The sequence below is a fragment of the Arenimonas alkanexedens genome (genome assembly GCF_054781355.1).
In genome coordinates this window covers 56,527-112,678 of sequence record NZ_BAAGUO010000006.1, presented here as the reverse complement: position 1 = coordinate 112,678, position 56,152 = coordinate 56,527, and the positions used below count along the sequence as shown (strand labels likewise).

51 protein-coding genes and 1 tRNA gene (1 of these 52 cut by a window edge) are annotated in these 56,152 nt (G+C 68.2%); 34 read left to right on the top strand and 18 right to left on the bottom strand.

The window, feature by feature from the left end; translation table 11 throughout:
• Nucleotides 1-39 precede the first annotated feature (39 nt).
• Both ACYVGY_RS12085 and ACYVGY_RS12080 read left to right on the top strand, forming a co-directional pair.
• On the top strand, nucleotides 40-1,116 hold the full coding sequence (locus tag ACYVGY_RS12085) for an efflux RND transporter periplasmic adaptor subunit (RefSeq protein ID WP_460457743.1): 1,077 nt from the start codon (nucleotides 40-42) through the stop codon (nucleotides 1,114-1,116).
• A 5-nt stretch (nucleotides 1,117-1,121) separates the two neighbouring features.
• On the top strand, nucleotides 1,122-4,169 hold the full coding sequence (locus tag ACYVGY_RS12080) for an efflux RND transporter permease subunit (RefSeq protein ID WP_460457742.1): 3,048 nt from the start codon (nucleotides 1,122-1,124) through the stop codon (nucleotides 4,167-4,169).
• Here ACYVGY_RS12080 and ACYVGY_RS12075 read toward each other — a convergent pair.
• Nucleotides 4,166-6,538: a serine/threonine-protein kinase gene (locus tag ACYVGY_RS12075; protein WP_460457741.1), complete on the bottom strand. Its 2,373-nt coding sequence runs from the start codon at nucleotides 6,536-6,538 to the stop codon at nucleotides 4,166-4,168. The genes ACYVGY_RS12080 and ACYVGY_RS12075 overlap by 4 nt on opposite strands.
• A gap of 94 nt (nucleotides 6,539-6,632) precedes the next feature.
• Between ACYVGY_RS12075 and ACYVGY_RS12070 the strand changes: the two genes are divergently transcribed.
• The 3 genes from ACYVGY_RS12070 to ACYVGY_RS12060 all read left to right on the top strand — a co-directional run bounded on the left by ACYVGY_RS12070 (nucleotide 6,633) and on the right by ACYVGY_RS12060 (nucleotide 9,172).
• Nucleotides 6,633-7,190 (top strand): sigma-70 family RNA polymerase sigma factor, encoded by a 558-nt coding sequence (locus ACYVGY_RS12070; RefSeq protein WP_460457740.1) that lies wholly within the window; start codon nucleotides 6,633-6,635, stop codon nucleotides 7,188-7,190.
• 72 nt (nucleotides 7,191-7,262) lie between these two features.
• Nucleotides 7,263-8,444 carry a hypothetical protein gene (locus tag ACYVGY_RS12065; RefSeq protein WP_460457739.1) on the top strand — a complete coding sequence of 394 codons (1,182 nt, stop codon included), beginning with the start codon at nucleotides 7,263-7,265 and terminating at the stop codon, nucleotides 8,442-8,444.
• A complete protein-coding gene (locus tag ACYVGY_RS12060; protein WP_460457738.1) occupies nucleotides 8,441-9,172 on the top strand; it encodes a rhodanese-like domain-containing protein in 732 nt (243 codons plus the stop codon). Before ACYVGY_RS12065 ends, ACYVGY_RS12060 begins: the two co-directional genes overlap by 4 nt.
• Nucleotides 9,173-9,247: 75 nt before the next feature.
• Here ACYVGY_RS12060 and ACYVGY_RS12055 read toward each other — a convergent pair whose 3' ends face one another.
• The 3 genes from ACYVGY_RS12055 to groES form a co-directional block, all read right to left on the bottom strand.
• Complete coding sequence (locus tag ACYVGY_RS12055; protein WP_460457737.1) at nucleotides 9,248-9,772, bottom strand: hypothetical protein; 525 nt, start codon at nucleotides 9,770-9,772, stop codon at nucleotides 9,248-9,250.
• Nucleotides 9,773-9,923: 151 nt separating this feature from the next.
• The gene (gene groL / locus ACYVGY_RS12050) at nucleotides 9,924-11,576 is read right to left on the bottom strand and encodes a chaperonin GroEL (RefSeq protein WP_460457736.1); all 1,653 of its coding nucleotides are present in this window, start codon (nucleotides 11,574-11,576) and stop codon (nucleotides 9,924-9,926) included.
• Between the two features lie 74 nt (nucleotides 11,577-11,650).
• A complete protein-coding gene (groES, locus tag ACYVGY_RS12045; RefSeq protein WP_460457735.1) occupies nucleotides 11,651-11,938 on the bottom strand; it encodes a co-chaperone GroES in 288 nt (95 codons plus the stop codon).
• Nucleotides 11,939-12,327: 389 nt separating this feature from the next.
• Between groES and ACYVGY_RS12040 the strand changes: the two genes are divergently transcribed.
• From ACYVGY_RS12040 to ACYVGY_RS11955, 18 genes are all read left to right on the top strand, one after another.
• Complete coding sequence (locus tag ACYVGY_RS12040) at nucleotides 12,328-12,693, top strand: helix-turn-helix transcriptional regulator (protein ID WP_460457734.1); 366 nt, start codon at nucleotides 12,328-12,330, stop codon at nucleotides 12,691-12,693.
• Between the two features lie 106 nt (nucleotides 12,694-12,799).
• A complete protein-coding gene (locus ACYVGY_RS12035) occupies nucleotides 12,800-14,929 on the top strand; it encodes a protein-disulfide reductase DsbD family protein (protein ID WP_460457733.1) in 2,130 nt (709 codons plus the stop codon).
• 1 nt (nucleotide 14,930) lies between these two features.
• Nucleotides 14,931-15,494, top strand: coding sequence for a TlpA family protein disulfide reductase (locus ACYVGY_RS12030; RefSeq protein ID WP_460457732.1), 564 nt, complete (start codon nucleotides 14,931-14,933; stop codon nucleotides 15,492-15,494).
• A 95-nt stretch (nucleotides 15,495-15,589) separates the two neighbouring features.
• Nucleotides 15,590-16,033, top strand: a complete 444-nt coding sequence (aroQ, locus tag ACYVGY_RS12025; RefSeq protein ID WP_460457731.1) for a type II 3-dehydroquinate dehydratase — start codon at nucleotides 15,590-15,592, stop codon at nucleotides 16,031-16,033.
• Between the two features lie 65 nt (nucleotides 16,034-16,098).
• The gene (accB, locus tag ACYVGY_RS12020; RefSeq protein ID WP_460457730.1) at nucleotides 16,099-16,566 is read left to right on the top strand and encodes an acetyl-CoA carboxylase biotin carboxyl carrier protein; all 468 of its coding nucleotides are present in this window, start codon (nucleotides 16,099-16,101) and stop codon (nucleotides 16,564-16,566) included.
• Between the two features lie 11 nt (nucleotides 16,567-16,577).
• Entirely contained in the window at nucleotides 16,578-17,945 is a 1,368-nt protein-coding gene (gene accC, locus ACYVGY_RS12015; protein ID WP_460457729.1) for an acetyl-CoA carboxylase biotin carboxylase subunit, read from the top strand.
• 107 nt (nucleotides 17,946-18,052) lie between these two features.
• Nucleotides 18,053-19,726, top strand: coding sequence for a phosphoethanolamine transferase (locus ACYVGY_RS12010; protein WP_460457728.1), 1,674 nt, complete (start codon nucleotides 18,053-18,055; stop codon nucleotides 19,724-19,726).
• 73 nt (nucleotides 19,727-19,799) lie between these two features.
• Nucleotides 19,800-20,528 (top strand): hypothetical protein, encoded by a 729-nt coding sequence (locus ACYVGY_RS12005; protein ID WP_460457727.1) that lies wholly within the window; start codon nucleotides 19,800-19,802, stop codon nucleotides 20,526-20,528.
• Between the two features lie 47 nt (nucleotides 20,529-20,575).
• Nucleotides 20,576-21,478, top strand: coding sequence for a 50S ribosomal protein L11 methyltransferase (gene prmA / locus ACYVGY_RS12000; RefSeq protein WP_460457726.1), 903 nt, complete (start codon nucleotides 20,576-20,578; stop codon nucleotides 21,476-21,478).
• 27 nt (nucleotides 21,479-21,505) lie between these two features.
• Complete coding sequence (locus tag ACYVGY_RS11995) at nucleotides 21,506-22,024, top strand: DUF3426 domain-containing protein (protein ID WP_460457725.1); 519 nt, start codon at nucleotides 21,506-21,508, stop codon at nucleotides 22,022-22,024.
• A gap of 129 nt (nucleotides 22,025-22,153) precedes the next feature.
• Nucleotides 22,154-22,432, top strand: coding sequence for a DNA-binding transcriptional regulator Fis (gene fis, locus ACYVGY_RS11990; RefSeq protein WP_460457724.1), 279 nt, complete (start codon nucleotides 22,154-22,156; stop codon nucleotides 22,430-22,432).
• A gap of 47 nt (nucleotides 22,433-22,479) precedes the next feature.
• Nucleotides 22,480-24,048: a bifunctional phosphoribosylaminoimidazolecarboxamide formyltransferase/IMP cyclohydrolase gene (purH, locus tag ACYVGY_RS11985; protein ID WP_460457723.1), complete on the top strand. Its 1,569-nt coding sequence runs from the start codon at nucleotides 22,480-22,482 to the stop codon at nucleotides 24,046-24,048.
• A gap of 10 nt (nucleotides 24,049-24,058) precedes the next feature.
• Nucleotides 24,059-24,562: a cadherin repeat domain-containing protein gene (locus tag ACYVGY_RS11980; protein ID WP_460457722.1), complete on the top strand. Its 504-nt coding sequence runs from the start codon at nucleotides 24,059-24,061 to the stop codon at nucleotides 24,560-24,562.
• 26 nt (nucleotides 24,563-24,588) lie between these two features.
• A complete protein-coding gene (gene purD / locus ACYVGY_RS11975; protein ID WP_460457721.1) occupies nucleotides 24,589-25,878 on the top strand; it encodes a phosphoribosylamine--glycine ligase in 1,290 nt (429 codons plus the stop codon).
• A 140-nt stretch (nucleotides 25,879-26,018) separates the two neighbouring features.
• The gene (locus tag ACYVGY_RS11970; protein ID WP_460457720.1) at nucleotides 26,019-26,912 is read left to right on the top strand and encodes an Ig domain-containing protein; all 894 of its coding nucleotides are present in this window, start codon (nucleotides 26,019-26,021) and stop codon (nucleotides 26,910-26,912) included.
• Nucleotides 26,913-27,016: 104 nt separating this feature from the next.
• Nucleotides 27,017-28,642, top strand: coding sequence for a flavin monoamine oxidase family protein (locus ACYVGY_RS11965; protein WP_460457719.1), 1,626 nt, complete (start codon nucleotides 27,017-27,019; stop codon nucleotides 28,640-28,642).
• A 28-nt stretch (nucleotides 28,643-28,670) separates the two neighbouring features.
• Nucleotides 28,671-29,450, top strand: coding sequence for a sulfotransferase family protein (locus ACYVGY_RS11960; RefSeq protein ID WP_460457718.1), 780 nt, complete (start codon nucleotides 28,671-28,673; stop codon nucleotides 29,448-29,450).
• Between the two features lie 21 nt (nucleotides 29,451-29,471).
• The gene (locus ACYVGY_RS11955; protein WP_460457717.1) at nucleotides 29,472-29,762 is read left to right on the top strand and encodes a DUF6916 family protein; all 291 of its coding nucleotides are present in this window, start codon (nucleotides 29,472-29,474) and stop codon (nucleotides 29,760-29,762) included.
• On the opposite strand, the gene ACYVGY_RS11950 is transcribed toward ACYVGY_RS11955, so the two are convergent.
• The 4 genes from ACYVGY_RS11950 to ACYVGY_RS11935 form a co-directional block, all read right to left on the bottom strand.
• The gene (locus ACYVGY_RS11950) at nucleotides 29,755-30,303 is read right to left on the bottom strand and encodes a GNAT family N-acetyltransferase (RefSeq protein WP_460457716.1); all 549 of its coding nucleotides are present in this window, start codon (nucleotides 30,301-30,303) and stop codon (nucleotides 29,755-29,757) included. The genes ACYVGY_RS11955 and ACYVGY_RS11950 overlap by 8 nt on opposite strands.
• 10 nt (nucleotides 30,304-30,313) lie before the next feature.
• A complete protein-coding gene (locus tag ACYVGY_RS11945) occupies nucleotides 30,314-30,862 on the bottom strand; it encodes a phage tail protein (RefSeq protein WP_460457715.1) in 549 nt (182 codons plus the stop codon).
• 25 nt (nucleotides 30,863-30,887) lie between these two features.
• Entirely contained in the window at nucleotides 30,888-31,418 is a 531-nt protein-coding gene (locus ACYVGY_RS11940) for a phage tail protein (protein ID WP_460457714.1), read from the bottom strand.
• Between the two features lie 72 nt (nucleotides 31,419-31,490).
• Nucleotides 31,491-32,021 (bottom strand): phage tail protein, encoded by a 531-nt coding sequence (locus ACYVGY_RS11935; protein WP_460457713.1) that lies wholly within the window; start codon nucleotides 32,019-32,021, stop codon nucleotides 31,491-31,493.
• A gap of 275 nt (nucleotides 32,022-32,296) precedes the next feature.
• On the opposite strand from ACYVGY_RS11935, the gene ACYVGY_RS11930 reads away from it, so the two are divergent.
• The 5 genes from ACYVGY_RS11930 (at nucleotide 32,297) to ACYVGY_RS11910 (ending at nucleotide 41,999) form a co-directional block, all read left to right on the top strand.
• Entirely contained in the window at nucleotides 32,297-38,695 is a 6,399-nt protein-coding gene (locus ACYVGY_RS11930) for a putative Ig domain-containing protein (protein ID WP_460457712.1), read from the top strand.
• A 181-nt stretch (nucleotides 38,696-38,876) separates the two neighbouring features.
• Entirely contained in the window at nucleotides 38,877-40,763 is a 1,887-nt protein-coding gene (locus tag ACYVGY_RS11925) for an MFS transporter (RefSeq protein WP_460457711.1), read from the top strand.
• A gap of 169 nt (nucleotides 40,764-40,932) precedes the next feature.
• Entirely contained in the window at nucleotides 40,933-41,208 is a 276-nt protein-coding gene (locus ACYVGY_RS11920; protein ID WP_460457749.1) for a CD225/dispanin family protein, read from the top strand.
• A 139-nt stretch (nucleotides 41,209-41,347) separates the two neighbouring features.
• Nucleotides 41,348-41,584, top strand: coding sequence for a CD225/dispanin family protein (locus ACYVGY_RS11915; RefSeq protein WP_460457748.1), 237 nt, complete (start codon nucleotides 41,348-41,350; stop codon nucleotides 41,582-41,584).
• Nucleotides 41,568-41,999 (top strand): DUF2752 domain-containing protein, encoded by a 432-nt coding sequence (locus ACYVGY_RS11910; RefSeq protein WP_460457710.1) that lies wholly within the window; start codon nucleotides 41,568-41,570, stop codon nucleotides 41,997-41,999. The genes ACYVGY_RS11915 and ACYVGY_RS11910 overlap by 17 nt, the downstream gene beginning before the upstream one ends.
• Before the next feature lie 22 nt (nucleotides 42,000-42,021).
• On the opposite strand, the gene ACYVGY_RS11905 is transcribed toward ACYVGY_RS11910, so the two are convergent.
• The 5 genes from ACYVGY_RS11905 to ACYVGY_RS11885 are packed head-to-tail and all read right to left on the bottom strand — an operon-like array spanning nucleotide 42,022 to nucleotide 45,438.
• Nucleotides 42,022-42,903: a hypothetical protein gene (locus ACYVGY_RS11905; RefSeq protein ID WP_460457709.1), complete on the bottom strand. Its 882-nt coding sequence runs from the start codon at nucleotides 42,901-42,903 to the stop codon at nucleotides 42,022-42,024.
• Between the two features lie 20 nt (nucleotides 42,904-42,923).
• Nucleotides 42,924-43,832, bottom strand: a complete 909-nt coding sequence (nudC, locus tag ACYVGY_RS11900; protein WP_460457708.1) for an NAD(+) diphosphatase — start codon at nucleotides 43,830-43,832, stop codon at nucleotides 42,924-42,926.
• Nucleotides 43,833-43,850: 18 nt separating this feature from the next.
• Nucleotides 43,851-44,210 carry an iron-sulfur cluster insertion protein ErpA gene (gene erpA, locus ACYVGY_RS11895; protein ID WP_460457707.1) on the bottom strand — a complete coding sequence of 120 codons (360 nt, stop codon included), beginning with the start codon at nucleotides 44,208-44,210 and terminating at the stop codon, nucleotides 43,851-43,853.
• Nucleotides 44,211-44,252: 42 nt separating this feature from the next.
• Nucleotides 44,253-44,705: a bactofilin family protein gene (locus ACYVGY_RS11890; RefSeq protein WP_460457706.1), complete on the bottom strand. Its 453-nt coding sequence runs from the start codon at nucleotides 44,703-44,705 to the stop codon at nucleotides 44,253-44,255.
• A 1-nt stretch (nucleotide 44,706) separates the two neighbouring features.
• A complete protein-coding gene (locus ACYVGY_RS11885) occupies nucleotides 44,707-45,438 on the bottom strand; it encodes a DUF6776 family protein (RefSeq protein WP_460457705.1) in 732 nt (243 codons plus the stop codon).
• A gap of 106 nt (nucleotides 45,439-45,544) precedes the next feature.
• Between ACYVGY_RS11885 and ACYVGY_RS11880 the strand changes: the two genes are divergently transcribed.
• From ACYVGY_RS11880 to ACYVGY_RS11870, 3 genes are all read left to right on the top strand, one after another.
• Nucleotides 45,545-46,150: a DUF4126 domain-containing protein gene (locus tag ACYVGY_RS11880; RefSeq protein ID WP_460457704.1), complete on the top strand. Its 606-nt coding sequence runs from the start codon at nucleotides 45,545-45,547 to the stop codon at nucleotides 46,148-46,150.
• 117 nt (nucleotides 46,151-46,267) lie between these two features.
• On the top strand, nucleotides 46,268-48,952 hold the full coding sequence (locus ACYVGY_RS11875; protein WP_460457703.1) for an EAL domain-containing protein: 2,685 nt from the start codon (nucleotides 46,268-46,270) through the stop codon (nucleotides 48,950-48,952).
• On the top strand, nucleotides 48,949-51,603 hold the full coding sequence (locus ACYVGY_RS11870; RefSeq protein ID WP_460457702.1) for a hybrid sensor histidine kinase/response regulator: 2,655 nt from the start codon (nucleotides 48,949-48,951) through the stop codon (nucleotides 51,601-51,603). The genes ACYVGY_RS11875 and ACYVGY_RS11870 overlap by 4 nt, the downstream gene beginning before the upstream one ends.
• 144 nt (nucleotides 51,604-51,747) lie before the next feature.
• Here the strand turns inward: ACYVGY_RS11870 and bfr are convergent, their stop codons facing one another.
• The 3 genes from bfr to ACYVGY_RS11855 all read right to left on the bottom strand — a co-directional run bounded on the left by bfr (nucleotide 51,748) and on the right by ACYVGY_RS11855 (nucleotide 53,301).
• Nucleotides 51,748-52,218, bottom strand: a complete 471-nt coding sequence (bfr, locus tag ACYVGY_RS11865; RefSeq protein WP_460457701.1) for a bacterioferritin — start codon at nucleotides 52,216-52,218, stop codon at nucleotides 51,748-51,750.
• Between the two features lie 171 nt (nucleotides 52,219-52,389).
• Complete coding sequence (locus ACYVGY_RS11860; protein WP_460457700.1) at nucleotides 52,390-52,593, bottom strand: bacterioferritin-associated ferredoxin; 204 nt, start codon at nucleotides 52,591-52,593, stop codon at nucleotides 52,390-52,392.
• 150 nt (nucleotides 52,594-52,743) lie between these two features.
• The gene (locus ACYVGY_RS11855; RefSeq protein WP_460457699.1) at nucleotides 52,744-53,301 is read right to left on the bottom strand and encodes an RNA pyrophosphohydrolase; all 558 of its coding nucleotides are present in this window, start codon (nucleotides 53,299-53,301) and stop codon (nucleotides 52,744-52,746) included.
• A 142-nt stretch (nucleotides 53,302-53,443) separates the two neighbouring features.
• On the opposite strand from ACYVGY_RS11855, the gene ACYVGY_RS11850 reads away from it, so the two are divergent.
• The 3 genes from ACYVGY_RS11850 (at nucleotide 53,444) to ACYVGY_RS11840 (ending at nucleotide 54,982) form a co-directional block, all read left to right on the top strand.
• A tRNA-Met gene (locus ACYVGY_RS11850) sits at nucleotides 53,444-53,520 on the top strand.
• Nucleotides 53,521-53,813: 293 nt separating this feature from the next.
• Nucleotides 53,814-54,398 (top strand): hypothetical protein, encoded by a 585-nt coding sequence (locus tag ACYVGY_RS11845; RefSeq protein WP_460457698.1) that lies wholly within the window; start codon nucleotides 53,814-53,816, stop codon nucleotides 54,396-54,398.
• Complete coding sequence (locus ACYVGY_RS11840) at nucleotides 54,395-54,982, top strand: hypothetical protein (RefSeq protein WP_460457697.1); 588 nt, start codon at nucleotides 54,395-54,397, stop codon at nucleotides 54,980-54,982. Before ACYVGY_RS11845 ends, ACYVGY_RS11840 begins: the two co-directional genes overlap by 4 nt.
• 72 nt (nucleotides 54,983-55,054) lie before the next feature.
• Here the strand turns inward: ACYVGY_RS11840 and ACYVGY_RS11835 are convergent, their stop codons facing one another.
• On the bottom strand, nucleotides 55,055-55,630 hold the full coding sequence (locus ACYVGY_RS11835) for a hypothetical protein (protein WP_460457696.1): 576 nt from the start codon (nucleotides 55,628-55,630) through the stop codon (nucleotides 55,055-55,057).
• Nucleotides 55,631-55,655: 25 nt separating this feature from the next.
• Nucleotides 55,656-56,152, bottom strand: the 3' portion of a protein-coding gene (locus ACYVGY_RS11830; protein ID WP_460457695.1) for a hypothetical protein. 163 nt of this gene lie beyond the right edge of the window; 497 of the gene's 660 nt are visible here — the last part of the coding sequence; its start codon lies beyond the right edge, outside the window; the stop codon is at nucleotides 55,656-55,658.

Sequence of the window (56,152 nt, the reverse complement as noted above, 5' to 3'; positions counted from 1 at the left end):
GACAATGCCGCCATTGCCTCTTCCAGCTGGCCCCTACCCATGATTCGACTGCGTCTTCCGGCCCTGCTTCTGGCGCCCGCTCTGCTGCTCGCCGCCTGCGCCGAGGACGCGCCGCCGGCCGAGGCTGCGCCAAGCCTGACCGTCAGCGTCGCCACGCCGGTGCAGCAGTCGCTGGACCGGCGGGTCACGGCATCGGGCTCGATCGCGGCCTGGGAGCAGATGGCGCTCGGCGTCGAGCTTTCAGGCCAGCGCGTGGCCGAAGTCATGGTGGAAGTAGGCGACCAGGTCAGCCAGGGCCAGCCGCTGCTGCAGCTGGACGTGCGCAGCCTGCAGATGGAGCTGCGCCAGGCCCAGGCCGTGCTGGCCCAGGCCGACGCCGCCCTGGCGGTGGCCAGCGCCAACGCCCGCCGCGGTGAAACACTCAAGCGCGAACAGCTGATCGCCGACAGCGAGGCCGACCAGCTCATTTCCGGCGAGCTCACCGCCAAGGCCCAGCGCCAGACCGCCCTCGCCCAGCTCGAGAACGCCCGCCTGCGCCTGGGCTTCGCGACCCTGCGCGCCCCGGCCGCCGGCGTGATCTCGCAGCGGCTGGTGCAGCCGGGCCAGGTTGTCTCCGCCGGTGCGGAGCTGCTGAGCCTGATCCGCGATGGCCGCCTGGAGTGGCGCGCCGAACTGCCCGAAGCGGCCCTGATCCGGGTCACCCCCGGCGTGCCGGTGGAACTGCGCGGCCCCGACGGTGAGGCCGTCGCGGGCACCGTGCGCGCGGTATCGCCGGCGCTCGACGTCCAGAGCCGCACCGGCCTGGTCTACGCCGACCTGCCGGCACCGGGCGCCTTGCGCGCCGGCATGTATGCCGCGGGCGACCTGGTGCTGGGCAAACTGCCCGCGCGCACCGTGCCCGACCAGGCCATCGTCCAGCGCGACGGCTACCGCTATGTGTTCGTACTGGGCGAAGGCGACGTGGTCGCCCAACGCCGGGTCGAGCTCGGCGCGCGCGAAGGCAGCGTGGTGCAGGTTCTGGACGGACTCGAAGCCGATGAGAAAGTCGTGGTCGAAGGCGCCGGCTTCCTGGCCGACGGTGACCGCGTGCGCGTCGTCGCCGCCACCGGGGGCTGAGCGGGATGAACTTCTCCGCCTGGTCCATCAACCGGCCGCTGCCGGCCATCCTGCTGTTCATCCTGCTGACCATCGTTGGCCTGTTCGGCTTCCAGCAGCTGGCGGTATCGCGCTTCCCCGACATTTCCTACCCGGGCATCACCATCACCGTGGCGCTGCCGGGCGCGACTCCCAGCCAGCTTGAAACCGAAGTGACCCGCAAGGTCGAGGATTCGGTGGCCAGCCTGCCGGAGATCAACAAACTCGTCAGCACCGTCACCGAAGGGGCGTCCGTCACCTTCGTCGAATTCCGCATCGGCAAGCCCTTGGACGTCGCGCTCGACGAAGTGCGCGACGCCGTGGCCCGCATTCGTGCCGACCTGCCCGGGGACATCGAAGAGCCGGTGATCGCCAAGATCGAGATCGTTGGCGGCACCCTGGTCACCTATGCCGTGTCGTCCAGCAGCCTGGGTGAGGATGAACTGAGCTGGTTCGTGGACAACGACGTCACCAAGAAACTGTTTTCGGTACAGGGCGTCGGCACCGTCCTGCGCAGCGGCGGCATTACCCGCGAGGTACAGGTGGACCTACGCCCGGGCGTGCTGGCGGCGTATGGCCTGACCGCCGGCAACGTGTCGGCCCAGCTGGCGCGCTCGCAGCTTGAGCTCTCCGGTGGCCGCGCTACCCAGGGCAGCAGCGAACAGGCGATCCGTGCGGTGGGCACGGTGCAAAGCGCGCAGCAGCTCGAACAGTTCCCGATCGTGCTGCCCGACGGCAGCCAGGTGCCGCTGTCGTCGCTGGCCAAGATCACCGACGGCCACGCCGAGCGTCGCCAGCTGGCGATGATCGACGGCCAGCCGGTGGTGAGCTTCGGCGTCAGCCGCACCCTGGGTTCGAGCGAAATCAAAGTGGGCGAAGGCATCGAAGCGGCGATTGCCGAGCTCGCGGCCGAGCATCCGCGCCTCGAGTTCAAGCTCGTCAGCACGGCGATTGATGAAGTGCGGGCCTCCTTCAGTTCCTCCATGACCATGCTGTGGGAAGGCGCGCTGCTGGCGGTGCTGGTGGTGTGGTGGTTCCTGCGCGACTGGCGCGCGACCTGGATCTCGGCGCTGGCGCTGCCGCTGTCGATCATTCCCACCTTCGGCGTCATCTGGCTGCTGGGCTTCAGCCTGAACATGATCACGCTGCTGGCGCTGGCGGTGGTGGTGGGCATCCTGGTGGACGACGCCATCGTCGAGGTCGAGAACATCGACCGCCACCTGGCCATGGGCAAGTCGCCCAAGGTCGCGGCCACGGAAGCGGCGGACGAAATCGGGCTGGCGGTGATCGCGACCTCGGCGACGCTGGCGGCCGTGTTCATCCCCGTGGCTTTCATGCCCGGCATCGCCGGCAAGTTCTTCCTGGAATTCGGCTGGACCGCGGCCACGGCCGTCATGTTCTCGCTGATGGTGGCGCGCCTGCTCACGCCGATGATGGCGGCCTACCAGCTCAAGCCCAAGCCGCATGTCGAGAAAGAATCGGCGCTGATGGCGCGCTACCTGCGCCTGGTGGAGTGGGCGCTGGCGAACCGCTTCAAGACCCTGGGCCTGGCGCTGGCGATGTTCATCGGCTCGCTGGCCCTGGTGCCGCTGATTCCGGCCACTTTCATCCCCGGCTCCGACCTGGGCCGCAGCAACCTGAGCCTGGAGCTGCCGCCCGGAGCGCGCCTCGAGCAAACCTCGGCGATGAGCGAGCGCGCCCGCGCGCTGATCCAGGACATCCCCGAGCTGCGCCAGACCTATGCCACCGTCGGCGGCGTACTCGACCTCGGCGACCCCGCCGTCAACGGCATCGGCGAAGTGCGCAAGGTCACGATGGTGCTCGACTGGGGCCCCGACGCCGACCGCGAACGCACCCAGAAAGAGCTCGAGCGCGAGGTGAGGCTGCGCTTGGAGCAGCTGCCCGGCGTCCGCCAGCGATTCCTGAGCAGCGAACCAGGCGAGCAGCTGATGCTGGTGCTCAGCGGCGACGATCCGGCGCGGCTGTACCAGGCCGCCGGCGACTTCGAGCGCGACCTGCGCTCGCTGCCGGGGCTGGGCACGGTCAGCTCGACCGCTTCGCTGCTGCGTCCCGAACTGGTGATCGTGCCCGACCCGCGCCGCGCCGCCGACCTGGGCGTGTCCACGGTGGACATCGCCGAGGCCGCGCGCATCGCCACCAGCGGCGACTTCCGCCAGCGCCTGGCCAAGCTCAACCTGCCGGACCGCCAGGTGCCGATCCGCGTGCGCCTGGCCGAAGAGAACCTGTCGGATGAGGCGCTGCTGTCCCTGCTGCGCGTGCCCAGCGCCAGCGGCGGCACCGTGCCGCTGTCGGCCGTGGCCGAGATCCGCACCGGCACCGGCCCGTCGCAGGTCAACCGCTACGGACGCCAGCGCAACATCACCTTTACCGCCGAACTCAACGGCCGCCCGCTGGGCGACGTGATGGCCGAAGTGGAAAAGCTCCCTTCGCTGCAGCGGCTGCCGCCCGGCGTGCAGGTGCAGAACACCGGCGACTCGGAAATATTCATCGAACTCTTCGTCGGCTTCGCGCTGGCGATGGCGGCCGGCCTGTTCTGCGTGTACGCGGTGTTGTTGCTGCTGTTCAACCATGCCAGCCATCCGCTGATCATCCTGATGGCGGTGCCACTGTCGGCCGGCGGCGCCTTCGGGCTGATGCTGGTCACCGGTACCCTGCTGTCGCTGCCGGCGCTGATCGGTCTGTTGATGCTGATCGGCATCGCCACCAAGAACTCGATCCTGTTGGTCGACTACGCGGTGATCGCCGAGGACCAGATGGGCATGGACATGCACGACGCCCTGGTGGACGCCTGCCGCAAGCGCGCGCGCCCGGTGATCATGACCACCATCGCCATGACCGCCGGCATGCTGCCGATCGCCTTTGGCCTGGGCGCCGATGCGGCGTTCCGCCAGCCGATGGCGGTGGCGGTGATCGGCGGCCTGATCACCTCGACCCTGCTGAGCCTGGTGGTGATCCCGGCGGCGTTCGCGGCGATGGAGAGCTTCACCCGGCGGTTTACGCGCAAGCCGGCCTAGCCAGCACCGTCGCAACCCGGCAGGGGCGACGAGCGCGACTCACCGCAGAGCTGCGCGCGCAGCTCGGCGGCCATGTTGCGCAGGTTCTTCATTTCCGGCGGCAGGGCGTCTACCCACACTTGCGCCTCCGACAATGCGATGTCGGCGGCCTCGGCGTCGCCTGACTGGGCGAGGGCATCCGCCAGCACCAACCGGGCAAAGATCATGACCAGATCACCGGGCTCACCCAGATCAGTCGCCATGGCGTCGCCACGGCGGGCCGCGTCCAGTGAGGTTTCAAGTTCGCCCCGGGCAGCCGCCCACTTCGACAGTTCCAAGAGCGAGAAGACCAGCTTCGGATGCCCCTGCGGGAAACCCAGCGCCAGCAATTCCACCGATCGCAGGCGAAGCGCATAGGCCTCGTCGCTGGCGTCACGTTCATCGAGAAGGAGGGCCAGATTGCTCAGTATCGTCGAGAGCTGCATGCCGGCGCTCGGCCCCAAGGCTTCCAGCTCCGCGATCGATTCCCGATAGAGCGCCTCGGCGCGCTTCGGTTCACCCTGGCCTTCCGCGGCATAGGCCAGGCTGCCAATGATCACGGCATGATCGGTCGGGGCATGGTCGGCAGGATCGCCCATCGCCGCTAGAGCCCGGCGGAGATAGCGTTCCGCTTCGGCGTAGTCGTTCTTGCCGAGCATGAGTTCGCCCATGTTGCTCAGCGTCACTGAGTAGAGTGGATCGGACGTCAGCCCCTGTGATTCCAACGAGGCCAGTATCTCGCCGACCATGACTTCGGCCTCGGGTACGCGGTCTTGCGACTTGCGTAGCTGGGCGATCATTTCGCGAATTTTCAGGACGCTCAAACTGTCTTCGCCAAACGCCGTCGTGCTTTCCTCCAGCGCCAGGCCGAGCTCACGTTCGGCAAGGTCGAGCTTGTTCCGGGTAAGCATGCTGTAGCCCAGCGCAGCGCGAATTTCGGAAGATATTTCAGGCCGGTCTCCAAAGCGCGGCGCCACCTTGGCCGCCGCCAGATCCACGGCTTCGCTGACGCTGATATCGCTGCCGACATTGGAGGGGTCGGATGACTTGAGCACGTCCATCAGGAAGTTGTTTACGTCCCTGGCATCCATCAATGCATGCGTGGCTCGGTCGGCCTGCCAGAACGCCACGCCGGTGGCGCTGAAGATGGCCAACATCGCAAGAATGGAGGCCGCAACACCCAAGCGATGCCGGCCCACGAACTTGCGCATCCGGTAGCCCGCTGAATCCGGGTGCGCCTGCACCGGCTGGCCCGCCAGATAGCGGCGGATATCGTCCGCAAGCTCCTGCGCCGAGCCGTAGCGCCGGGCCGATTCCTTGTGCATCGCCTTGGCGACGATCCGCTCGACGTCCGAGGTGATCTGGCTTCGGCGCAGCTTGCGTTCCTGGTCGCTGATCGCAGCCTTGCCGATCATCTTCTGCATCGGGTCGGGCTGGGTGTCGCAGACCACATGTTCGGCTTCCGCGGGGCGCAGGCCGCCAAGCTCGTAGGGCCGCACGCCCGCCAGCAGCTGGTACAGCACCACGCCCAGCGAATACACGTCGGAGCTGGTGGTCAGGCGCTCTTGCCGCACCTGTTCCGGACTGGCGTAGGCCGGCGTCATGGCCGACAGCGAGGTGCCGTCGCGCTTGCCGATCGGCTCCTGCTCCAGGATCTTGGCGATGCCGAAATCGAGCAGGCGCGGCTCGCCGTTCTCGCCCACCAGGATGTTGTCGGGCTTCAGGTCGCGATGCACGATCAGATGGCGATGCGCTTCCTGCACGCCATCGCAGACCTTGCAGAACAAGGCCAGGCGCGCGTCCACGTCGAGTGCATTGGCCTTGCAGTAGTCGGTCAGGGACACGCCGTCGACGTATTCCATCACCAGGTAGGGAATGCCGCCGGCCGTGCTGCCGCCGTCCAGGATCCGGGCCACGTTCGGGTGGCTCATGCGCGCCAGGATTGAGCGCTCGTCCTCGAAGCGCGAGATCAGCTGGCGCCGGAATTCGGCCGCCGCCAGCAGATGCACCGGCCGCACCAGCTTGATCGCCACCTGCTGGTCGTAAACGTCGTCGGCGCGCCGCCCCAGGTAGACCACGCCCATGCCGCCGGCTTCGAGTGGCTTGAGCAGCTCGTAGTTGCCCAGCCGCTCGCCGACCTTCGGGAATTCCGGCGGCAACGCGTCCGGCATCAGCGCCGTTTCCTCCATGAAGTCGCCGGCCGCCGCCTCGGCGCGCAGCAGGCGCAGCGCGCGCGCGGCGGCCTCGGGCGGCACGTCCTGGGCGGCCAGCCATTCCTCGCGCAGGCCTAGCGGTTGCTCCAGGGCCTGCTCGAACAGCTGCAGCACCTGGATTTCAAGCGAAGTCTTCATGCGGTTACCCCTGGCCACACATTGGCCGGACACTAGCAGAAGGCGCAGGCAGGGCCCGAATAGGCTCACCGGCTGCACTGCTAGACTGCCGGCCATGACCGGTGACGTGACCGAATTGCTCTGCGCCTGGCGACAGGGGGATGCCGGTGCCCGCGACCGACTGGTCGCGATCGTTTACCCCGAACTTCGTGCCCTGGCCGACCGTCAGCTGCGGGGCGAACGCGGCAACCACACCCTGCAGCCCACCGCCCTGGTCAACGAGGCCTACCTGCGGCTGTCGGGGCTGGACCGCATTGACTGGCAGGACCGGGCGCATTTCGTGCGCATGGCCGCTCGGGTGATGCGCGAGGTGCTGGTGGACCACGCCCGCCGCCGCAGCGCCGCCAAGCGCGACGGCGGCCAGCGCGTCACCTTTACCGGCCTGGACCTGCCCGACGAACGCACCGACCTGGACGTACTGGCCCTGGACGAGGCCCTGCTGCGGCTGGCGCAGATAGACCCGGACAAGGCGCGCTTGGTCGAACTGCGTTACTTCGGCGGACTGGGCATCGAGGAAACGGCCGAAGCCATGGGCACGTCGCCGGCGACGGTGAAGCGGCACTGGCAGGCCGCACGGGCCTGGCTGTTCGACGCCCTGGGTCCCGCTGCCTGAGCCGCCGTGGCCGATGAGCCGATCCTGCTCCGTGTTGCGCCTATAGGAAGTAACACCCGGAGGAACACCCCCATGGCAACCCAAGCACCGCGCCCCGCCCAGCTGATCGTGCTGCTTTCTGCGGCACTGACCGCCTGCGGCGCAGCACCCGATCCCGGCGGCGAGGCGCCCATGGGCGGCGATCCCGCGTTCGCGGCGCCCTACGGCGGACCTATGGAAGCGGGGTCGCCCGCATCCGGGGCACCCCAGCCGGCGGCGCGTTCAGACAGCCCATGGCAGCGCCTGCCGGTGGTGGACCGCAGCGGTTTCGACAAGCCCATGGCTGCGCTGTGGGTGGAGGTTCCCACCGGCTGGCAGTCGGGCGGCGGCGTGGTCTGGAACGCCCAGGCCCCCTGCGGGGCGACACCCGGCTTCCAGTGGCGCGCCCAGTCGCCGGATGGTCGCCGGACCCTCGAAATGCTGCCCTCGGAAGCCTGGACCTGGGACAACCTGGGCATGGACCTGCCGGGCGGCAACTGCCCCCGATGGCCGATCACCGACGTGCGCGCCTACCTGCAGTCGTGGGCACAGCGGAACCGCCCGGGGGCGCGCATGCTCGACTACCGCGCCCGCAACGACCTGATAGTCAGCCCGCCGCCACCGGGCGATGCGCAGAACCGCTTCTGGAAGGAGGGTGGAGAGTTGCTGATCGCCTACGACGGCCCTGCCGGTGAAGTGCGGGAAGCCATCGCAGTGGTGGTGATGTTCAACGAAACCACGATGGCTGGCGTCATGCCCGGCGAAGTGCGCCGCTTCCTGACCGGCATCGCCGGCTCCCCGGTGTCGGCGCGGGCGCCGGCCGGACAGCTCGACCTGGGACTGCTGACCCATTTCGCCCAGTCCGCACGGCCCGATCCGCAGTGGCAGGCGCTCATGGATCGCCACAACGCCAAGATCGCAGACCAGGGGCGGCGCGGCATCGAGGAGCGCGGCGTAATCATCGCCAACACCGGCCGAGAGATCGCGGACATCAACCAGCGCGGCTGGGAAGGCCGCAATGCCACGGGCGACGATATCCAGCGTCGCACGGTGGACGGCATCAACAACGTCGAGCGCTACCTCGATCCGGTGACGGGCGAACAAGTAGAGCTCGACAACCGTTACGACCACGGCTGGCGCGCGGCGGACGGCAGTTATTTCGAATCCAATAATCCCAACCTCAATCCTTCCGTGGATTTGGGGATCGAAGCCGAAGAAATGGAGCGTATCGAATGAACCGATCCTGCCTGGTATCCGCAATTTCCCTGCTCGCCTTTACAACCTGTCTGCTGCCCGCTGCTGCGATCGGGCAAGACAGTTTCGGCAGCGCCCCCGCGGCGCCCCGTCAGGAGCCGCCCGCAACCCAGGCGCCGGCCACTTACCCGCCCACGGCGCCCACGACCGCGCCCCCAGGCTATGGCCAATCGCCTCCGGGCTATGGCCAACCGCCCCAGTCCGGCCAGCCCGGTGGCGGCGATGCGCTCGGACGCCTGTCCATGATGGAGCGCCAGGACATGGGCGTCGCGGCCACCGCCCAACTGCGCTCCGGCGGGTTGCACGGCCCGACGCCGGCCAGTGTGCCCGGGGGTCGGCTGATCACCACACAGGAGCTGGCGCCGCTGCTTCAGAACCAGCAGTCCGGGGCACTGGTGTTCGACGTGCTGGGCGGGCCGCAGGCGCTGCCGCAAGCCATCCCGGTGGTTCCGGCGTCGCAGGGCGGCAATTTCCAGGACCAGACGCAGCAGGAGTTCGGGAACTACCTGCAGCAGGTCACGCAGGGCCGCAAGGATCGTCCGATGGTCTTTTACTGCCAGAGCGTCCAATGCTGGATGAGCTACAACGCCTCGCTGCGCGCGATCAACCTGGGCTACAGCCAGGTGCTTTGGTACCGCGGCGGCATCGAGGCCTGGCAGCAGGCGGGGCTTCCGCTGCAGCCCACCGGCGGCGGCGCGCCGCCTCGCTGAACTGGTCGGAATGCGGTGGCACGAACCAAAAAAAACCCCGCCAAGGCGGGGTTTTTCGTCAGGCAAGGGCATCGCTCAACGCGAGCAGGACTGACCTTCGCCGGCATTGCAGATGGTGCGCATGGTGTCGTTGGTGCCGGCACGGCCAGCGCGCGCCTTCTCTTCACGCTGGGCGACGCTCAAGCACTCGGTGGTCGGCATGCGCGAACCCAGCCGGATTTCTTTCTTGCAGACCATCCGGCCCTTTTCGTCGTTGCGGATCATCGCGACGATCAGCTCCTGGGCGTTGTAAAGCTCGATGCGCTCTTCCGGCTGCAGCTCCATCGCCGTTTCGTGGCCTTCGAGCAGGTCGGCGATTTTGTTGCGGGCACTCTCGGCCTGCACCATCGAGCCGCGCTTGATGCGGCCATAGGTACCGTCACGCGCCAGGGTCAGGGTTTCGTCAATCTCGTCGACGAAGGCATCAGCGTCGGTGATCTTCTCGGCTTCGGCGTCGGCGCGCTGGGCCAGCGTCGCGGTTTCGGTGTCTTCGGCGATGCGGGCCTGCGCAGCGAGCGGCAAGACCAGCAAACAGGCGATCAAAAGACTACGGAGTTTCATGACGGTATCTCCTGGATTTAGGGCGACGCTTGGCCTTGGCCAGGCCCCGAACTTCCGAGGATACCGTGCAGAGGATGTGAAGCAAGTGCCATCGGCAGTCGCCAAAAAAAAGCCCCGCCGAGGCGGGGCTTTTCCAGACTTGCGGGCGGGATCAGAAGTCCATGCCGCCCATGCCACCCATGCCGCCGCCCATGCCGCCGCCGGCACCGGCGCCGCCGTCGTCCTTCTTCGGGGCATCGGCCACCATGGCTTCGGTGGTGATCATCAGGCCCGCGATCGACGCGGCGTTCTGCAGCGCGGTACGGGTGACCTTGGTCGGGTCCAGGATGCCGAACTCGATCATGTCGCCGTACTCGCCGTTGGCGGCGTTGTAACCGAACGCGCCCTTGCCTTCGACAACCTTGTTGAGGATGACGGACGGCTCTTCACCGGCGTTGGTGACGATCTCGCGCAGCGGGGCTTCCATGGCCCGCAGGGCGATCACGATGCCGTGGTTCTGGTCTTCGTTGATGCCCTTGAGGCCAACGATCGAGGCCTTGGCGCGGATCAGCGCGACGCCGCCGCCCGGGACGATGCCCTCTTCCACCGCAGCGCGGGTGGCGTGCAGGGCGTCTTCAACGCGGGCCTTCTTTTCCTTCATCTCGATCTCGGTCGAGGCACCGACCTTGATCACGGCCACGCCGCCGGCGAGCTTGGCGACGCGCTCCTGCAGCTTCTCGCGGTCGTAGTCCGAAGAGGTGTCTTCGATCTGCGCCTTGATCTGCTTGATGCGGGCCTGGATACCTTCGGCCACACCGGCGCCATCAATGATGGTGGTGTTTTCCTTGGTCACCTGGATCTTCTTGGCGCGGCCGAGGTCCTTGATGGTCGCCTTCTCGAGCTGCAGGCCGACTTCCTCGGAAATCACGGTGCCGCCGGTCAGGATGGCCATGTCTTCCAGCATCGCCTTGCGGCGGTCGCCGAAGCCCGGGGCCTTGACGGCGCAAACCTTGACGATGCCGCGGATGGTGTTGACCACCAGCGTGGCCAGGGCCTCGCCTTCCACTTCCTCGGCCACGATCAGCAGCGGCTTGCCGGCCTTGGCGACGCCTTCCAGCACCGGCAGCAGCTCGCGCACGTTCGAGATCTTCTTGTCGTACAGCAGGATGAACGGGTCTTCGAGCTCGGCCGACATCGACTGCTGGTTGTTGATGAAGTACGGCGACAGGTAGCCGCGGTCGAACTGCATGCCCTCGACCACGTCGAGCTCGTTCTCGAGGCCCGAACCTTCTTCAACCGTGATCACGCCTTCCTTGCCGACCTTGTCCATGGCCTTGGCGATCAGCTCGCCGATGTCGCCATCGGAGTTGGCCGAGATCGAACCGACCTGGGCGATTTCCTTCGAGGTCGAGCAGGGCTTTGACAGGGTCTTGAGCTCGGCGACCGCGGCGATGACCGCCTTGTCGATGCCGCGCTTGAGGTCCATCGGGTTCATGCCGGCCGCAACGGCCTTCATGCCCTCGCGGATCAGCGCCTGCGCCAGCACGGTGGCGGTGGTGGTGCCGTCACCGGCGATGTCGGAGGTCTTGGACGCGACTTCCTTCACCATCTGCGCGCCCATGTTCTCGAACTTGTCGGCGAGCTCGATTTCCTTGGCGACGGACACGCCGTCCTTGGTGATCGTGGGGGCGCCGAAGCTCTTGTCGAGCACGACGTTGCGGCCCTTCGGGCCCAGGGTGGCCTTGACGGCATTGGCGAGGATGTTGACGCCCTTCACCATGCGGGCGCGGGCGTCTTCACCGAAACGAATTTCCTTGGCAGCCATTTCTTTAACTCCAGAATTCTTTAGTGGGGTTGGTGCGGGGCCGGTCGCGCAAGCGCGGACCGGCGGGGGACGTCTTAGCCGAGGATGGCGAGGATGTCGTCTTCCTTGACCACCAGGATCTCGTGGCCGTCGACCTTCACTTCGGTGCCGGCGTACTTGCCGAACAACACCTTGTCGCCAACCTTCACGGTCGGGGCGCGGGTCGAACCGTTGTCGAGCGCCTTACCGGCGCCAACCGCCAACACTTCGCCCTTGATCGGCTTTTCGGTGGCCGAGTCGGGAATGACGATGCCGCCGGCGGACATCTTTTCTTCTTCCATACGCTTGATGACCACGCGGTCGTAGAGCGGCTTGATGTTCATGGGTATCCTCATTATTCCTGTGATTTCAACAACATGGCCTAGTGTGTTAGCACTCGGCCTCGGTGAGTGCCAATGATACGCGCATGCCTTGCCCGGGGGTAGGCTGCGACCCGTCCTTGATGGGGGTGCCGGTTCCCGCTCACAAGGGCCGGCCTCGGTTGATTTGTGGTGGTGCACTAACACTACAATCGGCTCAGGGGCGGGTCCGGGCTGTTGCCGGGGATCTCGACAGGCGGATGCCGCAAGGCACCGCCGCCCGCAGGAAGACGGATGCCGCAATGTCCTCAGGGGAGGCTGACAGCGGCTATAGACCGCACCTGCCCATCGTGCCCAGACCCCACGCAGAGGGGGTCGGCCACTGCAGGACGCTTTATTTCCGGGGAAACACCATGACCTTGCTGTTCAACCGCATCAGGCAAGCGCGCCGCGGCGCCGAGTTGTCCCAGTCCGAACTAGCCAACATCGTGGGTGTGGCCCGCAGCGCCGTGGCCCAGTGGGAGCGGCGCGACGGCGCCAAGCCCACCACCGACAACATGGCCAAGATCGCCATGGCCACCGCCGTCAGCTTCGAATGGCTGGCCACCGGCCGCGGCGGGCGTTGGCTGGGCGGCGACGCCGAAACGCCGGCAATGATGCTCAACTTCTACGCCCAGTGCGGCCTGGAAGAGCGGCTGCTGCTGGCTTTCCGCACCATGCGCAGCCCGGAGCAGCAGCCGCTGGTGCACTTCGTCGAAGCCATGACCGACCGGGCCTGAGCCGCGCGCCGGGGCGGAGTTCTCGCCTCGGTGACGAACTTCCGGGGATACTTGCGGTCGTACAGGCCAGCCCCGCGCGGGCCCCCTTTTCGAGCGAGAGTCCCGAATGACCCGTTGGCTGTTGGCCTCCCTGGCCGCCCTGCTGCTTTCCCCCGCCGCGCTGGCGGTGGACGAATCCGACCTGCTGCCGATCGACGAGGCCTTTTCGCTCGAGGCGCAGGCCACTGATCGCGGCCGCGTCGAGTTCCGCTGGGCCATCGCCCCCGGCTACTACCTTTATCGCCACCGCACCGGCGTCGAGCTGGTCGAGGGCGGCTTCACGGCCGAGCCGCTGGAGCTTCCGGAAGGCGAGGCCTATACCGACGAGTTCTTCGGCGACGTCGAGACCTACCGGCACCAGCTCACGGCCGTGCTCATGGGCACCGCCGCCGACGATGCCAGCGCCCTGCGCTTTCGGGTGAAGTACCAGGGCTGCGCCGATGTCGGCGTCTGCTACCCGCCGCACACCAAGACCCTCACCGTGTCGCTGCCGACCGCCGGCGGCGACCCGCTGGCGGCCCTGGGCGGCGCCCGCGGCCCGGATCTCTTCGGCGGCACCGGCCCGGCGCGCGCCGCCGACGGCCTGCCGCTGCCCGAGACCCAGGCGTTCCGCTTCGAGGCCATCGCCGGTGGTCCCGACAAGCTGCTGCTCCGCTTCAACCCGGCGCCGGGCTACTACCTTTACCGTGACCGCAGTACGGTCGAGGTGGTCGCCGACGGCGTCAGCGCCGGCGCCATCGCCTGGCCGCCGGCCCAGGCCCATACCGACGAACACTTCGGCGAAGTCCAGGTCTACTTCGACCCGGTAGACGCCGTGCTGCCGCTGCAGCGCAGCAACACCGCGGCCACGGTCCTGACCGTGCGCACCACCTTCCAGGGCTGCCAGACCGACGGTATCTGCTACCCGCCGATGACCCGCAGCGTCACCGTGAACCTGCCGGCCGGCGCCGGCAGCGCCGCCGCCGTCGACGCACCGCGTGAAGTCCCGCCCGCCCGCGCCGCCACATCGCTGTGGCTGGCCCTGGCCCTGGCCCTGGGCGGTGGCGTCATCCTCAACCTGATGCCCTGCGTGCTGCCGGTGCTCTCGCTCAAGGCACTTTCGCTGGCGCAGGGCGGCGGCCAGGCCAAGCGCCAGGCGCTCTGGTACACCGCCGGCGTGCTGGCCAGCTTCGCCGCGGTGGGTGCGATCGCACTGGCGCTGCGCCAGGCTGGGCTGGCGCTGGGCTGGGGCTTCCAACTGCAGCAGCCGGGGGTGATCGCGGCGCTGGCGATGGTGATGATCGCCATTGGCCTGTCGCTGTCGGGCGTGGTCAGCTTCGGCGCCTCCCTGGCCGGTGCCGGCCAGTCGCTGGCGCAGAAGTCCGGCCCGGCCGGCGACTTCTTCACCGGCGTGCTCGCCGTCGTGGTCGCCAGCCCCTGCACCGCGCCGTTCATGGGCACCGCGCTGGCGTTCGCGTTCGCGGCCTCGCCCGCCGTTGCCATCCTGGTCTTCCTCGCGCTTGGCCTCGGCCTGGCCCTGCCCTTCCTGCTGATCGGCTTCGTGCCGGCGCTGGCCTCGCGCCTGCCCAAGCCCGGCGCCTGGATGGACACGCTCAAGCAGGTGCTGGCCTTCCCGATGTACCTCACCGCGGTCTGGCTGCTGTGGGTGCTGGCCAAGCAGCGCGGCGCCGACGCCATCGGCCTGGTGCTGGCCGGCGCGGTGCTGCTGGGCCTGGGCCTGTGGTGGTGGGAAAAGGTGCGCTGGGGCCGCCTGCTGCCGCGCGTGCTGGCGGGCCTGGTGGTGCTGGCGGCGCTGTGGCCGGTGCTGGTGGTCCAGCGCATGTCAACGCCTGAGCGCGCGGTGGCGACCGAGGAAGGCGTGGTCGTTTATTCGCAGGAAAAGCTCGAGCAGCTGCGCCGCGACGGCCGGGTCGTGTTCGTGAACATGACCGCCGACTGGTGCGTCACCTGCAAGGCCAACGAACGCACGGTGCTGGCACGCGAGGGCTTCCGCGCCTCGCTCGACGCCGCCGGCGCCGTGTACATGAAGGGCGACTGGACCGACGTGGATCCGGCCATCACCGCCTTCCTGGAATCGCACGGAGCGGTCGGCGTACCGCTGTACGTGGTCTACCCGCGCCAGGGCGAGCCCCGGGTGCTGCCGACCGTGCTGACCCAGGACATGGTGGCCGAGGCCCTGACCCAGGCGGCGAACTGACATGAAGCGCGAGGCCATCCTGACCTGGAGCGCGATCGTGGTGCTGGGCGCGCTGAGCGCGGGCCTGGGCTGGTGGCTGGGCCACCGCACGATGCTGCCGGCCGAACAGCCGCCGCCGCCCGGCCTGGAAGTCGTGCGCCTGGGCCAGGCGCTGCCGCCGATCGCGCTGCCCTTCCTGGCCGGCGGCGGCGAACGCCGCCTGGACGGCCCCGGCCGCCCCCGGCTGATCAACTATTGGGCCAGCTGGTGCGGCCCCTGCCGAAAGGAAATGCCCATCCTTGATGCCTTCGCCGCCGAACAAGGCGGCAACGGCGTGCAAGTGATCGGTATCGCCCTGGATACGCCGCAGGAGGCGAAGGCCTTCCTGCGCGAGGTGCCGGTCGGCTTCGAGACGCTGATCGAAGCCCCCGGGCGCGGCGACAGCTCGGTGCAGTTGGGGAATGGCCGCAACATCCTGCCCTACACCGCCCTGGTCGATGCCGAGGGCCGGCTTGCCAAGACCCGCTACGGCGAGTTCCCCAGCCTGGAAGCCCTGCGCGAATGGGTTCGCGAACCGGCCGAATAAATTCAAACGCCCGTTAAAATCCGGGAAGTCGCCGCGATCGTCTAGACAGCGGCCCGGGCTTGACGGCAGACTGTGCCGTCCCTGGGGAGGCTGGCGTGGCGAAGATCCTGGTATTGCATGGTCCCAACCTGAACCTGCTCGGCGAACGCGAGCCGGGCATCTATGGGCATGCGAGCCTCGCCGACATCAACGCCGCCCTGCAGGCCCGCGCCACCGCGTCCGGGCATGCGCTGGAAGACTTCCAGTCCAATGCCGAGCACGAGCTGGTTGACCGGGTGCAGGCCGCCCTCCGCGACGGCACCGACTTCATCGTGATCAATCCGGCCGCGTTTACCCACACCTCGGTAGCCCTGCGCGACGCGCTGGCGGCCGTGGCGCTGCCCTTTATTGAAGTGCATTTGTCCAACCCGCACGCCCGCGAGCCGTTCCGGGCCCACAGCTACTTCTCCAGCCTGGCGCTGGGCGTGGTCTGCGGCTTCGGCGCCGATAGCTATGGTTACGCCCTGGAGGCAGCGCTCAAGCGCCTCGCCACCCCCTAGATCCCGGGCGAGCGCCTCGGCGCCACGTCCAACCCTTTCCATACCCACGACGAGACGAGGCCTTCATGGACCTTCGCAAAATCAAGAAACTCATCGACCTGCTCGAGGAATCCAACCTTTCCGAGATCGAGATCAAGGAAGGCGAGGAGTCCGTGCGCCTGGCGCGCCACGCCACCGGCACCTTCACCGCGCCGGCCCCGCTGGCCATGCACGTCGAAGCGCCCCGCCAGGCAGCCGCCGCGCCGGCCGCGATGCTATCGGCCGAGGCGGTGGGCAAGTCCACCAAGGACATCCCCGAGGGCCACATGGTCCGCTCGCCGATGGTCGGCACCTATTACGAGTCGCCGAGCCCCGACAAGCCGGCCTTCGTGAAGGTCGGCCAGAGCGTGAAGCAGGGTGAGACCCTGGGCATCATCGAGGCGATGAAGATGTTCAACCCGATCGAGGCCGATGTTTCCGGCACCGTGACGGCCGTGCTGGTCAAGAACGGCCAGCCGATCGAATTCGACGAGCCCATGTTCGTCATCAGCTGAAGGCCGCCCCCATGCTCGACAAGATCGTCATCGCCAACCGCGGCGAGATCGCGCTGCGCATCCTGCGCGCCTGCCACGCGCTCGGCATCAAGACCGTGGCCGTGCACTCCACCGTGGACCGAAATCTCAAGCACGTGGCCATGGCCGACGAATCGGTCTGCATCGGCCCGGCGCCGTCGTCGGAGAGCTATCTCAACATCCCGGCGATCATCGCCGCGGCCGAGGTCACCGACGCCCAGGGCATCCACCCGGGCTACGGCTTCCTGAGCGAGAACGCCGACTTCGCCGAGCGCGTCGAGAAATCCGGCTTCGTCTTCATCGGCCCGACCGCCAGCGTGATCCGCACGATGGGCGACAAGGTCGAGGCCATCCGCGCGATGAAGGAAGCGGGCGTGCCCTGCGTGCCCGGCTCCGGCGGCCCCCTGCCCGACGACCCAGCCGAATGCATCAGCCACGGCCGCGACATCGGTTATCCGGTGATCATCAAGGCCGCCGGCGGCGGCGGCGGCCGCGGCATGCGCGTGGTGCATACCGAGGGCGCGCTGATGACCGCCATCGCGGCGACCAAGCAAGAGGCCAAGGCCGCGTTCGGCAACGACATGGTCTACATGGAGAAGTTCCTGGAGAACCCGCGCCACGTGGAGATCCAGATCCTGTCCGACGGCCAGGGCAACGCCATCCACCTGGGTGAGCGCGACTGCTCGATGCAGCGCCGGCACCAGAAGGTGGTCGAGGAAGCGCCGGCCCCGGGCATCAGCGACGAGCAGCGCGCCGAGATCGGCCGCATCTGCACCGACGCCTGCGTGCGCATCGGCTACCGCGGCGCCGGCACCTTCGAGTTCCTGTACGAGAACGGCCGCTTCTACTTCATCGAAATGAACACCCGCATCCAGGTCGAGCACCCGGTGACGGAGATGATCACCGGCGTGGACCTGGTGCGCGAGCAGCTGCTGATCGCCAGCGGCCAGAAGCTGTCGATCAAGCAAAGCGACATCAAGATCAACGGCCACGCCATCGAGTGCCGCATCAACGCCGAGGACCCCGAAACGTTCATGCCCAGTCCCGGCCTGATCCGCCACTTCCACGCACCGGGCGGCCCGGGCGTGCGGGTGGATTCTCATATCTACGAGGGCTACAAGGTCCCGCCCAACTACGACTCGATGATCGGCAAGCTGATCGTGCACGGGGCGACGCGTGCGCAGGCCATCGCCCGCATGCGGGTGGCGCTGAGCGAGATGGTGGTGGACGGCATCAAGACCAATGTGCCGCTGCAGCAGCGCATCCTCGCGGACGTGGGCTTCCAGCAGGGCGGCACCAACATCCATTACCTGGAAAAGCGCCTGGCCGAGCGCAAGGAAAAGGCGATCGGGCTCGGCTGAGCCCGCCTCGCCGAGCTTAACGCCGGCCCAACCGCGCCGGCGCCCGAACGAATTATTGACACGGCCCGCCCGCCGTTCGTCGACGATACCGCCCTGATGACCGGGGGATGGCCTCGGTCTGGCACTGGCGCGAGGCTTCCTTGTCGAACCCGATCGATCCGGCCCCGCCGCGCGGCCTCGGCGCGAATGCGCTGACGGCAATCGTCGCGGCGCTGCTGGCGCTGGCCTACAGCGCCAGCTTCTGGCGCCATCTGGTCGCCGCCGATGTGCCGGGCGGACTGCGCGGCGCGCTGTTCCTGCTGGCGGCGTTTGCGGTGCTGTTTGCCTTCAACGGGCTGCTGCTGTCCTTGATCGCCTGGCGCGGTCTGCAGAAACCGGCCCTGGCCTTGCTGCTGGTTCTTTCCGCCAGCGCCGCCTATTTCATGGACGGCTACGGCGCCGTGATCGACCGTCACGCGCTTCAGAGCGTGCTCGAGACCGACCTGCGCGAGGGCAGTGAATGGCTGTCGTGGTCGATGGCGGGCTACCTGGTCGTACTTGGGCTGCTGCCCGCCGTGCTGCTGTGGAAACTGCCCCTGCGCTATCGCTCCTGGCCGCGCGAGCTGGCCGCACGTGCTGGTTTCATGGTCTTGATGCTGGTCGTGCTGGGCCTGGCCGTCGTGCCGTTCACCCGCGAGTTTTCGTCCACCGCGCGTAACCACGCCGAGCTGCGGCATCTGGCCACGCCCACCAATCTGGTGAACGCGCTGCGCGGCTATGCCAAGCACGCCGCGCCAAGCGCGCCCGTGGTGGTGGAAACGCTGGGTGCCGACGCCAAAGGCGGCAGCCGCTACGGCGTGCGCAAGCCGGTGCTGCTGGTGATCGTGGTGGGCGAGTCGGCGCGCGCCGAGAGTTTCAGCCTGGCCGGCTACGAGCGCGACACCAATCCCGAACTTGCCAAGATCGCACCGGTGTTTTTCTCGAACGTGAGTTCATGCGGCACCAACACCGCCACCTCGCTGCCCTGCATGTTCTCGAACCTGGGTCGCGCCGGCTATGACGAATCGGAAGCGCGCGGGCGCGAGAACCTGCTCGACGTGATCGCCCACGCCGGCCTGCTGGTGGAGTGGGAAGACAACAACACCGGCAGCAAGGGCGTGGCCGTCCGCCAGCGCGAGGAATCGATGGCCGCGCTTCCGGCCGCCGTGCCCTGCGACAGCGACGGCTGCCTCGACGAGCGCCTGGTGGAGCACCTGCGCGATGAGCTGGCCGCCCCCGGCGCCGCCGACAAGGTCTTCGTGCTGCACCAGATCGGCAGCCATGGACCCGCCTATTTCAAGCGCTACCCGAAGAAGTTTGAGCGCTTCACCCCGACCTGCCAGAGCGTGGCGCTGCAGGACTGCAGCGAAGAAGAAATCCGCAACAGCTACGACAACACCATCCTCTACACCGACCACGTGCTGGCCGCGCTGATCCGCCTGCTCGAGCACGAGGCCGGCGACCGCGCGCCGGCACTGCTCTACGTTTCCGATCACGGCGAATCGACCGGCGAACACGGCCTCTACCTGCACGGCGCGCCCTACGCGCTGGCGCCGGAGCAGCAAACCCGGGTGCCGATGCTGCTGTGGACCTCGCCGGCATTCCAGCGCTGGCGCGGCCTGGACATTGGCTGCGTGCAGTCGCGCCGCAGCGAGCCGCTCAGCCACGACAACCTTTTTCACACGGTGCTGGGCCTGCTCGATCTGCAGACCGATGCCTACCAGCCGGAGCGGGACGCACTGACGAGCTGCGCGCCGGCCTGAGCTTTTTCCGATAGAAATTCGCGCGGCGAGCCGCTAGGGTTTGGCTCCTTCCCCCCGCGCAGGATCGGCCGACGTGAACCACGCAAACCGCTTCGGCTTCCTGCTGCTCGCCGCCGCCTTGGTGTCCGGCTGCGACATCCTCGAAAAGATTCCCCTCACGCCGGCAGATGCGCGACGGGCGGCGGGCAAGTTCGGGCTGGCCACGCGCGAAAAGCTCGAGGAAACGCCGGAGGGCAGCGTCTACAGGCTGTCCGTGAAGGCCAGCAAGGCGGCGTCCTGGCTGGAGGCAGACGCGGCGATGTGGACCGACCTCAAGCACACCTGCCCGCAGGGCCAACTACACGAAAATCTGTCGGCCGAACCAGACGGCCTGCACACGGGTGCCCAGCTCAAGCCGCAGCCCGCCGGCACCTTATTCGTGCGCACCGTTCGTTGTGCACCCAAGCTTGCGTTCGAGTTCGACATCGCGGCGGGCGTCGCCGAAGACGTTGCCTATCAGGAAATGTACGAGTCACTGGTCAGCACCGGGACGGAAGGTTCCCGCAAGCCCATGGTGACGATGCTCTATGCGAACCGTTTCGCGCCCCGCTATCAGCAAATCCAGAGCAAGCTCGGCGCCATGCTCCACATGCGGCTCGCAGACTGCCCGGAGGGCGTGGCCATCCGGAACCTCACGCTTGGCGTGATGCCCCCGCCGCCCGACGCCTCGAACCAGCCCCGCGTAGATGTGCTGCTCGGCTTCACCACCGAGTGCGTCGCGACACCGGCCGCTTCGGCCGCCACGCCGGCGACGGGCAGCTGAGCCCCGGACGGTGCGACAATAGCGGCCCCGCTGCCAGCCGCCCCGTCATGCCATTCCTTGAACTCTCCCTGCGCGTCCGCGCCGAAGACGAACACCGGGCCGAAAACGCGCTGATGGACCTGGGCGCCCTGTCGGTGACGCTGATGGACGCCGACGCCGCCACGCCGAATGAAAAGGCCGTGCTGGAGCCGGGCGTGGGCGAGACCCCGCTATGGCCTGAACTCACCCTGCTGGCGCTATTCCCCGGCGACACCGTGGCCGAGCTGGTGCTGCACGCGCTGGAATCCTTCGACGACGCCATCGACCTGTCCCAGGCCGACTTCCGCGAAGTGGCCGACCAGGACTGGGAACGGGCGTGGATGGATCAGTACGTGCCGCTGAGCTTCGGCCGGCGCACCTGGATCGTGCCCTGGAACATGGACCCGCCGCCGGAAGCGCGCGACGGCGTGATCGTGCGCCTGGACCCGGGCTTGGCCTTCGGCTCGGGCACGCACCCGACTACGGCGCTGTGCCTGCAGTGGCTGGATTCGCTGGTGCTGCGCGACCAGGTCGTGCTCGATTTCGGCTGCGGCTCCGGCATCCTCGCGCTGGCCGCGCTCAAGCTCGGCGCGAAGGCCGCCGTCGGTGTCGACAACGACCCGCAAGCCCTGATCGCCACGGCCGACAACGCCGAACGCAACGGCGTGGGCGACCTGCTGACCGTGTATTTGCCCGAAGACGAGCCGGTCGCGACCTATCCGGTAGTGGTTGCCAACATCCTGGCCTCGGCGCTGGACCTGCTGGCGGAAACGCTCGCCTCGCGCGTTGCGCCCGGCGGCGCCATCGCGCTCTCGGGCATCCTGCACGGCCAGGAAGGCGCGCTGCTGGAACGCTACGCCGAATGGTTCGATCAACTCGACGCGGTGCAGGAAGGCGACTGGATGCGCATCACCGGAACCCGCCGCCGCTGAGGGCCGCTGGCCGTTATCATTGTCGCCATGCCCCCCCGCGCCCCGCGATTTGCCGTCGCCGAACCCACGCTTTCCCGCCGCCGCTTGCCCTGGGGCTGGGCCGGGCTGATCGTGGCGCTGTTCCTGGGCTTGCTGCTGCAGCTGGTGCTGGCCGACCGCGCCCGTCTGGCCGGCGACGCCGGTTGGCGGCCAAGGCTGGAGCTGGCCTGCGGCGTACTGGGCTGCGACCTGCCGCCCTGGCACGCCCCCGACGACTTCCGGGTCACCAGCCGCGAGGTGCAGCCGCACCCGACCGTGCCCGGCGTGCTGCTGATCACCGCCAGCTTCCGTAACGACGCCCGCTGGTCGCAGCCCTGGCCGGTGCTGGAAATCGCACTGCAGGATCTCGACGGCCAGGCGCTCGGCCTGCGTCGCTTCCAACCGTTGGAGTACCTGGGCAGCCCACCGGCTTCGCCGCTGATCGCGCCAGACCAGTCGGCCAGCGCCACGCTTGAGATCCTGGACCCGGGCAAACGCGCCGTCGCGTTCACCTTCGATTTCCACTGAATCTTTCTCCCTACCCTGTCCGCAAGGACAGGTCGCACCGCGTTTTGGATTGACGTAGACTCCCTTCCCCCGTCGCCCACTGACGGGCCCGCAAGGAAGCGGACGATTCCCCCACGGAGCTGCCTTCCAGTGAATGCTTTGCCGGCCTCGCGCGCCGACTCCAACGCCTCTACCCCCGGACACACCCCGCTGCGCGACCACGTGTCGCGTTCGGTGCGGCGTTATCTGCACGACATCAACGGGTGCGAGATGGACGACCTGTATGAAGTGGTGCTGCGCGAAATCGAGTCACCGCTGTTCGCCGAGGTGCTGCGCCACTGCGACGGCAACCAGAGCCGCGCCGCCGCCATGCTTGGCCTCAATCGCGCCACGCTGCGCAAGAAGCTCAAGGCCTACGGGCTGGCCTGACCCCGCTGCGGAGCCGCTATAATCACGGCTTCCCCACGAGGTGCCCGATGACAGCCGAACGCCAACCCGTCCGCCGCGCGCTGCTTTCCGTTTCCGACAAGACCGGCGTGGTCGAACTGGCCCGCGGCCTGGTCGAAGCGGGCGTCGAACTGCTGTCCACGGGCGGCACCGCCAAAACGCTGCGCGAGGCCGGGCTGGCGGTGCGTGATGTCAGCGAAGTCACCGGTTTCCCGGAAATCATGGACGGCCGGGTCAAGACCCTGCACCCGAAGATCCACGGCGGCCTGCTCGGCCGCGAAGGCGTCGACGACGCGGTGATGGCCGAGCACGGCATCGCGCCTATCGACCTGCTGGTGGTGAACCTGTATCCGTTTGCGCAAACCGTTGCACGCCCCGGCTGCAGCTACGACGACGCCATCGAAAACATCGACATCGGCGGCCCGGCGATGCTGCGCGCCACCGCCAAGAACCACGCCCGCACCAGCGTGCTGGTGGATCCCTCCGATTACGACGCCTTCCTGGCGGCATTGAACGAGGGCGGCAGCACGCCGGCGATGCGCCGCGCCTTCGCCGCCAAGGCCTACGCCCACACCGCCGCTTACGACGGCCAGATCGCGCAGTGGCTGTCGCCGCGCGCGGACGACCCGGCGCAGCCCGAGGCCTGGCCGAAGACCTTCCACGCCTCGCTGCAGCTGGCCTCGGCCCTGCGTTACGGCGAGAACCCGCACCAGCGCGGCGCGCTCTACGTCGAGGCGAACGCGCCAGGCGGCATCGTCGCCACCGCGCGCTTCCTGCAGGGCAAGGAGCTGAGCTACAACAACCTGGCCGACGCCGATGCCGCGCTCGAGTGCGTCAAGGCGTTCGAGGCCCCGGCCTGCGTCATCGTCAAGCACGCCAATCCCTGCGGCGTGGCCGTGGCCGCGAATCTGATGGACGCCTACGACCGCGCGTTTGCGGTGGATCCAACCTCGGCCTTCGGCGGAATCATTGCCTTCAATCGCGAGCTGGACGCGGCCACCGCGGCCGAAATCCTCAAGCGCCAGTTCGTCGAAGTGGTGATCGCGCCGTCGATCGCCGCCGATGCGATGCCGCACTTCGCCAAGAAGGCCAATGTGCGCGTGCTGGCCTGTGGCGAACTGCGCGTCGCGCCGGGGATGGAATACAAGCGCATCGCCGGCGGCCTGCTGGTGCAGGACACCGACACCGACGCGCTCGGCGCTGCCGACCTGAAGGTGGTTTCGAAGCTCGCCCCCAGCGATGCCCAGCTGCGCGACCTGCTGTTCGCGTGGAAAGTGGCGATGTACGTCAAGTCCAACGCCATCGTCTACGCCCGCGACTTGCAGACGATCGGCATCGGCGCCGGCCAGATGAGTCGCGTCGTCAGCGCCAAGATCGCCAGCCTCAAGGCCGAGGAAGCCGGGCTGGTCGTGCCGGGTTCGGTGATGGCCTCCGACGCGTTCTTCCCCTTCCGCGACGGCATCGATGCCGCCGCGTCCGCCGGCATCGCCGCCGTGATCCAGCCGGGCGGTTCAATGCGCGACGCCGAGACCATCGCGGCCGCCGACGAGCACGGCATGGCGATGGTGTTCACCGGTCGCCGTCACTTCCGCCACTGAGGTCCACCCCATGACAGCCGCCAGCAAGCCCCCCGCCGCTTCCGCACCGCCGCCGGGGCCCGCGCGGACCGGGCTGGCGCTGGGCCTGATTGGCGCCGGCCTGGCCATCATCGTCCTGCTCGTCTGGCTGGCCTACCGCACGCCGGCGCCGGTGCTGACGCCGGCCGATCCGGTGCAGGCCATCGCCACCGAACTGGTGCGCAAACTCAATGCCGACCTGCCGCGCGACCTGGGCGATGGCCTGGTGCTCGAACGCATGGACGTTGAAGGCCGCACGATCGTGATGACAATGCGCAGCCGCGCCATGACCCTGGCCGAAGCGGCGCGCAATCCGGCACTGTTCGCCCAGGTGAAGCTGGATGAACAGGCGCGGCTGCTGTCGCTTTGCCGCAACGCCGATTTCGCGCTGGTCCTGGACGAAGGCGTGGTGATCACCCGTCGCTTCCTGGACCGCGACAACCAGCGCTTCTTCGATGTCTCGGTGTCGGCCAACGACTGCGCCCAGAATCCCTGACCGAACCTGCTCCCGGAGTCGTTCTCATGAAAGTCCTCGTCATTGGTGCTGGTGGCCGTGAACACGCCTTGGCCTGGAAGCTGGCGCAGTCGCCGCGGGTCAGTGAAGTGCTGGTCGCACCCGGCAACGCCGGCACCGCAACCGAAGCGCGCTGCCGCAATGTGGCGGTGAAGGCCACCGACATCGAAGGCCTGTTGAAGCTGGCGGCCGAAGAAGGCGTGGGCGTCACCGTGGTCGGTCCCGAGGCGCCGCTGGTGCGTGGCGTGGTGGATGCCTTCCGCGCGGACGGCCGCCGCATTTTCGGGCCCAGCGCCGAAGCCGCCCAGCTCGAGGGCAGCAAGGCCTATGCCAAGGATTTCCTGGCGCGGCACAAAATCCCGACCGCCTACTACGGCGTGTTCGAGGACAGCGCGCTGGCGCTGCAGCACGTGCGCGACCACGGCGCTCCGATCGTGATCAAGGCCGACGGCCTGGCCGCCGGCAAGGGCGTGGTGGTGGCGATGACGGTTGCCGAGGCCGAGGCCGCCATCATCGACATGCTCGAGGACGAAGCCTTCGGCGATGCCGGCGCACGAGTGGTGATCGAAGAGTTCCTGGAAGGCGAGGAGGCGAGCTTTATTTCGATGGTGGATGGCCGCACCGCGCTGCCGATGGCTACCTCGCAGGACCACAAGCGCGTCGGCGACGGCGACACCGGTCCCAATACCGGCGGCATGGGCGCGTATTCGCCGGCACCGGTGGTGACGCCCGAGGTGCACGCGCGGGTGATGCGCGAAGTGGTTGAGCCGACCGTGCGCGGCATGATCGCCGACGGCGTGCCATTTACCGGCTTCCTCTACGCCGGCCTGATGATCACGCCCGACGGCGCGCCCAAGGTAATCGAGTTCAACGTGCGCTTCGGCGACCCGGAAACCCAGCCGGTCCTGCTGCGCCTGCGCAGCGATCTGCTGGATCTGGTGGAAGCCGCGATCGACGGCCACCTGGACCAGGTGCAGGCCGACTGGGACCCGCGCCCGAGCCTGGGCGTGGTCATGGCCGCCGACAATTACCCGGGAACGCCCCGCGCCGGCGACGCCATTGCCGGCCTGGGCACCGACCCGGGCAAGGACGCAAAGGTATTCCACGCCGGCACGGAACTGCGCAACGGCGTCGTGGTCACCACCGGCGGGCGCGTGCTTTGCGCCTGCGCGCTCGGCGACACCGTGGCGCAGGCGCAGCAGCGCGCCTATGCCGCCGCCGACAACATCCACTGGGAAGGCTGCTTCTACCGAAGCGACATCGGCTGGCGCGCCATCGAACGCGAGCACCAAACCTGAGCCCGTAACCCCTGTAGGAGGGCCTTCAGGCCCGAAGCTCTTCGCCAAAAAGCTTCGGGCCTGAAGGCCCTCCTACAAGGGGGCGGCTTCAGGCAACATCCAGGTGTTCGTTTCTGCAGGGCACCCTCATGAACCATCGAATGTTTGCCGGACTCTTCGCCGCGCTCGCGCTATCGGTTGCCGGTTCGGCCGTGGCCGTCGACCAGCCGTCCACCTACCCCGGCTGCGCCGCGCGCAGCGTCAGCGTGCCCTGGGGCGGCAGCGTCAAGATCGATCTGAGCGACTGCCACAGCTTCGGCCTCGGCGCGGTGTCGCGACCGCCGGCCCATGGCAGTGCCACACCGGGCATCAACGTTCCGATTGACAGCTACCGCTATACCCACGGCGGCGCATCGCCGGCGGGCGGCGGGCAAGACCGGTTCGTGGTGCTCGATGACAACAGCGACACCATCACGATCAGCGTCAGCATCGCGCCTGGGGCTTCGGCAATCACCATCGCGCCGGACACGCTTCCCGCGATGCAGGCCGGTGCGCCGGTCTTACTCGCCCTGGCGGCCAGCGGCGGCAAGGCCCCATACCGTTACCGGCTGGCCGGCGGCACGCTGCCGCCCGGCTTGGCGCTGGCCGCGGACGGCACCCTGTCCGGCACGCCGACGGCGCGCGAGGCCTACGGGTTCGAGCTGGCGGTGGCCGATGCTGGCGGAGATACCGTCCGACGAAGCTTTGCCGGAAGCGTGACGGCCGCGCCCTTGGCGATCGCGCCAGCGACGACCAGCGCGATCCAGGGCCAAGCGTTTTCGCTGACGCTCAAGGCTCGCGGCGGTCTGGCGCCATATCGCTTCCGGATCGAAGCCGCGCCGGGCTTGCCCGAGGGTCTGCAGCTGTCCAGCACCGGCATCATCAGCGGCACGCCGACCGCGGCGCCGGGCCGCTACGTCCTTAGCCTGCGTGTCACCGATGCGAGCGCAGGACCTGGCGCTTATTTCGAACTCAAGACGTTCACGCTGCGAATCATTGCCCCGCCCGCGCCCTAGGCGGCTGGCTAGCGCCTGATGTCACTGTCGCCCGGCAGTTCGGCTTGCTGGCACCCGGCGTTCGCGCTATATCTGGGCGGGTAAATCAGGGGCAGGGGAAAAAAATGAGCCGCAGCGACATGATGGCGCGACTGCTTCGTATGGCGCGCTTGGCAGAGCGCGGAGAGCCCTCGGGCCAGGATCCGCAACCCACCGTCAACACGGACCAGCCGGGCAGCGAAGGTCGACGCAAGTTCGCCAAGGGCGTTGTCGCGGCCACGTCCGCTGCCGCCGTTTTTTCGCTGGCGCCCGGTGCCATGGCCCTGGACAAGCGAATCGGCCTAAAGCCCATCCGTCCGCGCCTGAGCGGCAACGTCGCCGTCGTCGGCGCCGGCATTGCCGGCCTGGCCTGCGCCAATGAACTGACCCGGCAGGGCATCAACGCCCGGCTGTTCGAGGCTTCGAACCGTGTCGGCGGCCGTATTGCCAGCCTGCGCGATGTGTTCCCGGGCCAGGTAGTCGAACGCGGCGGGGAATTCATCGGCAGCTCCCACCACGCCATGCTCGGCTATGCGCGCGAGCTCGGCCTGACCCTGGAAGGCTCCGGCGCGACCTCGGGCGACGCGTTCTATTATTTCGGCGGCAGCCGCTACACCGAGACCCAGGTGGTCGCGGAGTACCGTGAGTTCACGACGTCCATCAGCGAAGACATCGGCACCCTGGGCTCGCCCACGGCCGATCGCTTCAAGGAAAGCGACGCCGTGCTCGACTTCATGAGCATCGGCGACTACCTGGACCTGCACGGCGCCGGCGGCTTGCTGCGCAAGGTGATCGGCAGCGCCTACCTGGCGGAATACGGCGCCGGCATCGACGAGCTGAGCGCGATCAGCTTCCTGCGCTTCGTCCACGGCGACCAGCGCAGCAAGCAGGCGCCGTTCGGCGTGCACGGCGGCGAATACGTGCGCGTGCTCGAGGGCAACGACCGCATTACCTCTGGTCTGGCCGAGCGCCTGCCGATGCCAGCCTCGCTGGAGCATCGCCTGGTGTCGATCCGCAAGCTGGCCGGCGGCATGCTGCGCCTCAGCTTCGATGTCGCCGGGCGCACCGTGCAGAGCGACCACCACGCCGTGGTGATGACCCTGCCCTTCAGCGTCCTGCGCGACGTCGAACTGCATTCGAGCCTGCAGCTGCCGGCCTGGAAGACCCTGGCCATCAAGTCCACCGACATGGGCAGCCACAGCAAACTGATGGTCGGCTTCGACGGCCCGGTCTGGCGCGAGCGCCACGGCCTCAACGGCAGCGGCTTCAGCGACCTCGCCGCCATGCAGGCCACCTGGGAAACCAACCCCAGCCGCGCCACCGCTTCGAATGCCGTGCTCGCGGGCTATTTCGGCGGCGAGCGCGCACAGGGCATGAGCGCGGCCACGACGCAGGCCGACGCCGGCGCTTTCCTGGCGAACCTTGAGCGGATCATGCCGGGCGCCACCCAGGCGGCGTCGCGTGACGGCAGCGGCCGCTTGGTCGCCTACACCGAAAATTGGGCGAACAACCCCTTCAGCAAGGGCTCGCATTCCACCAACCGGCCCGGTTACTTCACGTCCACTGCCAGCCACGAAGGCAAGGCAGTCGGCAACCTGCTGTTCGCCGGCGAGCACACCTCCAGCTTCTACGAGTGGCAGGGCTTCATGGAAGGCGCCGCACTGTCGGGCCTGCGTGCCGCAGGCGAAGTTCTTGCGCTCGCACAAGCCTGACGCCGCTCCCCCGCGCACGGCCTGACCCGTGCGCGGCCTTGATCCGGTCCTGCTGACGTCCCCGACCGTCCGCAGCGGAACCACGCTGCTGCAGCGCCTGCTGTGTTCCTCGTCCAAGACGCTCATCTATGGCGAGGAGGTCGGCAAAGACCTCGAACTGCAGCTGCAGATCCTGAGCTCGCGCCAGCTCGTCTACCGAAGCATGGGACCGCACCTGGCCGATCGCCTGGGCAGCGTCCTTGCGGGCGATGGCAACCAATGGCTCGTGGACCTGATGCCGGATAAGGACGGCTATCTCGCTGCGCTTCGCGACGGGGCGCTGTCTGGCCTGGCCTATTGTCGTGAGCATGCGCAGTCGGTGAGCCGTCCCGTCTGGGGGTTCAAGTACCCGGGCTGGACGCCGCCGCTGATGCGCATGCTGTTCGAGCAGGTGCCCGGCACGCGGGTGGTTTACCTCGTCCGCGATCCGGGCGACACCGCACGCTCAGCCAAGGCCTGGCATGGCTTCCAGTCCGAGCAGGACGTCGAAGCACTGTGCGCGCAGTGGCTCGCGCACGTGCAGTTCATGCGCCAGTTCGCGCAGTCACACGCGGTGCTGATGCTGCGCTACGAGGCCCTGGTTTCCGATCCCGGCGAGAGCCTCGCTCGGCTGGCCGGGTTCCTCGACGCGGGCAACATGGACCCCGGCCTGCTGACACAACGCATCAACAGCGCCGGCGGCAACCCGGCCTACCTGGCCCCCGCCGAGCTCACGCCGCGCGAAACCGCCTGCGTGGATGCCACGCGCGCCGCCGCTGAATTAGACTAGACGCGAACCCAGGGATTACCGATGCATTTGCTCACCGTCGACGACTTCGCAGGCTGCCTGAACCAATCCTTCCACGCAGCGCTCAGCGACGGCGAGATCGAGTTCGTGCTGGTCGAGGCACGCCCGCTGGACAAGGCGCCGCCGAATGCGCTGCGGCAGCCGTTCTCGCTGCTGTTCCGTAACTCAGCCGCCCTGCTCTTCCCGCAGCAGACCTACCGGATGCGCCATCCGCGCGGCGATCACATCGACATGTTCCTGGTGCCGATCGCGCGTGAGACCGAAGGCTTCCTCTACCAGGCGATCTTCAACTAAGGGAAGGCGCCGGCCAGTCCATGCGCCGATGGGTGCCCCCGTCGTCGTCGCCGGCAAGCGCAAAACCCAGTCGCTGGTAAAGCCGGCGCGCCCCCAGGTTGTCGCGCACCACGTGCAGCGTCATACCCCGCCCCCGGGCCGCGGCGTCGCGCTGCGAGTGCTCGATCAGGGCGCTGCCGATGCCGCGCCCGCGCCAGTCAGCCATCAGGCTGATATCCACGATCAGGTCGGCGTCGCCCTCGCGAAGCAGGTAGTAGCGGCCCTGCAGCACGCGTTCGTGCTCGATGACCAGGAAATCGGCGGCCGCGTAATGCACCAGATAATGTTGGTGCTGCAGCGCGAACTGCTGTTCCAGGAAGCTGCGCTTGACGAGGCCGGGCCAAGGCACGCGCGCCATCTCGTCAGCGCGGGTGTCGGCGTAGATATCGCGCAGTCGCGGCAGGTCGGCGTCACGGGCGGGCCGCAGCAGGAAGCCTCGCTCAGCCAGCCAGGCCGGCGTTACCGTTCCGGCACCCGGCCGATCAGGGAAAGGCAGCGCCACACTCAATCGCTCAGGCTCGGGACGGGAAGATTCCCTGCAGGGCAATGCAGAAATTCATGCTCAGGTAGGGCTGCTGGTTGGTGTGCGGAAGACCGCCACCCGCCGCCGGCTGGAGCATGCCGGGCGCAAACTGGGCGTTGAGGTTGGCCCCGGCCGCCGGACGGAAGGACGTGACCGCGGCGTTGGAGGAAACCGAGAGCGCACTGCCACTGGTGGGCGAGCCGCTGCGTTTGGTCGGGTCGTTCTGGGCGTAGATAACCAGCCCGTGGCTGTGGGCGGGGATCTGGCCGGCGGTGAGGGGCACCGTGTTGACGCCGAAGGTTTCGCCCTGGGTGCGGCTGGACAGCCCCGGACCCTGCCCGCGGCCCGCGGCGGCCCGACCGGCGAAGTTGGGAAGCTGGAACGTCGTTTGACCGTTGCCGCCGTAGGTAGTGCCCAGCAGCGAGAACAGTGCCGTGTTTTGCTGGATTGGCAGCGTGGCGCCGTTGCAGAAGGCCCAGCCGCGCGGATTGAAATTGAACCCGAAGATCTGGATCTCGCCAATGAAGGGATCGGACATGGTGTGGCTCCAGGAGAGTCGGCGATCAGGACCGCGTCGGGAAGATGCCGAACAGCGAGATGCAGTAGGTCGCGGTCAGCGTGGGCATGCAGTTTTCGTGGGGCTGGCTGCCGCCCGCCGGACTGGTAGCCGCAGGGCCCTGGGTGAACGCACGGCCGCCGGCCAGGTCGGTGACGTACTGGGTTTGGTCCGACACGGCGCCGGGGACCACGGTGTTGCCCGGCGTGCCGGAAGTCGCGGCCTGCGTGGTGGCGACGACGGTATGGGAATGCGCCGGCATATTCGCGGCGAGCACCGTGACCGCTTCGCTGCCTCCGCTCTGCCCGATAACGCGGTTGCTCAGGCCAGGCCCTTGGAACTGGTGCACCGGCACGCGGCCGCGCAGGTCCGGCACCGCGAACGTGGTCTGGCCGTTTCCGCCGTAGATCGTTCCAATCAGGGCAAAGAGCACTTCGTGCTCGGCAATCGACAGCAGGCTACCGTTGCACTCCTGCCAGCCGTTGGGGGCGAAATTGTAGGGGAAGAGGCGAATCTCACCGACGTAGGGCTGGCTCATGGCAGGGTGCTCCGGGAATCATGGCTTGGGTCGCGCGGCCAGCAGGGGCCGCCGCGGGTCCGGGCTGGGGCGTCAGTTCCGGGACGGGAAAAGGCCCTGCAGGAAGATGCAGAAATTCGAGGTCAGGTAGGGCTGCATGTTGGCGTGGGACTGGCTGCCGCCGACTGGTGCCACGGTAGTGGGATTCAGGGGCACCAAGCCGCTGCTGGCGGGGCCATGCAGGGGCAAGGATGCGCTGGCGTAGTAGCCGTTGCCGGGGTTGCGGGTGGTGCCCGCATCGCTGGTCGCGTTCACGCTGTGGCCGTGCGCGGGCAGGTTGCTGCTGAGAAGGGTCACCGACTCAAGGCCGCCCGACTGGCCAATCTGGACGGAGGGCGGTTGCCAGCCGGGGTCCACTGACGACGCAAATCCGATCGGCGTGCGCCCGCGCAGATCGGGCAGCGCGAAATTGGTGGTGCCGTTGCCGCCGTACTGGGTGCCCAGCAGCGAAAAAAGCGCTTGGTTCTGGTTGATGGGCAGCAACTGCCCGTTGCAGTGCGCCGAAAAACGGGGCGCGAAGTCGAAGCCGGCCATCATGATCTGGCCGATGAACTTGCTGCTCATTGCCGCTTCCCCCTGAAATGCGTACTGCATGCAGGGAGCGCTCATCCGGACCGCCCCCCGACCCCGACGGTCACTGTGCCGCCACCACATCGTCAATACAAGCCCGCACGTGCGCAAGGAATGCGAACACCAGCCCAAATGCGAACTTGTCAGGTTGGCTTGGCCACTTGCGTTGAGCTAACGTGGCCGGGTGCAGCCACGGGCCCGATGGACCCTTGGCGCGGCCGGACAGTCCAAGGTCCGGACAGACAAACGTCGCCAAAGGGGAAATCGAGATGCTGCCCAAATCCACCGCCCGCGTGGGTCTCACGCGTCTTTTCGTCATGGGCTGGCTGCTTCTGGCCGGCCTGGCCTGGTCTTCCCTGGCGACGGCGCAGCACACCTCCACGCTGTGCCCACCCCAGGTGGGCACGGTGGCAAACGGTGGCTCGGTGGTCATCGACGTCACCGACTGCAATGACTTCTTCGGCCCAGGCGTCGGCGCCGTGCAGTTCCCGCCTGCCAATGGCACCGCAACGCTGAGCGAACTGTTCACGCCGCCCAGCACCTACGAAATCTTCGTCACGTATACCCATAACGGCTCGGCCACCACGACCGATTCCTTCGGGTTCCAGGACGAATATGGCGACCGCGTGCAGGTCAGCATGACGATCAGCCCGGCGACCTCGGCCATCGTGGTGTCCCCTGCCAGCATCTCGCCGCAGGTTGGCGTAGCCTTCAGCACCACGCTGACGTCTGCCGGCGGCACCGCGCCCTACACGTACAGCCTCGAGAGTGGCTCACTGCCCGCCGGGCTAAGCCTGAGCTCGGGCGGCCTCCTCTCCGGAACGCCGACCCAGCGCGCGCCCTTCAGCTTCACCGTCCGCTCGCAGGACTCGCTCGGCGACTTCGTCCTCAAGACCTACAGCGGTACCATCGCCAGCCCGGCGATCTCGGCTACGCCGACCTCAACCGCCCTGGTGCAGGGCACCGCGTCGGGCCTGCAGTACGTCGGGACCGGCGGCATCGGCCCTTACACCTTCTCGGTCAACAGCGGAACGGTACCCACCGGCACCGCACTGCAGGCCAACGGCGCGCTGACCGGCACTCCTTCGGCGACCGGCACGTTCAACTTTGATCTGGTGGTGAACGACAGCACCACCGACCCCACCTGCCCGGGCTGTGACTTCTTCGCCGTGGTGCCGGTAACGATCAATGTCACCCCGCCGCCCAGCGTCAGCATCGCAGTCGCCCCCGCCTCCGTCAGCGAGGACGGCGCGACGAACCTGGTCTACACGCTCACTCGAAGCCTCAACCTCGGCTCGCCGACGGTGGTCAACCTGACCACTACCGGCACGGCGACCGCCGGCAGCGACTACACCGGCAATGTCGCCACCGTCAGCATCCCGGCGGGCGCCACCACGGCCACGGTGACCATCGACCCCACCGCGGACGCCACCGTCGAAGCCAATGAAACCGTCATCCTGACCGTCGCCACAGGCGCCGGTTACATCGTCGGCGCGCCCGCGTCGGCGACCGGCACGATCCTAAACGACGACATCTCCAGCGCGACGATCGCCGTGGCGCCGGCTTCGGTCAGCGAGGACGGCGCGGCCAACCTCGTCTATACCGTCACGCTCGACCAGGCGGCCCTGGCCGCAACCTCGGTCAACTTCACCGTCGCGGGCACCGCCACCTCCGGCGTTGATTACGCGGCCGTGACGTCTCCGCTGGTGATCGCCGCCGGCAACCTCAGCGGCACCATCACGGTCAACCCGACCGCCGATGCCACCATCGAAGCCGACGAGACCGTGATCCTGACGCTCGCGGCCGGCGCCGGCTACACCGTGGGTGCACCAGCCAGCGCCACCGGCACAATCCTCAACGACGACCTTCCGAACCTGACGATCAACGACGTCACGGCCAACGAAGGCAATGCCGGCACCACCAACTTCACGTTCACCGTCAGCCTGAGCGCACCGGCGGGCCCGGGCGGCGTGAGCTTCGACATCGGCACCGCCAACGGCACCGCCACGGCGGGCGTGGACTACGTCGCCAACAGCCTCACCGGCCAGACCATCGCGGCGGGCGCAAGCACCTACACCTTCACCGTGCTGGTTAACGGCGACGCGCTCAACGAGCCGAACGAGTCGTTCTTCGTCAACGTCACCAATGTGACCGGCGCGGTCGTGACCGACGGCCAGGGCCTCGGCACCATCACCAACGATGATGCGCTGCCGTCGCTGGCGATCGACGACGTCACCGTGGCTGAAGGCAATGTCGGCAGCACCAGTGCGGTATTCACCGTGACGCTCGGCGCCGCCAGCGGCCAGACCGTGTCGGTGAACTACGCCACCGCCGACGGCACCGCGACCCAGCCGGCCGATTACACCAGCACCAGCGGCACGCTGACCTTCACCCCCGGCCAGACCACCCGGACGGTTACCGTGCAGGTGATCGGCGACACCGTGCCCGAGGCCAACGAAACCTACTTCGTCAATCTCAGCGGCGCGACCAACGCCACCATCGCCGACAACCAGGGCCTGGGCACGATCACCAATGACGACGTGCCGGTGACGGTCACCCCGGCCACCGTGCCCGCTGGCACCGTCGCGACGGCGTACAGCCAGACGCTAGCGGCCAGCGGCGGTGCCGCGCCCTATTCCTTCGCCCTCGCGGCGGGTGCGTTGCCGGGCGGGCTGACCCTGTCGGCCGGTGGCACGCTGTCCGGCACCCCCACGGCCGGCGGCACCTTCAACTTCACCGCCACCGCCACTGACAGCAGCCCGTTCCCGGGCCCGTTCTCGGGTAGCCGCGCCTACTCACTGGTGATCAACGCGCCGACCATCAGCCTGCCGGCCACCCCGCTCGCGGGCGGCACCCTGGGCTCGGCGTATTCGGCGGCGATCACGCCGGCCTCGGCCGGCACCGCGCCTTACGCCTATGCGCTTACCGCCGGCGCGCTGCCGGGTGGCCTGACGCTCAACCCCGCCACCGGCGCCATCACCGGCACGCCGTCGGCGCTGGGCTCCTTCAACTTCAGCGTCACCGCCACCGATAGCAGCACCGGGTCCGGTCCGTACGCGGCGACGCAGGCCTATGCGATCACGGTCATCAACGTTCCGCCGGTCGCCAACGCAGTTTCAGTGTCGGTGCCGTTCAACGCGGCGGCCACCAACGTCGCGCTCAACATCACCGGCGGCGCGGCGACCTCGGTCGCCATCGGCACCGCGGCGACCAACGGCACCGCGATTGCCACCGGCACCAGCATCACCTACCAGCCGAACGCCGGTTACTCGGGTGCCGACAGCTTCACCTACACGGCCACCAACAGCGGCGGCACGTCGGCACCTGCCACGGTGTCCGTGACCGTGACCGACCCGGTGATCAGCATCACCAACGGCAATCCGCTTACCGGCACGGTCGCCGTGGCCTACACCCAGACCTTCAGCTTCAACGGCGGCACCGCGTCGTGGTCGAGCTACCAGGTCACCAACCTGCCGGCCGGCGTGTCGCTCACCGGCTTCTCGGCCAACACGGTCACTGTGTCCGGTACGCCGACCCAGGCAGGCGCCTTCGCGCTCAACGTCTCGGCTACCGACAGCAGCACCGGCAACGGTCCGTTCACCATCGGCCAGGTGTTCAACCTGAGCATCGGCGCACCGGTGCTGACGATGACGCCGGCTCCGGGCACGCTCAACGCGCCGTACGCAGTCGCCTACTCGCAGGCCTTCAGCGCCGGCGGCGGCACGGGTCCCTACACGTATGCGATCACCGGCGCGCTGCCGGCGGGCGTGAGCTTCAGCGGCGGCACGCTCTCGGGCACGCCGACCGCGCCGGGCAGCTACCCGATCACCATCACCGCCACCGATACCGGCAGCACCGGCACCGGCGCGCCGTTCACGATCGCGCAGAACTACACACTGGAAGTCCCGGCGCCGCTGATCGCGGTGGCTCCCTCGACCCTGCCGAGCCCGGTCGCGGGCGCCGCCTACAGCCAGGCCATCACCGCCTCCGGCGGCGTGGCGCCCTACGGCTTCGCGGTCACCGCCGGCAGCCTGCCCAACGGCCTGACGCTGTCGGGCGCTGGTTCGCTCAGCGGCACCGCGACCCAGGTCGGCGCCTTCAACTTCACCATCACCGCCACCGACGCCAACGGCCAGACCGGTAGCCGCGCCTACAGTTTCAACGTGGCGGCCCCGGTGCTGACGATGACGCCGGCCCCGGGCACGCTGACCGCCCCTTACGGCGCGGCCTACTCGCAGACCTTCACCGCCGGCGGTAGCCCCGGTCCGTACAGCTACGCCCTCACCGGTGCGCTGCCGGCGGGCGTGAGCTTCAGCGGCGGCACGCTCTCGGGCACGCCGACGGTGCCGGGCAGCTTCCCGATCACGGTCACCGCCACCGACACCGGTCTTACCGGTGCCGGCGCGCCGTTCTCGATCGCGCAGAACTACACGCTCAACGTGCCGGCCCCGACCATCGTCGTGAACCCGGCCACGCTGGCCAATGGCACCGCGGGACAGGCCTATACGGCCAGCCTGTCGGCCACTGGCGCGGTGGCGCCCTACAGCTTCGCGGTCACCGCTGGCGCCCTGCCCCCGGGCATGACGCTGTCGGCCGGTGGCGCGCTGTCCGGCACGCCGACCAGCAGCGGCAGCTTCAATTTGACCGTCACCGGCACCGACGCCAACGGCCAGACCGGCGCCCGCGCCTACGCCCTGGTCATCGACGTCCCGGTGCTGGTGATCACGCCGGCCACCCTGCCGGCGGGCATCGTCGGCGTCGGCTACAGCCAGCCCATCAGCGCCAGTGGCGGCGTCGCGCCGTACAGCTTCGCGCTTAGCGCCGGCGCACTGCCTGGCGGCCTGACGCTCGCAGCCAACGGCACGCTCTCGGGCACGCCAACCACCCAGGGCAACTTCGCGTTCACGGTTACCGCCACCGACAGCACCGGCGGCACCGCGGCGACGGCCGCGCAGGCCTACAGCGTTGAGATCGTGTTTGCCCCGCCGGTGGCGGTGGATGACACGGCCACGGTGCTGGCGGGTGCGACGGTGAGCATTCCGGTCACCGCCAACGACACCAGCGCGGCGCCGATCACTTCGATCGCGATCGTCTCGCCGCCGGCTTCGGGCACCGCCACGGTGTCCGGCCTGGACGTGAGCTACACCGCCGCGACCCTGTCGCCGGCCAGCGTCACCTTCACCTACACGGCCACGGGCCCGGGCGGCACCTCGGCCCCGGCTACGGTCACGGTGACGGTGAACCCGCTGCCGATCGCGACCAACTTCGACGTCACCACCACCCCGGCCACGCCGGTGTCGGTGACGCTGACGGCGGGTGCAACCGGCGGTCCGTTCACCGGCGCCGACGTGGTGTCGGTGAGCCCGGCGGCTTCGGGCACGGCAACCATCGCGGCTTCGGGCGGCAACTACGTACTGACCTTCACTCCGGACGCGGCCTTCAGCGGTGTGGTCGTGGTGGAGTTCACGCTCGACAATGCCTTCGCCACCTCGGCGGTCGGCACCGTCACCATCACCGTCGAGCAGCGCCCGGATCCGTCGCAGGACGCCGAAGTGCAGGGCATGCTAGACGCCCAGGTTGAAGCGACCCGCCGCTTCGCTACCGCCCAGATCGGCAACTTCCAGCAGCGCCTCGAGCGCCTGCATCGCGGCGGCGGCGGCAACGACGGCGTCGACAACTCGCTCGGCTTCTCGGTGCGCCCGCAGTGCATCGAGTCGGTGGTTACCGACTGGATGGATCCGTGCAGCGACACCCTGGGCGCGAACGGCGACGGCCGCGGCCCGGCCGGCAACGCGGCGGCCGGCGATGGCCGACGCTCCGGCGGCGGCCGCGACTCGGCGCTCAATGCCTGGGTCGGCGGCATGATCCGCTCGGGCAGCCAGGACGGCCGCAACGGCGGCGCCGACGTGTCCTTCGAAACCGACGGCGCCAGCGCCGGCATGGACTACCGGGTGAACCCGACGCTGGCCATCGGTGCCGGCATCGGCTACGGCCGCGACGACAACGAAGTCGGTGCGAACGGCAGCCGGGTCAAGGGTGATGCGACCACGCTGGCGACCTATGCCAGCTACCACCCGGGCGAGCGCTTCTACCTGGATGGTCTGCTCGGCTTCCAGCGCATCGCGTTCGACCTGCGCCGCTACGTCACTCCGACCGATGCCTTCGTCTACGGCCAGCGCGACGGTGACCAGTGGTTCGCGTCGGTCTCGACCGGTGCCGACATCCGCCAGGGTGCCGTGACCTGGAACCCGTACCTGCGCCTTGACGTGGCCCGCGCCACGCTCGACGGCTACACCGAAACCGGCGATGCGGTCTACGCCCTGCGCTTCGGCGCGATGGACGTCGACACCACCACCGGCAACCTCGGCCTGCGCGTCGACAGTGCGCATACGATGACCTGGGGCGTATTCTCGCCGATGTTCCGCGTCGAGTACCAGCACGACTTCAACGGCCGCGCCAACGCCAGCGTCCAGTACGCCGACCTGGTCGGTGGCCCGGCCTACCCGCTGACCGGCACCGCGTTCGACAACAATCGCTGGATCCTGGGTCTGGGCGCGCGCTTCGACCTCGAAAGCGACTGGTCCTTCGGCCTGGAGTACCGCGGTCAGGTCGGCAGCGACGGCGAGCGCGACAATGGCCTGCTGCTGAACATCCAGAAGAACTACTGATCCATCGCAGCACCCCGAACGGCCCCTCCCTCGCGGGAGGGGCCGTTTTCTTTTGCCGCCCCTGTAGGAGGGCCTTCAGGCCCGAAGCTCTTCGCCAAAAAGCTTCGGGCCTGAAGGCCCTCCTACAAAGAGGTTGGTTTTGGGGTGGTCTGGTAGGCTGCGCGCAGACCCCGGGGGATCCATGGCCCACAACCAGTTTGAACTGCTCAAGCAGCGCCGCTTCCTGCCCTATTTCGTGACCCAATCGCTGGGCGCCTTCAACGACAACGTGTATCGCCAGGCGATCATCGGGCTGCTGTTTTACCTTGGCATCGACCTCGAGCAGCGAACGCTCTACACCGGCCTGGCGCCTGCGGTGTTCATCCTTCCCTACTTCCTTTTCTCCGGCCTGGCCGGACAGGTCGCCGAGAAGCTGGAGAAGTCGAAGCTGGTCCGGATCACCACGATGATGGAGATCGGCATCATGTCGATCGCTGGCATCGGCTTCATGCTCGAGAATCTGCCGATCCTGCTGGTGGCGCTGTTCCTGACCGGCCTGCAGTCCACGCTGTTCGGACCGGTGAAGTATTCGATCCTGCCCAGCGTGCTCAAGCCCGAGGAGCTGACCGGCGGCAACGGCCTGGTGGAGATGGGCACTTCGATGTCCATCCTGCTGGGGATGATCACCGGCGGCCTGGTCTTCGTCGTCGCCGGCGAACATGGCCCGGAGGCCGCGGCCTTGCTCATCGTTGCGCTCGCGATCACCGGCAACCTGGTCAGCCGCGCCATCCCGCGGGTCGAGGCCTCGGCGCCGGACCTGAAGATCAACTGGAACCCAATTCCCGAATCACTCAAGGCCCTGCGCCTGACCCGGCGCACGCCGGCCGTGCGCAACGCGGTGCTGGGCGTGTCCTGGTTCTGGTTCGTCGGCACGGTGCTGACCGCGCAGCTGCCGACCTACGCCGAACTGCACCTGGGCGGCGGCAACACCCTATACCTGTTCTGCTTCGTGCTGTTCTCGGTCGGCACCGGCGTCGGGTCACTTCTTTGCGAGAAGCTGTCGCGGCGCACGGTCGAGATCGGGCTGGTGCCGTTGGGCGCGTTCGGCATGACCGCCTTCTGCGTGGACCTGTACCTGGCGCGCCCGGGCATGGCGATCGCGGCGGGCATGGATGTCGGCGCCTTCATCGATGCCCCGGGCAGCTGGCGGATCATGGCCGACCTGACCCTGATCGGCCTGTTCGCCGGCCTCTACATCGTGCCGCTGTTCGCGCTGGTGCAGAGCCGCACGCCCAAGGGCGAACTGTCGCGCGTGATCGCCGGCCTCAACATCCAGAACGCCTTCTTCATCGTGATGGCCGCGGGCATCGGCATCGCGGTGCAGCGCTACCTGGGCTGGTCGATCCCGGAGGTCTTCCTGGCCCTGGGCATCGCCAACGCGCTGGTGGCGATCCTGATCTTCTCGATCGTGCCGGAGTTCTTCCTGCGCTTCATCGCCTGGATGTACGTGACGCTGTTCTACCGCGTCACCATCAAAGGCGTGGAAGACCACGTGCCGGACGAAGGCGCTGCGCTGCTGGTCTGCAACCACGTCAGCTACATGGACCCGGTGCTGATCAGCGCCGCCGTGCCGCGGCCGATCCGCTTCGTCATGTACTACAAGATCTTCCGCGTGCCGGCGATGAATTGGGTATTCCGCGCCTACCGCGCGATCCCGATCGCGGGTTCGAAGGAAGATCCCGAGGTGATGGAAGCGGCGTTCGAGGAGATCCGCGCCGCGCTCGATGCCGGCGAGCTGGTCTGCATCTTCCCCGAGGGCGCGCTGACCAAGGACGGCGAGATCGCGCCCTTCCGCGGCGGCGTCGAACGCATCCTGGCCACGCATCCGGTGCCAGTGGTGCCGATGGCGCTCACCGGCCTGTGGGACAGCATGTGGAGCAAGCGCGATTCGCGCCTGGGCCGCCTGCGGGTGCCGCGACGCCTGCGCGCCGCTGTCGGCGTCATTGCCATGCCGGCCGTGCCGGGCGAGATCGCCACGGCCGCGTCGCTGGAAGCCCAGGTGCGCGCGCTGCGCGGCGACACGCCCTGAGACGCACCATTGACCGCAGACACACGCACCCGATAGGGTCACGCCATTGATCGGCCGGCACGAATTTCCGGCCCAGGGGACCAGCATGTACTGCCAGAACTGCGGCCAGAGCAATCCGGCCGATGCCGTCCAATGCACGGCCTGCGGCGTTACCTTGGCGATCGCCGTGGTGCCAGCGCCGGCCGAACGGCCCTATGTTCCCAACCACCTGATCTGGGCCATCCTGGCCACCCTGTTCTGCTGCCTGCCGGGCGGCATCGTCGCGATCGTCTACGCCGCGCGCGTGGACAGCAAGGTCGCCGCGGGCGATATCGCCGGCGCGCGCAGCGACTCGGCGAACGCCAAGCTCTGGTCCCTGATCTCGATCGGCATCCCCGCTGCGTTCGGCGTGCTGTGGCTGTTCTTTGTTATTTTCGCCGGCCTGATGGGCGCCATCAGCGGCTGATTCCCAGGAGATTTACATGTATTGCCAGAACTGCGGTCAAAGCAACCCGGCGGAAGCCGTCCAGTGTTCGGCCTGCGGCGTCACGCTCGCCGTCGCCGCCCCGCCGCCGCCGGCGCCGCGCGCGCAAGTCCCCAACCACTTGGTCTGGGCCATCCTGGCCACGCTGTTTTGCTGCCTGCCGGGCGGCATCGTCGCGATCGTCTACGCCGCGCGCGTGGACGGCAAGCTGAGTGCCGGCGACGTGCAGGGCGCCATCAGTGATTCCAACAACGCCAAGCTCTGGAGCTGGATTTCGTTCGGCGTGGGCATGGTGGTGATCGTGCTTTGGGTCGCGCTCGCCGTCGTCGGCGCGATGGCGGATGCCGGCAACTACTGACCGGCGCGCATCGCAGGCCCGGCGCTGGCTGGCGCTGGGCCTGTCCGCCGCTGCCTTGGGCACCGCGGCCGTCTTGCTTCGTTTCGACCCCACGGCACCGGGTAGCCCACTGCCGCCCTGCCCGTTTCACTGGGCCACGGGCCTGTTCTGCCCGGGCTGCGGCAGCACCCGCACCCTGCATGCGCTGCTGCACGGGGATGTCGCCACGGCGATGGCGATGAATCCGCTGCTGGTGCTCAGCCTTCCGCTGGTCGCGCTGCTGTTGGCGCAGCAGCTGGGCTGGACGCGCGCGACGTGGCAGCCTGCGCTCGATCGCATCGGCGATGCCCGCGTCTGGGCGGTGCTGCTGATCGGCTACGGCGTACTTCGCAATCTGCCCTGGCTGCCTTTCACCAGCCTGGCGCCGGGCGTCTGAGACGCCGCCGTAAGCAGCTGACTCAGGTCGCCCAGCCGGCCAGCACGAACAGGGCCAGCAGGCCCAGCCACAGCAGCAGGATCCGCCAGACCAGGCTCATCGCATCGCGCAGCTCCAGCAGGTCCGGCGCCTGCGCCGGGCCATCGACCGCGTAGGCGTCTTCTTCGGCGAGCTCGCTGGCGACGCTGGCGCGCGCGGCGGCATCCAGGAAACCCAGATCCAGGCGCACGCCCTTGGCATGCCAGTCGCGCCAGGCGCTGAGCACGCGGTCGAAGTCGGCGGCCAGCGCCAGTGCGAAGGTCATCAGCTGCGCCACCGGCCAGTTCAGCACCGCCAGCGTCGTGCGCGCGATGCCGCGCTGGGAGGCGGGCAGGCTGCGGCGCGCCTCGCCCTGGGCGCACAGCGAAATCATCCGGTAGCCCAGGGCGCCCACCGCACCCGCCACCAGGAACCAGAACAACACGCCGAACCAGCGCCAAAGCGCGCAGCGAAACACCGCCGCGACCAGGGTCGGGCCTTCGACCACCGGCTCGCCGCCGTCAGGAAACAGCGCCGTGGCGGCGGCGCGCCGCGCCTCGGGACCGCGGGCGTCGATCACCGCCTCCACGTCCAGGCTCAGGTCGCGCGGGCCCCAGGTGTAGACCAGCGCCAGCAAAGAGAAGAAGAAGGCGGGCAGGCCGTACCAGAGGTCATCGATCAGATACTGCACCGCGCCCACCACCAGCAAGGGCAGGCCCACCGCCAGCAACAGGCCCAAGCGGCTGGGCCACTCGTCGCCGCTGGTCTGCCGGCCCAGCCAATGCAGCCAGCCGACGAAAATATCGTAGCGGCGCAGCAACGGCAGCGACGGCACCAGGTGGCCGAGCAGCAGGGAGACAACGGCGGCGATCAGTGCGGCGGACATTCCCGGATTCTAGCCTCGAATCAGGCGAGCGAGGCCGTCTCGCGCCGGGCGCGGGCCTGGGCAAGCCAGGCGTCGATCAGCCAGCGTGAGATGGAAAGTGGCGGCGACAGCGCCACTTCGCCCGAGGCGACGGCGGCCTCGAGGGCGTCGAGCGAGAACCAGCGCGCCTGCTCAAGCTCGTCGCTGACCGTGGGTTCCAGCGGCAGGCCCTGGGCGTGGAAGCCCACCATCAGCGCCGCCGGGAACGGCCAGGGCTGGGAGGCGGCGTATTCGCATTCCAGCACCGGAATGCCGGACTCTTCCATGACTTCGCGGGCGACCGCCTGTTCCAGTGATTCGCCGGGCTCGACGAAGCCCGCCAGCACCGACCAGCGACCCTTCGGCCAGCTGGCCTGGCGGCCCAGCAGCAGGCGTTCGCCGTCGGTGACCGCGACGATGATGGCCGGATCCGTGCGCGGGTAATGCTCCAGGCCGCACTGCGTGCAGCGCGCGCACCAGCCGCCCTTGCACAGCGCCAGCGCATGGCCGCAGCCGCCGCAGAACCGGTTGCGCTGCTGCCAGTGCAGCAGGGCGCGGGCCTCGGCCAGGGCGGCGGCATCGCGGGCCGGCCACTCGCTGGCGGCGGCGCGCAGGTCGAGCCGGCCGGGCATGGGTTCGGGCAACACTTCATGCGGCAGCGCGAACCAGGCGCCTTCGTCGCCCAGGCCAAGGAAGGTGGCGGCCTCGGGCAGTTCTGGCATCAGCTGGGCGCCGAGGCAGAAGCCCGGCACGCCGGAGGGGTCCGGGAAGCGGGCGTTGCCGTCGCTGTCGACCACCAGCACGCGGGCTGCGGCCCAGCGGGCCCGCAGGTCGTCGGGGCGCTCACGCAGCAGTTCGGAACGATCGAGGCCGGGGCCGCGGAAGGCATAGCCGGGCGGCGGGGTGGCCATGCGCGCGATCGGCCGGGGTCAGGCCGAGAAGCTGCTGCCGCAGCCGCAGGTGGTCTTGGCGTTGGGATTGCGGATCACGAACTGCGCGCCCTGCAGGCTTTCGCGGTAATCAACCTCGGCGCCCATCAGGTACTGCAGGCTCAGCGGGTCCACCAGCAGGGTGACGCCGTCGCGCTGCAGGGCCAGGTCGTCCTCGCCCTGCTGCTCGTCGAACTCGAAGCCGTACTGGAAGCCCGAGCAGCCGCCGCCGGTGATATACACCCGCAGCTTCAGGCTCGGATTGCCCTCCTCGGCGATCAGGGAGGCGACTTTGGAGGCCGCGGAGGCGGTGAACTCGAGCGGCGCGTCGAGCGTCTGGTAGCTGGGCGTGGTTTCCATGGGGTCAAGATGGGCGCCGAGGCGCCCATAATCAAGCGCGAATCAAACTTCCTGCGCCTCGGCCTTGTTCTTCACGCGACCGCCGGTGGCCGTAGCCTCCGGGCCGGTGAGCTGGGCCAGGGGCGCGTCGGCGTGGATCAGGCGGCCGGTGATCATGGCGCCCGCGGCCATTTCGACCACCTTGTAGTGGATGTTGCCGTTCACGCGGGCGTTGGCGGCCAGTTCGATGCGCTCGCCGGCGTAGATGTCGCCGGTCATGCGGCCACTGATCACCACCACCGGTGCGCGCACCTCACCCTCGACATGGCCGTCGTCGGCGATGGTCAGCACGGCCGCGGAGCCGTCCTCGGCCATTACCTTGCCGTGAATGCTGCCTTCGACGTAAAGGCCGCCGCTGAAACTGACGTCGCCGCGGATGACCGCTCGCGGGCCGACCAGGGTTTCGATGGCGTGGCCGCCATGGCGGGGGGACTTGTGCTTGTCGCTGCCGAACATCTCAATCTCCTCGTGGGCCTTGGGCCTGCCAGGGAAAGGCCTGGTCCACGGTGCTTCCGTCCGAGCGCAGCTGCACCCGGACGCGTTGGGGGGTAAAGCCCTCGGGCAGCATGATGCTTCCCTCGAGCTGCTGGAAATAGCGGAACGAGAACGGCTGTCCGGGTGCGCCCGGCTTCTGTAGTAGGTCCTCCCAGCGCAGGCTCTGCAGCCTGCCTTCACTGACGCCTTCAACCGACACCCGCGCCTCGCCTTTGCTGATGGCGCCGCGATTGAGGTTCTGGGTCAGGGTGACGGTATAGCGCCAGGTGCCGCCCGCTTCCGGCATGAACACCGCCTCGTGCACGGCCAGGCCGCGACGCTGGCCGGTGGCGCCGACCAGCCGCTCGTAGAAAGCGACATCGGCCCGAAGACCGGACACTTCTTCCTCGCGCTCGGCCAGGCTGGCCTGCAGCTCGGTGTTGGCGCCGCGGCTGATCTGGTCGCTGCGGCGCAGGGTGGCCACGTTCTGGCGAAGCTGCTTCACCAAGGCTTCGGACTGGGTTGCGCGACGACTGACCAGGCTCAGCTCGGCCTTGGCCTTGGACAGCCCCGGCGCCGCCCGGTTGCTGGCCCAGTAGCCGACGGCCAGCAGGCTGGCCAGCCACAGCACCGCCGCGATCGCCAGCAGCAGCCGGGCATGCGGCCGGTGGGGAACGATCACGAAGCGGTGTTTGTCGGGCGAGGGCGAGCTCATCGGCAGCGGTAGGCAGAGGGGTAGGCAACATCGCCGGCCCGGTAAGCCAGCGTCAAGGCGGGGCTTCACTATACTGTGAACCGCGTCACCCTCCGGGAGCGTTGCGATGACCGAAGCGCACATCTTTGCCCTGGGCCTGGCCCTGGCCTGTCTGGCCGGCGTCCGCGCCTATTTCACCGTGTTCGGGGTCGGCATCGCCGGCCTGCTGGGCTGGGTGGACCTGCCTGCCGCACTCGCCGTCACCACCTCGCCCTGGGTGCTTGGCACCGCCGGCGCGCTGGCGGTGGTCGAGTTCGGGGCCGACAAGATCCCGGGCGTGGATTCTGGCTGGGACCTGCTGCAAACCCTGGCCCGCATTCCCGCCGGCGCCTTCCTGGCCGCCGCCACGCTTTCCGACGACGGCCAACTGGGCGGCGGTGCGCTTGCCTTGGGCGCCAGTGCGGCGCTGGGCACGCATGCGCTCAAGGCCGGCACGCGCGCGCTGATCAATGCCTCGCCCGAGCCCGTCTCGAACTGGACCGCATCGCTGGGCGAGGACGTGACGGCATTGGGCGCGCTGGCGCTGGTCTTCACGCACCCCTTCATCGCGCTGGGGCTGCTGTTGGGCGTGATGGGGCTGGGTGCCCTGGCCGTGCTCGTGGTCGCGCGCTGGGTGTGGCGACGCGGTCGCCGGGGTGGCCCCGGACCCCAAGCCGATGCCCCTGTCGCGTGAATGCCGGCGGCAATGTCCTTTCGCATCCAGGCCCGACGTTTGCCATCCCGTGACTGCAAGCACACTGACAGCTGCCAGCCCCAGAGGCATACTCCAAGGCCAACCAGGGGCTAAGTGATGAATCCGCACGACGAGTCCAGACTCGCCGAACACCGCCATGCTTTCATGCGCCTGCTGCCGCGGCGCGTCGAGGTCATGGCTCGCCGGCTGCGCCGTTTCCTGCAGGACGGCTGGGACATCAATGGCCTGTCCTTGATGCACGACGACGCCAGGTTCCTGGGCGACGCCTGCGCACGCCACGACCTGGCCGACGCCAGCGGTCATTTCCAGGTGATGCAGCAACTGCTGGGCGACACGCTTCAGCAGCAGGCGCTGCCCGACCCGGGCTTGGGCGAGCGCCTGTGGCATCTGGTCGAGGACATTGGCGCGACCGTGCCGATGAACACCGAGACCCCGCCTGACACCGCAGTGCCGCGCCAGGCCGACCACGGTGGCCGCGCCGAGACCCCGCCCGCCAACTACTGGCGTCGCTGGGGTGACGATGCGCCCATGGCCACGCTGTCAGAGCTGTCGGCAGAACCCGAACTAGAACCAGAACCAGAACCCGAGCCCGCTCCCGAACCCCGCCCCGAGCCACCGGCCGCCGCCCCGGTCGCCGCCCCGCCGCGTACCGAGGCCAAGCCCGTGTCCAAGCCCAAGCCGCCGAAGAAATCCGCGCCCGAACCGGCGCCCGCCGCCGACAGCGCGCCCGACGCCGCGACCGGCGTTCGTGTCTACCACCTCACCAGCCACGACCCCCTGTCGCTAGAGCTCGACCAGCGCATGGAAGCCCTGGGCTACGAAGTCGAGCTGCTGGAAACCGCTGACGAGCTGCACGAACTGCTGGGCGCCCTGCCCGCCAGCCTGGCGCTGGTGGACGCGGCTTTCAGCGACCAGCTGGAAGCCATCGGAACCACCGTGCGTGAAGCACGCGAGCGGACCCAGCAGCCGCTGCTGCTGGTCGCGCTGTCCCAGGCCGACGACATCCAGCTGCGCCTGACCGCCAAGCGTGCCGGCGTGGACTCCCTGGTGGTCGAGCCCAACGGCGCCTCGGACGTACTGCGGCGCCTGGCCCTGCTGCTCAATCCCGGCAGCGACGCGCCCTTCCGCATCCTGGTGGTCGAGGACGATCGCAACCAGGCCCTGTTCGCCGAAGGCATCCTGCGCAACGCCGGCATGGAAACCATGGTCGTACTCGACCCGCTGGACGTACTGCAGGCACTGCATCAGTTCCAGCCCGACCTGATCCTGATGGACCTGCACATGCCCAATGCCAACGGCATCGAGCTGACGGTGCTGATCCGCGACCAGGACCCGTTCCTGCACACGCCGATCGTGTTCCTGTCGGGCGAGGCCGACGAGGACCGCCAGTTCGATGCCCTGGAGGCCGGCGGCGACGACTTCATCACCAAGCCGGTGCGCCCCAAGCATCTGATTGCCGCAGTGAAGAACCGCGTTACCCGCCACCGCGCGATGGCCATCAAGCGCCAGCGTCGCGGCGGCAAGAACGCCGACAGCGGGCTGTTCCACCGCAGCGAGCTGCTGGAAAACCTCGAGTACCTGCTGGCCGACGCCAGCGAGCACAGCGCCGGCGGCGTGCTGTTCCTGGAAATCGAAAGCGTCAACCTCCTGCGCGACCGCCTCGGCCTGACTACGCTCGAGCAGCTGCTGCACGTGGTCGGCCGCATGCTCGGCGAACACGCCGAACCCACGCCCGTGGCCCGGTTTGGCGACGGCAGCTTCCTGGTGCTCGACCGCGAGCGCGACGAGGCCAGCCTCGAACAGCTGGCGACCCAGCTGCGCGCTGCGCTGGTGCAGCATCCCTTCAACGTACAGGGCCATCCGCTGCGGCTGCGCGTGTCGGTGGGCGTGTGTTCGATGAAGCACCACTTCGGCGAAGCCAACGACATGCTCAATGCCGTCGAGCGCATGGCGCGCGAGGCGCGCACGAACGAGAAAGGCATCAAGCGCTACGAGCCGGTGAAGCCCAGCGAGGCCGTCCGCGAGACGGCCCTGCTCAAACAGATCCGCGAGGCGGTCGCCCTCAACAGCCTGGAACTGATCTACCAGCCGGTGGTGGCCGTGGCCGGCAGCGACGATTCCCAGTACCAGGTGCTGCTGCGCCTGCGCGGCACCGACGGCAAGCTGTTGCCGGCGGCCGAAGTGATTCCACTGGCCGAGCGCGGCGACTTCATCGGCGACATTGATCGCTGGGTGCTGCAGGCCTCGCTGAAGCTGGTGCGCGACCGCCGCGCCGAAGGCCGGCCGCTGCGCCTGTTCGTGACCCAATCGGCGCTGACCCTGGCCGACCCCTCGCAGGCCACGTGGCTCAAGTCCGAGCTCAACGCCCACGATGTACCGGGCAACGCGCTGGTGATCGAGCTGCGGCTCGAAGATGCGGCCGTCCACGCCGGCACCGTGCGCGCGTTCTGCGATGCGCTGGTGGACGACGGCGTGCAGTTCTGCCTGAGCCAGTTCGAAGCCGGACAGCACGCCGAAGGCCTGATTGACCAGCTGCCGCTCAGCTTCGTCAAGCTGGCGCGCAAGTACACCACCAATAGTCTTTCCTCGAACCTGCGCGATGAGCTCAAGGTTCTGATCGAGCGTTCGCACCGTCGCGGCCTGGAGGTGATCGGCCACGGCGTCGAGGACGCACAGTCCGCGGCCACGCTGTGGATGAGCGGCATCGACTTCATCCAGGGCAACCTGGTCCAGCAGGCAGATCGCGACATGGACTTCGACTTCCAGCAGGCCGTGCTTTGAGCGCGCTGCCGTTCAAGCCCAACGATGCCCTGATCGTCCGCTGGCTGGCGCTCGCCGGCGCGGCGGGCGCGGCGTTCGCGGTGGCCTTCAGCTATTTCAGCGACAACTGGCTCTGGCAGGTGGTGGCGATGATCGCCTCGCTGCTGGCGGTGGCCGGCATTGCCGGACTGTGGCGGGCCTTCCATCTGCGCAACCGCGCACTGGCGGCGGTGGCACAGCAGAGCGGCGAGCAGCACCGCGAGGTCAACGCGCTGCAGGAAGAGCTGGCGCTGCATCGCCGGCTCGAGCGCGAGCTGACCGAAGCCAAGCAGGCCGCCGAGGCGGCGATGATGGCCAAGGGCGAGTTCCTGGCCACGATGAGCCACGAGATCCGCACGCCGCTCAACGGCATCATCCCCATGCTCGACCTGCTGCTCAGCTCGCGCCTGTTGGCCGACCAACAGGACATCGTGCGCACCGCCTACACCTCGGCGCGGCAGATGCAGCGGATCGTGGACGACATCCTCGACTACTCCAAGCTCGAAGCGAACAAGGTGCAGCTCGAAACCACCGGCTTCAACCTGCGCGAACTGCTCGACTCGGTGATCCGCCTGATGGAGAAGCCGGCCGAGAGCAAGGGCCTGCGCCTGAACCTGCAGATCGATCCGGCGGTGCGCCTGGCGGTGCGCGGCGACCCGGTGCGCCTGCGCCAGGTACTGACCAACCTGCTCAGCAACGCGGTGAAGTTCACCGAGCGCGGCTCGGTGACCCTGGCCATCACCCGCCGCGGCGAGAGCCGCACCCAGCACGAGCTGCGGTTCGAAATCATTGATACCGGCATCGGCATCGCCAAGGATGCGCGGCTGTTCCGCGCTTTCAGCCAGGCCGACGCGTCCACCACCCGGCTTTACGGCGGCACTGGCCTGGGCCTGGTGATCTGCAAGCGCATCGTTGACCTGATGGGCGGCAGCATCGGCGTTGACTCGGAGCCGGGTCGCGGCTCCACGTTCTGGTTCGAAGTGCCGCTGACCAAGGCGGCCGGCGACATCCAGGGCCAGCGCAGCGATCTCAACGGCGCCCGCGTGCTGCTGCTGAGCACCGAGGCCGGCCTGCGTCAGCGGCTGGGCCAGGCGGCGCCGGACTGGGGCGTGCAGCTGACCCAGGTCGAAACCACCCAGGACGCCCTGACCCGCCTGCGCACCGCGCTCAGCCGCGGCGCCAACTGGAGCTTCGACCTGCTGGTGGTGGACCTGAACTCGGTGCGCAGCACCGCCATCGCCCTGCATCGCAATCTGCGCCGCACGGCAGAACTCGAAGACCTGCGTGTGGCGTATCTTCAGGGTGACGAAGCGGTGGCCCCCGAGCTCTCACAGGGCACGCATTCACTGATGTTGTCGCGGTCGATTGGCGGCAACGAACTGCGCAGTGCGCTGAGTGGTTTCCTGGCCACCCAGCCGATTCCAAAATCAGAGGATATGGAAATGTTGCTACCCGAAAGGGTCCTCGTCGCCGAGGTGCCGGAGGACGCCAGCCGACCCGCCGGCCGCCTGCGTGGCCGCGTGCTGTTGGTCGAGGACAACCCGGTGAACCTGATGGTCGCCCAGCGCCTGGTCGGCCTGCTGGGCCTGCAGTGCGAAACCGCCGACAACGGCGAGAAGGCGCTCGAGCGCATGGCCCAAGGCAACCTGGACGTGGTGCTGATGGACTGCCAGATGCCGGTCAAAGACGGCTACTCGGCCTCGCGCGAGTGGCGCCAGCATGAAGTGGCGCAGGGCCTGCCGCGGCTGCCCATCATCGCCATGACCGCCAACGCCATGGCCGGCGACCGCCAGAAGTGCCTGGACGCCGGCATGGACGACTACTTGTCCAAGCCGGTGGACCGCCGCCTGCTGGAGGCCACCATCGCGCGCTGGCTCCAGCATCGCGCAACAGCCGCTTCCGCCGATGCCGCGCTGGCAGCGGCGGCGCCACGCTCATCCGCACCTGCACCTGCACCTGCACCCACGCCGACGCCAACACCCGCGCCGCCGACGCGCGTCGCGATGGACGAACCGACGGCGCAGCCGACGCGACCGAGCACGCCGGCCCCGCGCACGGCGCTGGACGATGCCTTCCCGGGTTCGATGCGTCCTGCCATGCCGATGCCACCGCGGCCCACCGCGCCGGCCGCTGCGCCCCCGTCCCGACCGGCCGTGCCGTTCCCGGCGCGACCGACGGCACCCACGCCGACCGCGCCGGCCAGCCCGCTACTGAGGCCCGCCGCCGCAGCGGCGCCACCACCGCCGGCTGCCGAGCCCTATACCGCCCAACTCAACGCCGACGCGCCGCCAGCCACACCGCCGGTGCTTTCCAGCGACGTCGTGGAAGAGCTGCGCGCCGTGATGGGCAACGAGTACCTGAGCCTGGTGCGGCTGTTCCTGGAAGACGCGCCCAAGCACGTCCAGGCCCTGGAAGCGGCCGCAACCGGCGCCGACATGAGCAAGATGGTGGGGCCGGCGCACACCCTGAAGTCTGCCGCCGCGAACCTGGGCGCCATGGCCCTGTCGGCCGCCGCCAAGCGCATCGAACTGGGCGCCCGCCAAGGCGTACTGCCGCGCCCGGCCGTAGCCGTCGCGGTGCTTGAATCCGAGTACCGCCGCGCCGCCACCGCCCTCAACGCCCTGCTCAAATAAACCCCGCCCCACCCCTTGTAGGAGGGCCTTCAGGCCCGAAGCTTTTCGGCCAAAAGCTTCGGGCCTGAAGGCCCTCCTACAAAAGCCGCAACGAAAAAGCCCGGCCAATGGCCGGGCTTTTCTTTCTCATCACCGCCGACCGGCTCAGCTGCCGATCTTGGTCTGGAAGTAGTTCTGCTCGCCCAGGCGCTCGATCAGCGCCAGCTGGGTCTCCAGCCAATCGATATGCTCTTCCTCCGACTCGAGGATATCCGCCAGCAGCTTGCGCGACACGAAGTCACCCACCGCCTCGCAGTCGACGATGCCGGCCTTGAGGTCAGGCACCGCCTGATGCTCGAGCTTGAGATCGCACTCCAGCGCTTCCTTCGGCGACTGACCGATAAAGAGCTTGCCCAGGTTCTGCAGGTTCGGCAGACCGTCGAGGAAGAGGATGCGCTCAATCAACAGATCGGCGTGCTTCATCTCGTCAATCGATTCCTTGAACTCGTGCTCGCCGAGTTCCTTCAGACCCCAGTTCTTGAACATGCGGGCATGCAGGAAGTACTGATTGATCGCGATCAGTTCGTTGTACAGCGCCTTGTTGAGGTGCGCGATGACCTTGGCGTCGCCCTTCATGGCAAGCCTCCTTTTGCGTGGACAGGCCGGCACCATAACCTCATTGCCAAGCCCATGCGGAAACAGGAATCGCTCCCGTTCTCACCCCCCAATGTAGGAGGGCCTTCAGGCCCGAAGCTTTTCGGCGAAAAGCTTCGGGCCTGAAGGCCCTCCTACAGGAAGAGCCCGCGCTTACGCCGCCGCCGCAAACACCGGCAGCGGGAACGCCTTGGTCGCACGCGCCTCGTCGAGAATCTCGCGGGCAAAGTCACCGCAAGTGCCGCAGCCGCTGCCCAGCCCGGTTCGCATCGTCAGCTCGGTCAGCGAGCCGCAGCCAGCATCCGCCGCCTGGCGAATATCCTGATCGGTAACCCCGTGGCAGATGCAGACGTACATGGCGGAATCCATGGCTGAATGGGAACGGTTCCCATTCTCCACGTAAATGCGAACCATTGTCAACCGCATCCCCACAGAACCTGTAGGAGGGCCTTCAGGCCCGAAGCTTTTCGCCGAAAAGCTTCGGGCCTGAAGGCCCTCCTACATCCGCTACCGCCGCCCCTGCACAGCCTTAAGCGGCGCCAGCAAAGCCTCCAGCAGCGCAGCCGCCTCGGGAACCGCCCCCTCCCCCGCCACGGCCCGGGCGTGCGGCGCCAGGTGCTGCAGCGCCCGCGCGTAAACCTCGCGCTTGAAGCTGACCACGTGCTCGGCTGGGTACCAGAAATCCACCCAGCGCCAGCTGTCGAACTCGGGCTTGTCGGTCAGGTCCAGGCGCACGTCGGCCTCCTGGCCCTTGAGGCGCAGCAGGAACCAGACCTGTTTCTGCCCGATGCAGACGGGCCGATTGCCCCGGCGCACGCAGCGGCGCGGCAGGCGATAGCGCAGCCAGCCCGGCGTGGCGCCCAGCACGTCCACGTGCTCAGGCAGCAGGCCGGTCTCCTCGCGCAGTTCGCGGAACATGGCTTCGCGCGGCGTCTCGTCGGTGTTCATGCCGCCCTGCGGAAACTGCCAACCGTCCCGGTTGACCCGCCTGGCCCAGAACAACCGCCCGTCGCCGTGCATCAGCACAATGCCCACATTGGGGCGAAAACCGTCCGGATCGACCACGAAACGGACTCCAAAAGCTTCACTAGGGCCAGCCTGCCACAGCCGCGCGCGCTGCCACAAGCCGGACGGCTTTTATTGACATGAGCGGCCAGACGGCCCAGAATTCGCGGCCCTGTCTGCAATGGACAGCGCAAAACACGATGGCTATGTAGCTCAGCTGGTTAGAGCGCGGCACTCATAATGCTGAGGTCGGTGGTTCGAGTCCACCTATAGCCACCATCATTAAGCCCGCACTTTTGCGGGTTTTTTTGTGGCTCAAGAACGTCCGCATTGCCGGCAGCGGTGTGTGCTCGCTCCGGCTCGGAACCTCGCCGTCCGGGTCTTGGAAAGCGTGCCGCTCCCCCGCTACAAGTAGCGGGCGCTTCGACGCCGCGGCCTGAAGAATCTGCTTCCGCCGTAAGGCTTGGTAAGCCTTTCTCGCCTCCGCGATAGTGACCCCGGCGTTGGCTGGCTACCTGATACTTTCTCTGCAAGACCCGTCACACGACGGCCGCCGATTAAGGAGCAGCACCATGTCCTACGCCCGCACCTCAAGCCGCTTAGCTGCCGCCATCCTGCCACTCGCCCTGATGGCCTGCGGCGCGGCGCCCCAAGAGGCGGCTGCAGACTCTGCGCCCGCGGCCTCTTCACTTCGAAGCATGGTGGCCGAAGGCGCGTCCAGCGATGAATGCCCGCTGCTGAGCGAGGCGGGCCTGCGCCGTCACTTCCCGAAGGCGCCGGCCGAGCTTGAAAGCCGGTTCCGCAACAAGACCTACCCGTCCTGCACCTACGTGTGGGCGACGGAGGCGAAGCGGAAGATGGAGTTCGGCGGCCAAACGGTGGAAGTGGGCGGCGAAGGGCGCGTCACGCTCACCGTCGCCAAGGTCAGTTCGCCTGACTCGGACTGGCAGCGCGTGCTGTCCTCGTATCGCATCGAGCCGCCGGTGGCGGTGGACGGTATTGGCGACCGGGCGGTGTGGTCGGACCAGCGTGGCCAGCTGTCGGTGCTGGATGCGAACTGGGTGCTGCACGTGGCGGTGGCGGACACCGACGCGCCGGACCAGGTCCGCGACAAAGCCATCGCAATGGCGCGCGAAATCTTGCCGGGGCTGAAATGAGCGCCGTCGCCGTCTGGCTGGCGCTCGCCATTGCGCCGCACACGCCGATGCCGACGCCCCTCGACACGCCCGCACTGCCTTTCGAATGCGCGCAGCTGCAGGCGGTGGTGGCCGAAGCTCCCACCCGCTTCAACAAAATCAGGGGCTCCTGGCAGGTCCAGGAAACCGCCGTTGCGCTCGCAGCGCGACTGGGCGTGCCCTTTGCCGAGGTGGATCCTGACTACGTGCACACCGTGAACAGTTCCGACACGCCTTTGCGGGGCGCCAAACTTTGCGAAGTGGTGGATGTTTGGCACGGTGACGAGGATGCGCGCATTTCGCAGATCGCCCACGTCTGCAGCTTCCCCGAGGTCGAGTCGCTGTCGCCCGCATTCAACGCGCAGCTGGCGCAGTGCCTGGATCGCGCACCCGACCCGGACGCCGATGCGAGCTCGGTCGACATTGAAATCGATCTCGTGGCATCGGGCGAGGGCTATGGCCACACCACGGTTAGCGCCAGCGCCGACCCCGTCAGCGGCCTGCGCCTGTCGGTGATGCAGACCATTTGCGAAGTCCGGCAAGCCGGCGGCTGCGACGAGGAATGAGCAGGGCTCGCATCCTGGGATGCGAGCCCTGGGTCGGCTTCGAATCGCGCTACGTCACGCGAAGCCGCGCCCTCACAGCGAGCAGGTCACCGAAATGGTGAAGGCGTGATGGGCGCCGTCGTCAATCGGCTCAGGTGACGTGAAGGCGCCATTGCCCTTGTCGTACATGCGCAGGCCGTACATGGTCCCGCTCACGCGGGTGGTGTCCTGGTCGCGCACCACGTTATCGATTGCTTTGGACTGCCAGACTTCCTGGAATACGCGGCCCTGGTCTTCACCGGTGAACCGGTAGCCCGCCTCGGTAACCTCCTCCAGCGGCGCACCGTCGCGCAGCGTGGGTAACTCGATCACGCGCAGGTCCACCTGGGTTTCACCCTCGCGGGCAGCGATGGTGAGAATGGTGCCCTGGCCGGCGCAGAAGGTGACGGGCAGGGGCAGCGTGGTGTCCGGCGCCAGGTGGAAGTCCAGTGCGCCGCTGCCCAGGCCCGCGTCGTCGCTGTAGTCGTCGTCTTCGTCGGCCACCGTTGCCGCCGGCATGGTGGCGCTGGCCGCCGGATCAGCCGGGCCGGACCCACAGGCGCTGGCAAGCAGAACGGTCAGGGACAAAAGCAACGCATGCGGTCGGGCCGCAGTGGCGAAATGATTCATGGTGTTCTCCGTGGATGTGTCGCGATCAGTAGGCTTCAAAGAACCACTGGGCGTCTTCGGGCAGGTCCTCCAGCGCATCGACCTCGGTCAGACGCGGGTGGTTGCGGCCGGTAGGGTCGAGATGCAGGGACGTGATGGAATACCGGAGCAGGTTCCAGCCCGGCGCCAGCGTCACGCGATAGTCGGTGGTCTGCGGGTATTCGTCGGTTGCTTCGGGGTCGGTGTAGGTGGGCTGCACGCATTCCGCAGTCACCGTTGCCGCCTGGTCCACGTGAACCCACTGCAGCCACGCGCCCGTGGGCGCGTCGCCCTGACCCCAGCTCGCGCGCCACGCCACCATCGCGGCATCGGTGGCCAGGTGCAGGGCGCCCAGCTCTTCACCGTCTCGAGAGGCGAACAGCGAGGTCGGCACGAAAGCGGCTTCTTCCGGGCTGGCGATCGCCGTGCCGTCCTCCAGGCACGACGGGAAGGTTTTACCCAGTGGCTGCGGCATCGAAGCCGTCTCCGGCAGCGCCAGCGACA

What these genes read in the sequence shown, in the direction of transcription:
- ACYVGY_RS12085 (WP_460457743.1), top strand. Translation starts at nt 40, where the DNA reads ATGATTCGACTGCGTCTTCCGGCCCTGCTTCTGGCGCCCGCTCTGCTG.
- ACYVGY_RS12080 (WP_460457742.1), top strand. Translation starts at nt 1,122, where the DNA reads ATGAACTTCTCCGCCTGGTCCATCAACCGGCCGCTGCCGGCCATCCTG.
- ACYVGY_RS12075 (WP_460457741.1), bottom strand. Translation starts at nt 6,538, where the DNA reads ATGAAGACTTCGCTTGAAATCCAGGTGCTGCAGCTGTTCGAGCAGGCC.
- ACYVGY_RS12070 (WP_460457740.1), top strand. Translation starts at nt 6,633, where the DNA reads ATGACCGGTGACGTGACCGAATTGCTCTGCGCCTGGCGACAGGGGGAT.
- ACYVGY_RS12065 (WP_460457739.1), top strand. Translation starts at nt 7,263, where the DNA reads ATGGCAACCCAAGCACCGCGCCCCGCCCAGCTGATCGTGCTGCTTTCT.
- ACYVGY_RS12060 (WP_460457738.1), top strand. Translation starts at nt 8,441, where the DNA reads ATGAACCGATCCTGCCTGGTATCCGCAATTTCCCTGCTCGCCTTTACA.
- ACYVGY_RS12055 (WP_460457737.1), bottom strand. Translation starts at nt 9,772, where the DNA reads ATGAAACTCCGTAGTCTTTTGATCGCCTGTTTGCTGGTCTTGCCGCTC.
- groL (WP_460457736.1), bottom strand. Translation starts at nt 11,576, where the DNA reads ATGGCTGCCAAGGAAATTCGTTTCGGTGAAGACGCCCGCGCCCGCATG.
- groES (WP_460457735.1), bottom strand. Translation starts at nt 11,938, where the DNA reads ATGAACATCAAGCCGCTCTACGACCGCGTGGTCATCAAGCGTATGGAA.
- ACYVGY_RS12040 (WP_460457734.1), top strand. Translation starts at nt 12,328, where the DNA reads ATGACCTTGCTGTTCAACCGCATCAGGCAAGCGCGCCGCGGCGCCGAG.
- ACYVGY_RS12035 (WP_460457733.1), top strand. Translation starts at nt 12,800, where the DNA reads ATGACCCGTTGGCTGTTGGCCTCCCTGGCCGCCCTGCTGCTTTCCCCC.
- ACYVGY_RS12030 (WP_460457732.1), top strand. Translation starts at nt 14,931, where the DNA reads ATGAAGCGCGAGGCCATCCTGACCTGGAGCGCGATCGTGGTGCTGGGC.
- accB (WP_460457730.1), top strand. Translation starts at nt 16,099, where the DNA reads ATGGACCTTCGCAAAATCAAGAAACTCATCGACCTGCTCGAGGAATCC.
- accC (WP_460457729.1), top strand. Translation starts at nt 16,578, where the DNA reads ATGCTCGACAAGATCGTCATCGCCAACCGCGGCGAGATCGCGCTGCGC.
- ACYVGY_RS12010 (WP_460457728.1), top strand. Translation starts at nt 18,053, where the DNA reads ATGGCCTCGGTCTGGCACTGGCGCGAGGCTTCCTTGTCGAACCCGATC.
- prmA (WP_460457726.1), top strand. Translation starts at nt 20,576, where the DNA reads ATGCCATTCCTTGAACTCTCCCTGCGCGTCCGCGCCGAAGACGAACAC.
- ACYVGY_RS11995 (WP_460457725.1), top strand. Translation starts at nt 21,506, where the DNA reads ATGCCCCCCCGCGCCCCGCGATTTGCCGTCGCCGAACCCACGCTTTCC.
- purH (WP_460457723.1), top strand. Translation starts at nt 22,480, where the DNA reads ATGACAGCCGAACGCCAACCCGTCCGCCGCGCGCTGCTTTCCGTTTCC.
- ACYVGY_RS11980 (WP_460457722.1), top strand. Translation starts at nt 24,059, where the DNA reads ATGACAGCCGCCAGCAAGCCCCCCGCCGCTTCCGCACCGCCGCCGGGG.
- purD (WP_460457721.1), top strand. Translation starts at nt 24,589, where the DNA reads ATGAAAGTCCTCGTCATTGGTGCTGGTGGCCGTGAACACGCCTTGGCC.
- ACYVGY_RS11970 (WP_460457720.1), top strand. Translation starts at nt 26,019, where the DNA reads ATGTTTGCCGGACTCTTCGCCGCGCTCGCGCTATCGGTTGCCGGTTCG.
- ACYVGY_RS11965 (WP_460457719.1), top strand. Translation starts at nt 27,017, where the DNA reads ATGAGCCGCAGCGACATGATGGCGCGACTGCTTCGTATGGCGCGCTTG.
- ACYVGY_RS11955 (WP_460457717.1), top strand. Translation starts at nt 29,472, where the DNA reads ATGCATTTGCTCACCGTCGACGACTTCGCAGGCTGCCTGAACCAATCC.
- ACYVGY_RS11945 (WP_460457715.1), bottom strand. Translation starts at nt 30,862, where the DNA reads ATGTCCGATCCCTTCATTGGCGAGATCCAGATCTTCGGGTTCAATTTC.
- ACYVGY_RS11940 (WP_460457714.1), bottom strand. Translation starts at nt 31,418, where the DNA reads ATGAGCCAGCCCTACGTCGGTGAGATTCGCCTCTTCCCCTACAATTTC.
- ACYVGY_RS11935 (WP_460457713.1), bottom strand. Translation starts at nt 32,021, where the DNA reads ATGAGCAGCAAGTTCATCGGCCAGATCATGATGGCCGGCTTCGACTTC.
- ACYVGY_RS11930 (WP_460457712.1), top strand. Translation starts at nt 32,297, where the DNA reads ATGCTGCCCAAATCCACCGCCCGCGTGGGTCTCACGCGTCTTTTCGTC.
- ACYVGY_RS11925 (WP_460457711.1), top strand. Translation starts at nt 38,877, where the DNA reads ATGGCCCACAACCAGTTTGAACTGCTCAAGCAGCGCCGCTTCCTGCCC.
- ACYVGY_RS11910 (WP_460457710.1), top strand. Translation starts at nt 41,568, where the DNA reads ATGCCGGCAACTACTGACCGGCGCGCATCGCAGGCCCGGCGCTGGCTG.
- ACYVGY_RS11905 (WP_460457709.1), bottom strand. Translation starts at nt 42,903, where the DNA reads ATGTCCGCCGCACTGATCGCCGCCGTTGTCTCCCTGCTGCTCGGCCAC.
- nudC (WP_460457708.1), bottom strand. Translation starts at nt 43,832, where the DNA reads ATGGCCACCCCGCCGCCCGGCTATGCCTTCCGCGGCCCCGGCCTCGAT.
- erpA (WP_460457707.1), bottom strand. Translation starts at nt 44,210, where the DNA reads ATGGAAACCACGCCCAGCTACCAGACGCTCGACGCGCCGCTCGAGTTC.
- ACYVGY_RS11890 (WP_460457706.1), bottom strand. Translation starts at nt 44,705, where the DNA reads ATGTTCGGCAGCGACAAGCACAAGTCCCCCCGCCATGGCGGCCACGCC.
- ACYVGY_RS11885 (WP_460457705.1), bottom strand. Translation starts at nt 45,438, where the DNA reads ATGAGCTCGCCCTCGCCCGACAAACACCGCTTCGTGATCGTTCCCCAC.
- ACYVGY_RS11880 (WP_460457704.1), top strand. Translation starts at nt 45,545, where the DNA reads ATGACCGAAGCGCACATCTTTGCCCTGGGCCTGGCCCTGGCCTGTCTG.
- ACYVGY_RS11875 (WP_460457703.1), top strand. Translation starts at nt 46,268, where the DNA reads ATGAATCCGCACGACGAGTCCAGACTCGCCGAACACCGCCATGCTTTC.
- bfr (WP_460457701.1), bottom strand. Translation starts at nt 52,218, where the DNA reads ATGAAGGGCGACGCCAAGGTCATCGCGCACCTCAACAAGGCGCTGTAC.
- ACYVGY_RS11860 (WP_460457700.1), bottom strand. Translation starts at nt 52,593, where the DNA reads ATGTACGTCTGCATCTGCCACGGGGTTACCGATCAGGATATTCGCCAG.
- ACYVGY_RS11845 (WP_460457698.1), top strand. Translation starts at nt 53,814, where the DNA reads ATGTCCTACGCCCGCACCTCAAGCCGCTTAGCTGCCGCCATCCTGCCA.
- ACYVGY_RS11840 (WP_460457697.1), top strand. Translation starts at nt 54,395, where the DNA reads ATGAGCGCCGTCGCCGTCTGGCTGGCGCTCGCCATTGCGCCGCACACG.
- ACYVGY_RS11835 (WP_460457696.1), bottom strand. Translation starts at nt 55,630, where the DNA reads ATGAATCATTTCGCCACTGCGGCCCGACCGCATGCGTTGCTTTTGTCC.